Origin of the sequence: Ferrimonas kyonanensis DSM 18153, assembly GCF_000425405.1 — a bacterium.
Taxonomy (GTDB): Bacteria; Pseudomonadota; Gammaproteobacteria; order Enterobacterales; family Shewanellaceae; genus Ferrimonas; species Ferrimonas kyonanensis.
The window spans coordinates 1-57,280 of record NZ_KE384365.1 but is presented as its reverse complement, the minus strand read 5'-3'; the positions used below and the strand labels follow the sequence as shown (position 1 = coordinate 57,280).

General features: G+C 56.7%; 53 protein-coding genes (1 of these 53 cut by a window edge). 33 read left to right on the top strand and 20 right to left on the bottom strand.

Features of this window, described 5'->3' with window-relative positions; genetic code table 11:
* Window positions 1–69: the 5' portion of an A/G-specific adenine glycosylase gene (mutY, locus tag H598_RS0117680; protein WP_156897093.1), read on the bottom strand. Its footprint begins 975 nt before the window's first position; the window shows 69 of its 1,044 coding nt (coding positions 1–69); it begins with the start codon at window positions 67–69; its stop codon lies off the left edge, out of view.
* 90 nt (window positions 70–159) lie between these two features.
* Between mutY and trmB the strand changes: the two genes are divergently transcribed.
* The 5 genes from trmB to H598_RS0117655 all read left to right on the top strand — a co-directional run bounded on the left by trmB (window position 160) and on the right by H598_RS0117655 (window position 4,121).
* Window positions 160–873 (top strand): tRNA (guanosine(46)-N7)-methyltransferase TrmB, encoded by a 714-nt coding sequence (trmB, locus tag H598_RS0117675; RefSeq protein WP_028114191.1) that lies wholly within the window; start codon window positions 160–162, stop codon window positions 871–873.
* An 11-nt stretch (window positions 874–884) separates the two neighbouring features.
* Window positions 885–1,226, top strand: a complete 342-nt coding sequence (locus H598_RS0117670; RefSeq protein ID WP_245595618.1) for a YggL family protein — start codon at window positions 885–887, stop codon at window positions 1,224–1,226.
* The gene (gene glsB, locus H598_RS0117665; protein ID WP_028114189.1) at window positions 1,226–2,140 is read left to right on the top strand and encodes a glutaminase B; all 915 of its coding nucleotides are present in this window, start codon (window positions 1,226–1,228) and stop codon (window positions 2,138–2,140) included. The genes H598_RS0117670 and glsB overlap by 1 nt, the downstream gene beginning before the upstream one ends.
* Before the next feature lie 151 nt (window positions 2,141–2,291).
* A complete protein-coding gene (locus H598_RS0117660; protein ID WP_028114188.1) occupies window positions 2,292–3,095 on the top strand; it encodes a DUF2884 family protein in 804 nt (267 codons plus the stop codon).
* 96 nt (window positions 3,096–3,191) lie between these two features.
* On the top strand, window positions 3,192–4,121 hold the full coding sequence (locus tag H598_RS0117655) for a LysR family transcriptional regulator (RefSeq protein WP_028114187.1): 930 nt from the start codon (window positions 3,192–3,194) through the stop codon (window positions 4,119–4,121).
* A 597-nt stretch (window positions 4,122–4,718) separates the two neighbouring features.
* Here the strand turns inward: H598_RS0117655 and H598_RS0117650 are convergent.
* From H598_RS0117650 to H598_RS0117615, 8 genes are all read right to left on the bottom strand, one after another.
* The gene (locus tag H598_RS0117650; protein WP_035416178.1) at window positions 4,719–6,572 is read right to left on the bottom strand and encodes a DUF885 domain-containing protein; all 1,854 of its coding nucleotides are present in this window, start codon (window positions 6,570–6,572) and stop codon (window positions 4,719–4,721) included.
* Window positions 6,573–6,697: 125 nt separating this feature from the next.
* Window positions 6,698–7,843, bottom strand: a complete 1,146-nt coding sequence (hemW, locus tag H598_RS0117645) for a radical SAM family heme chaperone HemW (protein ID WP_028114185.1) — start codon at window positions 7,841–7,843, stop codon at window positions 6,698–6,700.
* A complete protein-coding gene (rdgB, locus tag H598_RS0117640; RefSeq protein WP_028114184.1) occupies window positions 7,840–8,439 on the bottom strand; it encodes an RdgB/HAM1 family non-canonical purine NTP pyrophosphatase in 600 nt (199 codons plus the stop codon). Before rdgB ends, hemW begins: the two co-directional genes overlap by 4 nt.
* A gap of 66 nt (window positions 8,440–8,505) precedes the next feature.
* Window positions 8,506–8,943 (bottom strand): DUF4426 domain-containing protein, encoded by a 438-nt coding sequence (locus H598_RS0117635; protein ID WP_028114183.1) that lies wholly within the window; start codon window positions 8,941–8,943, stop codon window positions 8,506–8,508.
* A 77-nt stretch (window positions 8,944–9,020) separates the two neighbouring features.
* Window positions 9,021–9,308, bottom strand: a complete 288-nt coding sequence (gene yggU, locus H598_RS0117630; RefSeq protein WP_028114182.1) for a DUF167 family protein YggU — start codon at window positions 9,306–9,308, stop codon at window positions 9,021–9,023.
* Window positions 9,305–9,850, bottom strand: a complete 546-nt coding sequence (locus H598_RS0117625) for a YggT family protein (RefSeq protein WP_028114181.1) — start codon at window positions 9,848–9,850, stop codon at window positions 9,305–9,307. Before H598_RS0117625 ends, yggU begins: the two co-directional genes overlap by 4 nt.
* A gap of 23 nt (window positions 9,851–9,873) precedes the next feature.
* Window positions 9,874–10,689, bottom strand: coding sequence for a pyrroline-5-carboxylate reductase (gene proC, locus H598_RS0117620; RefSeq protein WP_028114180.1), 816 nt, complete (start codon window positions 10,687–10,689; stop codon window positions 9,874–9,876).
* A gap of 1 nt (window position 10,690) precedes the next feature.
* The gene (locus H598_RS0117615; RefSeq protein WP_028114179.1) at window positions 10,691–11,374 is read right to left on the bottom strand and encodes a YggS family pyridoxal phosphate-dependent enzyme; all 684 of its coding nucleotides are present in this window, start codon (window positions 11,372–11,374) and stop codon (window positions 10,691–10,693) included.
* A 28-nt stretch (window positions 11,375–11,402) separates the two neighbouring features.
* Here H598_RS0117615 and H598_RS0117610 point away from each other — a divergent pair, with 28 nt between their 5' ends.
* The 7 genes from H598_RS0117610 (at window position 11,403) to H598_RS0117580 (ending at window position 23,078) form a co-directional block, all read left to right on the top strand.
* Window positions 11,403–12,434, top strand: a complete 1,032-nt coding sequence (locus tag H598_RS0117610) for a type IV pilus twitching motility protein PilT (RefSeq protein ID WP_028114178.1) — start codon at window positions 11,403–11,405, stop codon at window positions 12,432–12,434.
* An 8-nt stretch (window positions 12,435–12,442) separates the two neighbouring features.
* On the top strand, window positions 12,443–13,558 hold the full coding sequence (locus tag H598_RS0117605; RefSeq protein ID WP_028114177.1) for a PilT/PilU family type 4a pilus ATPase: 1,116 nt from the start codon (window positions 12,443–12,445) through the stop codon (window positions 13,556–13,558).
* A gap of 95 nt (window positions 13,559–13,653) precedes the next feature.
* Window positions 13,654–14,286: a TetR/AcrR family transcriptional regulator gene (locus H598_RS0117600; protein WP_028114176.1), complete on the top strand. Its 633-nt coding sequence runs from the start codon at window positions 13,654–13,656 to the stop codon at window positions 14,284–14,286.
* 7 nt (window positions 14,287–14,293) lie between these two features.
* Window positions 14,294–15,634, top strand: coding sequence for an efflux RND transporter periplasmic adaptor subunit (locus H598_RS0117595; RefSeq protein ID WP_245595617.1), 1,341 nt, complete (start codon window positions 14,294–14,296; stop codon window positions 15,632–15,634).
* On the top strand, window positions 15,631–18,735 hold the full coding sequence (locus H598_RS0117590) for an efflux RND transporter permease subunit (RefSeq protein WP_028114174.1): 3,105 nt from the start codon (window positions 15,631–15,633) through the stop codon (window positions 18,733–18,735). The genes H598_RS0117595 and H598_RS0117590 overlap by 4 nt, the downstream gene beginning before the upstream one ends.
* 373 nt (window positions 18,736–19,108) lie before the next feature.
* On the top strand, window positions 19,109–21,343 hold the full coding sequence (locus tag H598_RS0117585) for a putative bifunctional diguanylate cyclase/phosphodiesterase (RefSeq protein ID WP_028114173.1): 2,235 nt from the start codon (window positions 19,109–19,111) through the stop codon (window positions 21,341–21,343).
* A 439-nt stretch (window positions 21,344–21,782) separates the two neighbouring features.
* Window positions 21,783–23,078, top strand: a complete 1,296-nt coding sequence (locus H598_RS0117580) for an NAD(P)/FAD-dependent oxidoreductase (protein ID WP_028114172.1) — start codon at window positions 21,783–21,785, stop codon at window positions 23,076–23,078.
* Window positions 23,079–23,129: 51 nt separating this feature from the next.
* On the opposite strand, the gene yciA is transcribed toward H598_RS0117580, so the two are convergent.
* The 3 genes from yciA to nfo form a co-directional block, all read right to left on the bottom strand.
* On the bottom strand, window positions 23,130–23,525 hold the full coding sequence (gene yciA, locus H598_RS0117575) for an acyl-CoA thioester hydrolase YciA (RefSeq protein WP_281171325.1): 396 nt from the start codon (window positions 23,523–23,525) through the stop codon (window positions 23,130–23,132).
* A complete protein-coding gene (gene ltaE, locus H598_RS0117570; protein WP_028114170.1) occupies window positions 23,525–24,544 on the bottom strand; it encodes a low-specificity L-threonine aldolase in 1,020 nt (339 codons plus the stop codon). The genes yciA and ltaE overlap by 1 nt, the downstream gene beginning before the upstream one ends.
* 485 nt (window positions 24,545–25,029) lie before the next feature.
* Window positions 25,030–25,881, bottom strand: coding sequence for a deoxyribonuclease IV (gene nfo, locus H598_RS0117565; protein ID WP_028114169.1), 852 nt, complete (start codon window positions 25,879–25,881; stop codon window positions 25,030–25,032).
* A gap of 115 nt (window positions 25,882–25,996) precedes the next feature.
* Here nfo and ung point away from each other — a divergent pair, with 115 nt between their 5' ends.
* Window positions 25,997–26,659, top strand: a complete 663-nt coding sequence (ung, locus tag H598_RS0117560) for a uracil-DNA glycosylase (RefSeq protein ID WP_035416174.1) — start codon at window positions 25,997–25,999, stop codon at window positions 26,657–26,659.
* Window positions 26,660–26,756: 97 nt separating this feature from the next.
* Window positions 26,757–27,299 carry a hemerythrin domain-containing protein gene (locus H598_RS0117555; RefSeq protein ID WP_028114167.1) on the top strand — a complete coding sequence of 181 codons (543 nt, stop codon included), beginning with the start codon at window positions 26,757–26,759 and terminating at the stop codon, window positions 27,297–27,299.
* 52 nt (window positions 27,300–27,351) lie between these two features.
* On the opposite strand, the gene H598_RS0117550 is transcribed toward H598_RS0117555, so the two are convergent.
* The 4 genes from H598_RS0117550 to H598_RS25755 form a co-directional block, all read right to left on the bottom strand.
* Window positions 27,352–27,534 (bottom strand): DUF3545 family protein, encoded by a 183-nt coding sequence (locus H598_RS0117550; RefSeq protein ID WP_028114166.1) that lies wholly within the window; start codon window positions 27,532–27,534, stop codon window positions 27,352–27,354.
* 109 nt (window positions 27,535–27,643) lie between these two features.
* Complete coding sequence (gene pgi, locus H598_RS0117545) at window positions 27,644–29,287, bottom strand: glucose-6-phosphate isomerase (protein ID WP_028114165.1); 1,644 nt, start codon at window positions 29,285–29,287, stop codon at window positions 27,644–27,646.
* A 59-nt stretch (window positions 29,288–29,346) separates the two neighbouring features.
* Complete coding sequence (tal, locus tag H598_RS0117540) at window positions 29,347–30,303, bottom strand: transaldolase (protein WP_028114164.1); 957 nt, start codon at window positions 30,301–30,303, stop codon at window positions 29,347–29,349.
* A 126-nt stretch (window positions 30,304–30,429) separates the two neighbouring features.
* A complete protein-coding gene (locus H598_RS25755; protein WP_084144522.1) occupies window positions 30,430–31,455 on the bottom strand; it encodes an outer membrane beta-barrel protein in 1,026 nt (341 codons plus the stop codon).
* 509 nt (window positions 31,456–31,964) lie between these two features.
* Between H598_RS25755 and H598_RS0117530 the strand changes: the two genes are divergently transcribed.
* Together H598_RS0117530 and yaaA are read left to right on the top strand one after the other, a co-directional pair.
* Window positions 31,965–33,419: an alanine/glycine:cation symporter family protein gene (locus H598_RS0117530; RefSeq protein WP_035416171.1), complete on the top strand. Its 1,455-nt coding sequence runs from the start codon at window positions 31,965–31,967 to the stop codon at window positions 33,417–33,419.
* A 115-nt stretch (window positions 33,420–33,534) separates the two neighbouring features.
* Window positions 33,535–34,308, top strand: a complete 774-nt coding sequence (yaaA, locus tag H598_RS0117525; RefSeq protein ID WP_028114162.1) for a peroxide stress protein YaaA — start codon at window positions 33,535–33,537, stop codon at window positions 34,306–34,308.
* A gap of 52 nt (window positions 34,309–34,360) precedes the next feature.
* On the opposite strand, the gene H598_RS0117520 is transcribed toward yaaA, so the two are convergent.
* Together H598_RS0117520 and rpsT are read right to left on the bottom strand one after the other, a co-directional pair.
* The gene (locus H598_RS0117520; protein WP_051252835.1) at window positions 34,361–35,755 is read right to left on the bottom strand and encodes a M20/M25/M40 family metallo-hydrolase; all 1,395 of its coding nucleotides are present in this window, start codon (window positions 35,753–35,755) and stop codon (window positions 34,361–34,363) included.
* Between the two features lie 131 nt (window positions 35,756–35,886).
* Entirely contained in the window at window positions 35,887–36,147 is a 261-nt protein-coding gene (gene rpsT / locus H598_RS0117515; RefSeq protein ID WP_028114160.1) for a 30S ribosomal protein S20, read from the bottom strand.
* Between the two features lie 263 nt (window positions 36,148–36,410).
* On the opposite strand from rpsT, the gene murJ reads away from it, so the two are divergent.
* From murJ to H598_RS0117455, 12 genes are all read left to right on the top strand, one after another.
* Window positions 36,411–37,967, top strand: a complete 1,557-nt coding sequence (murJ, locus tag H598_RS0117510) for a murein biosynthesis integral membrane protein MurJ (protein ID WP_028114159.1) — start codon at window positions 36,411–36,413, stop codon at window positions 37,965–37,967.
* 68 nt (window positions 37,968–38,035) lie between these two features.
* On the top strand, window positions 38,036–38,965 hold the full coding sequence (gene ribF / locus H598_RS26895; RefSeq protein WP_028114158.1) for a bifunctional riboflavin kinase/FAD synthetase: 930 nt from the start codon (window positions 38,036–38,038) through the stop codon (window positions 38,963–38,965).
* A 33-nt stretch (window positions 38,966–38,998) separates the two neighbouring features.
* The gene (gene ileS / locus H598_RS0117500; RefSeq protein WP_028114157.1) at window positions 38,999–41,821 is read left to right on the top strand and encodes an isoleucine--tRNA ligase; all 2,823 of its coding nucleotides are present in this window, start codon (window positions 38,999–39,001) and stop codon (window positions 41,819–41,821) included.
* A gap of 10 nt (window positions 41,822–41,831) precedes the next feature.
* A complete protein-coding gene (lspA, locus tag H598_RS0117495) occupies window positions 41,832–42,332 on the top strand; it encodes a signal peptidase II (protein ID WP_028114156.1) in 501 nt (166 codons plus the stop codon).
* Entirely contained in the window at window positions 42,329–42,775 is a 447-nt protein-coding gene (gene fkpB, locus H598_RS0117490; RefSeq protein ID WP_028114155.1) for an FKBP-type peptidyl-prolyl cis-trans isomerase, read from the top strand. The genes lspA and fkpB overlap by 4 nt, the downstream gene beginning before the upstream one ends.
* A gap of 2 nt (window positions 42,776–42,777) precedes the next feature.
* On the top strand, window positions 42,778–43,707 hold the full coding sequence (gene ispH / locus H598_RS0117485) for a 4-hydroxy-3-methylbut-2-enyl diphosphate reductase (protein WP_028114154.1): 930 nt from the start codon (window positions 42,778–42,780) through the stop codon (window positions 43,705–43,707).
* A gap of 106 nt (window positions 43,708–43,813) precedes the next feature.
* Entirely contained in the window at window positions 43,814–44,368 is a 555-nt protein-coding gene (pilV, locus tag H598_RS0117480; protein WP_028114153.1) for a type IV pilus modification protein PilV, read from the top strand.
* Window positions 44,365–45,321 carry a PilW family protein gene (locus H598_RS24825; RefSeq protein ID WP_051252834.1) on the top strand — a complete coding sequence of 319 codons (957 nt, stop codon included), beginning with the start codon at window positions 44,365–44,367 and terminating at the stop codon, window positions 45,319–45,321. The genes pilV and H598_RS24825 overlap by 4 nt, the downstream gene beginning before the upstream one ends.
* The gene (locus H598_RS0117470; RefSeq protein WP_156897092.1) at window positions 45,318–45,758 is read left to right on the top strand and encodes a pilus assembly protein PilX; all 441 of its coding nucleotides are present in this window, start codon (window positions 45,318–45,320) and stop codon (window positions 45,756–45,758) included. The genes H598_RS24825 and H598_RS0117470 overlap by 4 nt, the downstream gene beginning before the upstream one ends.
* 1 nt (window position 45,759) lies before the next feature.
* Entirely contained in the window at window positions 45,760–49,407 is a 3,648-nt protein-coding gene (locus tag H598_RS0117465; RefSeq protein WP_084144520.1) for a pilus assembly protein, read from the top strand.
* A complete protein-coding gene (locus H598_RS0117460) occupies window positions 49,407–49,799 on the top strand; it encodes a type IV pilin protein (protein WP_028114150.1) in 393 nt (130 codons plus the stop codon). Before H598_RS0117465 ends, H598_RS0117460 begins: the two co-directional genes overlap by 1 nt.
* A complete protein-coding gene (locus tag H598_RS0117455) occupies window positions 49,799–50,074 on the top strand; it encodes a TapY2 family type IVa secretion system protein (protein ID WP_156897091.1) in 276 nt (91 codons plus the stop codon). The genes H598_RS0117460 and H598_RS0117455 overlap by 1 nt, the downstream gene beginning before the upstream one ends.
* Before the next feature lie 4 nt (window positions 50,075–50,078).
* Here H598_RS0117455 and H598_RS0117450 read toward each other — a convergent pair whose 3' ends face one another.
* Window positions 50,079–50,603 (bottom strand): GspH/FimT family pseudopilin, encoded by a 525-nt coding sequence (locus H598_RS0117450; RefSeq protein WP_035416170.1) that lies wholly within the window; start codon window positions 50,601–50,603, stop codon window positions 50,079–50,081.
* A 121-nt stretch (window positions 50,604–50,724) separates the two neighbouring features.
* Between H598_RS0117450 and H598_RS0117445 the strand changes: the two genes are divergently transcribed.
* Window positions 50,725–51,063 carry a P-II family nitrogen regulator gene (locus tag H598_RS0117445; protein WP_028114147.1) on the top strand — a complete coding sequence of 113 codons (339 nt, stop codon included), beginning with the start codon at window positions 50,725–50,727 and terminating at the stop codon, window positions 51,061–51,063.
* A 53-nt stretch (window positions 51,064–51,116) separates the two neighbouring features.
* Here H598_RS0117445 and H598_RS0117440 read toward each other — a convergent pair whose 3' ends face one another.
* Window positions 51,117–51,878, bottom strand: coding sequence for an outer membrane protein assembly factor BamD (locus H598_RS0117440; RefSeq protein ID WP_028114146.1), 762 nt, complete (start codon window positions 51,876–51,878; stop codon window positions 51,117–51,119).
* Between the two features lie 123 nt (window positions 51,879–52,001).
* Between H598_RS0117440 and rluD the strand changes: the two genes are divergently transcribed.
* From rluD to H598_RS0117420, 4 genes are all read left to right on the top strand, one after another.
* Window positions 52,002–52,973: a 23S rRNA pseudouridine(1911/1915/1917) synthase RluD gene (gene rluD, locus H598_RS0117435; RefSeq protein ID WP_028114145.1), complete on the top strand. Its 972-nt coding sequence runs from the start codon at window positions 52,002–52,004 to the stop codon at window positions 52,971–52,973.
* A complete protein-coding gene (pgeF, locus tag H598_RS0117430) occupies window positions 52,973–53,695 on the top strand; it encodes a peptidoglycan editing factor PgeF (RefSeq protein WP_035416169.1) in 723 nt (240 codons plus the stop codon). Before rluD ends, pgeF begins: the two co-directional genes overlap by 1 nt.
* A gap of 77 nt (window positions 53,696–53,772) precedes the next feature.
* Window positions 53,773–56,349: an ATP-dependent chaperone ClpB gene (clpB, locus tag H598_RS0117425; protein WP_028114143.1), complete on the top strand. Its 2,577-nt coding sequence runs from the start codon at window positions 53,773–53,775 to the stop codon at window positions 56,347–56,349.
* Between the two features lie 121 nt (window positions 56,350–56,470).
* Window positions 56,471–56,794 (top strand): hypothetical protein, encoded by a 324-nt coding sequence (locus H598_RS0117420; RefSeq protein WP_028114142.1) that lies wholly within the window; start codon window positions 56,471–56,473, stop codon window positions 56,792–56,794.
* Window positions 56,795–57,280 lie beyond the last annotated feature (486 nt).

The window sequence follows — 57,280 nt, the reverse complement described above, 5'->3', positions numbered from 1 at the left end:
CTGCCAGGGCAGCGTTTTACGCCCGGCGAGCTGGTACCACTCAATCACCCTTTCAGAAAATGGTTTCATGCTCGCTTCCATCGATTATCTACCTAAATTACAATTGCCGCTTTTCGGCGTCACAGTGTAACGCCTGAGGCATATCGCGAGAAGGTTGAGATGACTGAAGAGCAAAAGCCAGAGCTGCCCGAGGGCAAGCATCACCGCCGTGTGCGGTCTTATGTAAAACGGGAAGGGCGGATGACCAAAGGTCAGGCCCGGGCGATGGAAATTTACTGGCCTACCATGGGGTTAGAGCATGGTAACGGCTTGGTCGATTTGGCCGAAGAGTTCGGACGGGATGCCCCGGTGGTGCTGGAAATTGGCTTCGGCATGGGCAAGTCGCTGGTGGAAATGGCGGCGGCCGAACCGGATAAAGATTTTATCGGTATTGAGGTGCACGGACCCGGAGTCGGTGCTTGTCTGATGGCGGCCGAGGAGCAGGAGGTCAAAAACCTGCGGGTGTTTGAGCATGACGCTGTCGAAATACTGGCCGATTGCATTCAAGATGAGTCATTGGATCGGGTGCAATTGTACTTCCCTGATCCGTGGCACAAAAAGCGCCACCACAAACGTCGTATTGTGCAGCCTGAGTTTATTGAAACCGTGCGCCGTAAATTGAAAGTCGGCGGCGTGTTCCATATGGCCACAGACTGGGAGCACTACTCTGAGCATATGCTGGAAGAGATGAATGAAGCGCCCGGATTTACCAACACCGCCGCCGACGGGACCTTTGTGCCTCGTCCGGATTTTCGACCATTAACCAAATTTGAAGCCCGTGGCCAGCGCCTGGGCCATGGAGTTTGGGATTTGATTTTCGCCCGTAGCGAGTAGGAGAGACACCGATGACCATGATTCCAACAGCCAAGAACCGTAGCCGTCGTTTACGCAAGAAGATGCGTATCGATGAGTTTCAGGAACTGGGCTTTGATTTGAGCTGGCGTTTCAATGATGACGTCAGCGAAGAGCAGATTGATGCTTTGGTCGACCAGTTGATCGCCGAAGTGATCGAACCGCAAGCGCTGGGTTTCTCCGGTGGCGGCCATAAAGAGTGGGATGGCATTATCTGCACCCAGAAGCTGGGTAAGTGCACCGAGGCCCATCGCCAGGCCATTGAAGCTTTTTTTGCCGATAAGCCAGTCAGCGACGTTAAAACCTCCGAGTTGTACGACATCTGGTGGGGATAGTGCCTGACAAGGCGTTGTTGCAGAGCATCCACGCCGAAGCCCTGCCCTTAATCGGGCAGGGTCATGTCGCCAACTACATTCCGGCGTTGGCCGGGGTGTCGGCCAACCGCCTCGGCATTGCCATATGCAGGGCCGATGGTGGGGTGATCGGAGCCGGTGATTACCTGGAACCGTTTTCCATTCAGAGCATCTCCAAGGTGTTTTCTCTGGTGCAGGCGATGACCCTGTACGAAGAGCAGGATATGTGGAGCCGGGTAGGCAAAGAGCCCTCGGGTAATCCGTTTAATTCGTTAGTTCAGCTTGAGTTTGAGCACGGTATTCCCCGAAACCCCTTTATCAATGCCGGCGCCCTGGTGGTCGCGGACATGTTGCAGGGACGATTGTCGGCACCTAAGCATCGAATGTTGGAGTTGGTGCGTGAGTTGTCGGGAAACCCCAATATCTATTCCGATAAGGTGGTGGCGAAATCCGAGTATGAACACTCGGCCCGTAATGCCGCCATCTGTTATTTGATGAAGTCTTTTGGCAACTTCGAAAACGACGTCGATGACGTGATGAAGAGCTACTTCAATCACTGCGCCATTCGCATGAGTTGTGCCGATTTAGCCCGGGCCTTTTTCTTTCTGGCCAACAAAGGGGTCAGCCTGGAGGGGAGACGCTTGATCGGTGAGCGCCATAGCCGCCAGATTAACGCCTTGCTGGCCACCAGTGGTCTCTATGACGGTGCCGGAGAGTTTGCTTACCGGGTGGGAATGCCGGGTAAAAGCGGCGTTGGCGGTGGCATCGTGGCGGTGATCCCCGGTGAGATGAGCGTCTGTGTCTGGTCTCCTGAGCTGGATGAATCCGGTAACTCTCTGGCGGGCACCCGCATGCTGGAGTTAATGGCCAAGCGGCTCGAACGGTCAATCTTCTAACTGCCTAACGGGTGGTTATTTCGACCAAATTGTGGTTATTTCTCCACTTTTCTCCATTGATATTTATTTTAACCGTTTGAACTAAAAGGGTTAATATCTTTGGCCCGATTCTGGCATCGCATTTCTCAGTTCACACTTATGGAGCAGAGCGATGACATTTTCGGGCCAGGTTGGCGTTGTACTTCTTTCTTCTACCTTGTTTTGTGCCGCGGCCAATGCCAGCGAGTGCAACTTCTCTTTTAATCACGACCTGATTGTCAGTGACAGCGTGCTCGAATTGCAGGAGCAGGGTAAAACCCTGTATCGCTTTGAAGACGGTGAGTTAGTCATCGATGGCAAGGTACAGGATCTGGACGGCGATCAGCGTCGGGCCTTGTCACAGTTTCAGCAGGCCTATTATCGGCAGATGCCAGCCACCATGGAGTTGGTGGATGAGGCGCTGAGGATGGCCGGTGTGGCACTGGACACCATTTCGGTGCAGTTGCAGGAGATGGGCATCGACGCCGCCAGCTTGCAGGGGATGATGGATGCCATTGCCGAGTCAGTGAATCAAAAGGTGGCTCGGGAAGACGGTTCCTATCGAGTGGTGTCCGGTGACTTTGATCAGTTTGGCGACCAATTCGATCAGCAGTTTGAGCAGCAACTGGAGCAGGCGATCACCCAGTCCATGGGCAGTCTGATGATGACTCTGGGAGCGGAAATGATGAACGGCGACAGTGGCAGTTTCGAACAGAAGATGGAGGAGTTTGGTCAGCGTATGGAGCGCATGGGTGAAGAGATCGAGCAGCAGTTTCAAGGACAGGAACAGCATTTTGAAGCCTGGGCCGAACGGGTCTGCACTCAATGGCAGCAACTGGATGAGATGGAAGATCAACTGATGGAACAGGTGCCGCAGTTGCAGAAATACGACCAGCTTAAGATCGAGGGCCAATCCCTGGCGTCAACGTGGTTCTGATGGGCAAATAATCTCCCTTGTTGCGGCATGCCTGGCATTGCCGCTTTTTTTTTGTCGGCTAAAAGGGTTCAATGTACGGGTTAACCGGAGAGTGTCATGCGAGAGTTGTTAGAACCCATAGTGATCTACACCCATGTTGTCCGAGCCCAGGGATTTTCTGCGGCGGCGCGACGGTTGGGCATTTCCAAATCCAAAGTCAGCAGCCAGGTAAGCTTGTTGGAACAGCAGATGGGCGTGCAGTTGGTGCAGCGTACCACCCGCTCCCTGAGCCTGACCGAAGCTGGCGAGACTCTGTATCGTCATGGTGAGTCGATTATCCGTGAAGTGGACTCGGCGGTGGCCAACGTCCAGAGTCTGCACCATGAGATTCGTGGCGTGCTTAGAGTCGGCATAACCCAGGCCTTTGGTGCCATGCACCTGATGCCGTTGATACCGGACTTTATGTCCCGCTACCCCAACCTGGAGCTGGAAATCAGTTTCCTGGATCACAAGGTAGACGTGGTCAACGAGGGGCTGGATTTGTTGCTGACCATGTCGGAACAGTTGCCGTTGGGGATGGTGGCCCGGCCGCTGATGGATTGCCGATTTGTGCTGGTGGCGTCGCCAGACTACCTGGCAAAGCATGGCGTGCCTCGGACTCCCGACGATTTAGTTCAGCATAACTGCTTGGTTTATAAGAGTGAGTGGTACGAGCATGCGGTCTGGGAGTTTAAGCGTGGCAGTGATGAGAAGAAGATCCCGGTGAAGGGCAATTACCGGGTGGATGACGCACCGGCCTTGAAAGAGGTGGCTAAGAAGGGGCTGGGCATCGTCTACCTGTCTACTTATCTGCTGGAAAACGAGCTTCAGGAGGGCGACTTGATTCCGATTCTGACCGAATGGAGTCTGACTCACCCGCTGGCGCTGCAGGCGGTTTACCCGAGACGGCAGAACCTGGCTCCGAAAGTGCGGGCGTTTACTGACTTTGTGAAGGAGAGTTTGGGGGAGGTACCGCCCTGGGATCGAAAATTGGCGCTGTTATTGTAGCTATTTCTGGAAACATTGTTCTTAGGGTAAAACAATGGCGTGATCCCGGTCGTCCAAGTGGCGTAACCTGTTGATTTTAAACTCATGTAGATTCGACTTTAACTCAATTTGATGCGGGGTTGTTGCCTTGATGTTGGTTCATTAACATTGGTTGGCTTGCCAATTGTTCTGATATGAATACAATGCTTCACATCAGCCGAGATTGAAGCTTGTTGAAATTGACCCCTTCGATAAGCCAGCCGTTCAGTTTCGCTGTTGTGATGGAGAGTGACCTCGCGGTTCGCCATCACAGGATTATTGAAATCCATCATCTGGAATTTTGGCCCCGGTCGGATCCGGGGCATTTTTCAGCGGCAGGATTACCCTCTGTACCCTACATAATAAAAAGCTCAAAAGCTTTAAGAGTGGTAGCCGGGCGATGGGCAGCGTCAAAAAACAAAAAAATAGCCCAATATAATAAAAAGAGATGGGAGAGCCGAAAGGCTCTCCCTTTTTCTTTGCCTGTCTGTTGGTAAACGGCGGGAGTCGTATCCAATATCCCGCCGTTCTATTGTTTGCTGTACGAAACAACCAAGCCAGTATTGGCCGTTGCAGTGACTAGCTGGCCTGATTTTTTACCCACGCCTGCACCTGTTGCTGCAGCACATTCAGGGGAACCGGGCCGTTGGCCAGAATCACATCATGAAAGCCTCGCAGGTCGAACTTGTCACCCAGCTGTTGTTGGGCGTCGGAGCGTAATTGCAGAATCTTCAACATGCCAATTTTGTAGGCCGTGGCTTGAGAAGGCATAACGATGTAGCGCTCGATGGCTTTGACTACGTCGCCTTGTGGGTTGGGGGTGTTGTCGGCCAGGTAGTCGATGGCCTGCTGCCGAGTCCAGCGTTGGTCGTGAATGCCGGTGTCCACGACCAGCCGACAGGCGCGCCATAACTCCATGGCCAAGCGACCGAAATCCGAGTAGGGGTCTTGATAGAATCCCATCTCTTTAGGCAGGTATTCGGAGTACAGGCCCCAGCCTTCGATGTAGGCGGTGTAGCTGCCAAAGCGGCGAAACTTCGGCAGGGCTTGCAACTCCTGGGCGATGGCGATCTGCATGTGGTGGCCGGGGATGCCTTCATGGAAGGCCAGAGCCTCGAGTTGGTAGGTGGGCATGTCCGCCATCTGGTGCAGATTGGCGTAGAAGTAGCCGGGACGACTGCCGTCCGGCGATGGTTGCTGATAGAACGCCTTACCGGCCGACTTTTCCCGGAACGCCTCCACCTGACGCACCTCCAGTGCCGCTTTGGGCTTAATACCAAACACCGAGTCGAGTCGGGCTTGCATGGCATCGAGGTAGTCCTCGGCTTGCTGTAGGTAGGCTTGCTTGCCTTGGGCGTCGTTACTCAGGTAAAACCCAGGATCGGTGCGCATAAAGGCGAAAAACTGCTGCAGACTGCCATTGAAGCCCACCTGTTTCTGGATTGACCGCATCTCTGCGTGGATACGGGCGACTTCAGCCAGCCCCAACTGATGAATTTCGTCGGCGCTCATGCCGGTACTGGTGGTCTGTTTCAGCGCGTGGGCATAGAAGGCCTGGCCGTCGGGAAACTTCCAGGCACCATCGTCGGTGCTGGCCTGCTGTTGCAGCTGTTGTACCTTGGCTATCAATTGTTGGTAACCGCGTCGCACTGGCCCGGTAAGGGCAGAGCTGGCCTGGGCCATTAAGGCGTCATGTTGAGATGGGGCCAGGTTCAAGGCATCGAGCTTGTTGTTGAAATCCTGCCACAATATCGATTCCTGGCCGCTGTCATCGAAGGGAGAGCCCGTCAGGATATTGCGGCTGTCATCGAGCACGTACTCAAACACAAACTTGGGGGCAATGATGCCTTTCTGGCGGCGAATCTCCAATTGATCCACCACCTGAGCGAAACGCCGTTCCATGCCGTTCAGGCGTTGAATGTAGGCCTTGGCATCGTCGGTGTTGTCGATGGGATGGCGATTGATCAGGAACGACGGGGTGGTGGATTGATAGCCGTACATCTGGTTGACCGGGTAGGTGTAGTGGCGCCAGCGGTAGTCGTCGATGTCGTCTTTAAGCTGCTGGGTCAGTAACTGATAGCTTAAGGCGGTCTGGCCGCTAAGCCGGTCCGGATCCAGCTGTTGCAAGGTGGCCAGGTGGCGCTTATTGCGGGTTAGATCCTGCAGGTAGCGCTGCTCGCTGAGATCGTCCCATTGGTCCTGATCCTGTTTGATCCCCAGGTACGCCTGGGAAATAGGATTGGCCATCACGTTTTCCATGAAGATCTGTTCATACAGGGCTTCGGCGCGGGCATTGGCGGGGCTTTGCGGGGTAGCTAAGGGGGTGGTTGCCGAGTGGCGGTGGTCGTCACCATGGGCCAAGGCGGCGGCGCACGTCAGGTTAAGGGCGGCCACAATGGCCAGGGTGGCGTAGGTTGAGGTCGGGGCAAACACTGTGGCTCTCCATGCAGAATGATCCTGTCCCCTTCGAAGCGGGGATAGAGGCATGATGCACTGAGCGCGCAGTGGCTGCGCGCGTAAAGTGTTAGCGTGTTTGAACCTGCATCAAAACCAGAACGTTACTCTGGTAGAAACATTCCTAGCAGTTCATTGAGGTAGCGATGTCCCAGTGTGGTTAGCTGCATCTGCCGTTCGTCAATGCTGATCAGCCCTTTGGCTTGGGCGGCAGACAGGGTATCGATAACCTGAGCCTGGGTCAGCAAGGTGCGCTGGCTCAGTTCTGCCAGAGGCATGGGCTCCATCAGCCTCAGCCGGTTCATGTAATACTCCAGCGCCATGTCGTCGCGGGCGACGTTAGTGTCACTGTCGAGGTAATGGCGTTCAGGGGCCAGGTAACCCTTGGGGTGACGGACTTTGGTGGTGCGCATAATGCGCCTTTCCGCCGGGAGGCTGAGTTTGCCATGGGCGCCACAACCTATGCCCAGGTAGTCACCGAAGCGCCAGTAGTTGAGGTTATGGTCGCAGCGGTAGCCGGGTTTGGCCCAGGCGGAGATTTCATACTGCTGGTAGCCGGCGTCCAACAACAACTGTCGACCCTGTTCGAATATTTGCCATTGCACCTCTTCGTCGGGCAGAGTCGGTGGCTTGGACGCGAACTGGGTATTGGGTTCAATGGTCAGCTGATACCAGGATAGATGGACGGTGTTGTGGGCGATGGCCTGCTTGAGATCGAACAGGGCATCCTCTGTGCTTTGTTGCGGCAAGCCGTGCATCAAGTCGATGTTGATGCGCTCAAAGCCAGCACTGGTGGCCGCTTCGATGGCCGCATGGGCCTGCTTGTCATCGTGGATGCGCCCCAGTCGAAGCAATTTCTGTGGCTGGAAGCTCTGCACACCGATGGACAGGCGATTGACACCGGCACGACGATAGCCTTCAAACCGGCCTGCTTCCAGGGTACCGGGGTTGGCTTCCATGGTGATCTCGGTGTCGGCCCCAAAGCCGACTCGGTTCTGGACGCCCTCTAGCAGCCGGGCTATCTGGTCGCTGTCGATAAGCGAAGGTGTGCCACCACCGATAAAGATACTGTGCAGTTGTCGTCCCTGAACGCCGTCGAGGTCACCCTCAAGATCCTCCAGCAGGGCATCGATGTACTGCTGCTGTGGAATCGGACCTTTACGGCCGTGAGAGTTGAAGTCGCAGTAAGGACACTTCTGCTCACACCATGGAATATGGACATAGAGTGACAGTGGTGGCAACTGCATCATTGAATGATGCCCTTGTCTTTCAGCTCGGCCAGCAGCAACTTCATGGCCTTGCCACGGTGGCTGAGGCGATTTTTATCCTCTGCTCCCATTTCGGCAGCAGAGCGGGTGTCGCCGCGAACCAGGAACACAGGATCGTACCCATGCCCTTGCTCGCCTCGGGCGTGATCGAGGATTTCACCTTCCCAGCTGGCCTGGCAGATGATCGGGGTTGGGTCTTCGGCGTGGCGCATAAACACTAATACGCACTGAAAACGGGCACTGCGTTCCGGCTTGCCTTCCATCTCCTGCAGCAGTTTGCGCCAATTATTTTCCGCATTGGAGGGTTCTCCGGCGAAACGGGCAGAGTAGATGCCCGGCTTGCCATTGAGGGCATCCACCTCGATGCCGGAATCGTCGGCAATGGCGGCAAGGCCTGTGGCCTGAGCGGCATTGCGGGCTTTGATAATGGCGTTTTCGACGAAGGTCAGGCCATCTTCAATGGCCTCGGGAACCTCAAACTCACTCTGGGGGGAGACGCGAATAGGGAAGTCGGCCAGCAGGGTGGCAAACTCTTTGACTTTGCCGGCGTTGCCGGTAGCCAGGACAATCTGTTTCATGGGCTGAATCACTTAAACCAAAGCTCGGACTGGGGATTCTAACCGAGCGTTGGCCAATGCGCGATATCAGTCGACGTAGAACTTCTGTTTGAATTGCAGATTGGTGTCCAGATCGGTGCCGTTTTTGATGTCGAGGCTAAAGGTAAAGGTTTCCTCATTGCGGTGCTCGATCTCAGCAATGTAATAGACCACGTCACCTTCACGAATCTCTTTAAAGCTCAGCTGCTTTTGATTACCGATAAGGTTCTGGGCATAGCCGTTAACGGATACCGGAATTGCCATGGAACCTTGCGGATTATTGGTGTCGTTGACGGTGATGTTCACCAAGCCGATGTAGCGGCTGCGGGTCAGGCCGTAGTTTTTGGCAATCTGCGGAGTTAAGAAGGTGCTGCCAAAGGAGACGTAATGAATGGCGTAGTCCCCCACCTGAACCTTTTGCTCTGCCTGAACGGGCAGGGACAGGGCCAGGCCGAAAACCAGCATTGCACCTAAGCGAGTAAACATAACGAGCTCCTTTCTGTGTATGTCGGTAGTAATACCAGAAGTCGCCAGCGGCCATGAGCCGCTGGCGACTCTATTTATTATAATAGTTGTTCAATGGCTTCGGGGATCTGCCTGGGGCTGTCAATCTGTATCTGTTTGTGACGCCCCAGTTCGCCCTTGCGAATCATCACCTGTCCTTTGGCGACTTTGAACTGCTTGGCGAGAAATTTGGTCAGGTGGGCATTGGCTTTACCATCCACCGGCGGGGCCGTGATGGCGACTTTAAGTTCGTCGCCGTGTACCCCGACCCATTGATCCCGGCTGGCTTTGGGCTGGATGTACAGATTCAGCAGCAGGCCATCGGCCTGCCGCTGTACTGGCCTCAAATGATTCTCCATAGCGGCAGCAGATCACCGAGGAACAGGTTGATGAAGTTCATGCCAATCAGCAGCACCATCACCGACAGATCCAGTCCGCCCATGACCGGAATCACTCGGCGGATGGGGGCCAGCACCGGCTCGGTGATCTGGTGAAACAGAAACTCGATGGGGTTTTGCCCCTGGCTGATCCAGCTCATGATGGCCCGAATGATCAGTACCCAGAACAGCAACATGCCTGCCTCTTTGACCACGCTGATGGCGGCCAGGTAGAAGGTCATCGGATCAAAGGCGGCGCCCTTGATGGCCATCAGTACCAGCCACTTCGCCAACGCCACCAGATAGGCGAGCACTACCCCTGCCAGATCCAGGCTGCCCAGCGACGGAATGATGCGACGCAGGGGGGACAATACCGGGTGGGTAGCTTTGACGACAAACTGACTGAAGGGGTTATAGAAATCTGCCCGGGCCCATTGCAGCCAGACACGCAGAAGCACCACCATCAGGTAGAGGTTAAACAGGGTGGAGATCAAGTAGAGAGTTGCATTCATGGGATGACAATCCGTTTAAAAAATTAAAAAAGTTTGGCCATTTCCTGGGCTCGGTTGACCGCGGCCTGCATGGCTCCGTCGACGGTCTTCCGCAGCCCCTGATGTTCAAAATGTTCGATGGCTTTGGCGGTGGTGCCACCTTTTGATGTGACTCGGGCACGCAGCTCGGCCAGGGACAATTCGGGGTTGTGTTTGACCATGGCGGCGGCACCGACGGCGGTCTGTTCAATCATTTTGCGGGCTTGCTGAGGGGAGACACCCAAGCTGTCGACGGCGCACTGCTCCATCGCTTCCATCATCAGGAAGAAATAGGCCGGGGCACTGCCGGCGCAGGCGATCACTTGATCGATGCCGCTCTCTTCATCGACCCAGACGATCTCGCCCACTGCCGACATCAGGGTCGAGGCCAGGGCCTTGTCCTGCTCAATAACGCCGGGGGCGCCATACAGGCCGGTCATTCCCAAACCCAGCAGTGACGGGGTGTTGGGCATGGCCCGTACCACCCGTACCGGTTGTTGCAGATACTCGGCGATGCGCTCGCAAGTGACGCCGGCGGCAATGGACAGCACCAGAGTCTGGCTGAGATCCAGCTGTTTCAACTGGTCGCATACCGATTTGAGAATCTGTGGCTTTACCGCCAGTACCAGCACATCGGCCCCGGCGACCTGAAGATTGTCGGTGCTGGTTCGAATGCCGAAGCTGTCTTGAAGCTCTTCCAGTTTGCCACGGCTGGGGTTGCTGGCCGCGATGGCGTCGGCGGGATAGCCGCCGTTTACCAGGCCACTGATGATGCTGCGGCTCATGTTGCCGGCACCGATGAATGCGATAGTAGAGGTCACTTTACTTCCTTGCGCCGAAAATTGCGGTACCCAGGCGTACCATGGTGCTGCCCTGCTCGATGGCGGCGTCGAGATCGCCGCTCATCCCCATGGACAGGGTATCGATACCACTAAATCGTGATTTTAGCTCATTAAACAGCTTTTTAACCTGACTAAATTGTTGCCTTTGATGTGCAGGATCGTCGCTGGCCATGGGAATGGCCATCACGCCTCTCAGGGTCAGATTCGGCATATCATGAATCTGTTCGGCCAGTAACATTAACTCATCGGCGGCCACGCCCGATTTGCTGGCTTCATGGCTGACGTTGACCTGAATGCACAGGTTCAGCGGTGGCAATGTCGCCGGCCGTTGCTCCGACAGTCGCTGGGCAATCTTGAGCCGATCGACACTATGAACCCAGTCGAAGTGCTGAGCGATAGGCCGGGTCTTGTTGGACTGAATCGGGCCGATAAAGTGCCAGACGATCGGCAGTTCGGCCAATTGCTGTTGTTTTTCCAGTGCTTCCTGCAGGTAGTTTTCGCCAAAGTGGCGCTGCCCGGCGTCGTAAGCCTGCTGCAACAGCGGCGCCGGCTTGGTTTTGCTGACCGCCAGCAAGGTGATCTGGTCGGGATGGCGATCACTGTTCCGGGCGGATTGTGCAATCCGTTGCTGGGCCAGACTCAACTGGTCTGCTATGGTTGTCATAATTTTCAGCTAATTTCTTGTCAGATAAATGGATATTACTGAGCTTCTTGCCTTTAGTGTAAAACACAACGCCTCCGATCTGCACCTCTCCTCCGGGGTTGCGCCAATTATTCGTGTCGATGGTGAGGTTCGCCGCCTCAATGTGCCTGAACTGGACCATGCCACCATACACAGCCTGGTGTATGACATCATGAATGATAAGCAGCGCAAGGAGTATGAACAGAACCTGGAGATTGATTTCTCATTTGAAGTGCCAAACCTGGCTCGTTTCCGGGTGAATGCGTTTCATCAGGCCCGCGGTGCGGCGGCGGTGTTTCGCACCATTCCCAGTACTGTCCTCAGCCTGGAGCAACTGGATGCACCGGATATTTTCCGTCAGATTGCGTCCTTTCCCCGTGGTCTGGTGTTGGTCACCGGCCCGACTGGTTCCGGTAAAAGCACCACCCTGGCGGCCATGGTGGATTACATCAATGCCGAACGGCGGGATCACATCCTGACCATTGAGGATCCCATTGAATTTGTGCACCAGCCTAAAAATTGCCTGATCAACCAGCGTGAAGTTCATCGCGATACCCACAGCTTCAACAACGCCCTGCGCAGTGCTCTGCGGGAAGATCCCGATGTGATTCTGGTGGGGGAGATGCGGGATCTGGAGACCATCCGTTTGGCGCTGACGGCGGCGGAAACCGGTCACCTGGTGTTTGGTACTCTGCACACCACCTCGGCGGCCAAGACCATTGATCGGGTCGTGGATGTATTCCCGGCGGCGGAGAAAGACATGGTACGCACCATGTTGTCGGAATCGCTGCAGGCGGTGATCTCTCAGGCCCTGGTGAAGAAAGTCGGCGGTGGCCGGGTGGCGGCCCACGAGATCATGATGGGGACACCGGCGATTCGTAATCTGATTCGGGAAGACAAGGTGGCGCAGATGTATTCCGCCATTCAGACCGGAATGAGTCATGGCATGCAGACTCTGGAACAGAGTCTGACCAAGCTGGCCAATCAGGGAGTCATTAGCCGTCAGGATATGATGGCCAAGCTGAACGTCAGTACCTTGTAGGAGTCGATATGGAGATCAACGCCCTGCTGACCGAGATGGTCAGCCGCAAAGCCAGTGATCTGTTTATTACCGTGGGTTTTCCCCCCAGTGCCAAGATCGATGGCGTGATGACGCCGTTGACGGATCAGCCCTTGACCGCAGAGCAGGCGCTTTCGATGGTGGAGGCGGTAATGACCGCCGACACCCGGCAGCAGTTTCATCAGCACCGTGAGGCCAACTTCGCCTACAGCTTTGATGAGCAGTTGGGGCGGTTTCGGGTGTCGGCGTTCTGGCAGCGGGAGTATCCTGGCATGGTGATGCGGTTGATTGAAACCCGCATTCCGACCCCCCAGGAGTTGCATCTGCCGGCGATCATGTCCGAAGTGGCGATGATGAAGCGGGGGCTGGTGATCATGGTCGGGGCCACCGGAACCGGTAAATCCACCTCGCTGGCGGCCATGGTGGGTCACCGTAATGCCAACCAGGCCGGTCACATCCTCACCATTGAAGATCCCATTGAGTTTGTGCATCAACACCGCAAAAGTATGGTGACGCAACGAGAGGTGGGCCTGGACACCGAGTCGTTCGAGGCGGCGTTGAAGAGTTCGCTCAGGCAGGCGCCGGATGTCATTCTCATCGGGGAAATCCGCAGTCAGGAGACCATGGAGTTCGCCCTGGCTTTCGCCGAAACCGGCCATCTGTGCATGGCCACACTGCACGCCAACAACGCCAACCAGGCCCTGGATCGGATCATGCATCTGGTGCCAAAAGAGAAGCACCGCCAGTTGTTGTTCGATCTGTCTCTGAACCTGAAAGCGGTGATGGCCCAGCAATTGGTGCCCAGTGCCGATGGTCAGGGTCGGCGGGTGGCCATCGAGGTATTGCTGAACACGCCAAGAGTGGCGGACCTGATCGCCAAGGGGGAGTTGCATGAGCTGAAGCAGGCGATGGCTGCCAGCACCGAGCAGGGAATGCAAACCTTCGATCAGGCGTTGTTTACGCTCTATCAACAGGGGCAGATCAGCTACGATAATGCCCTGCATCATGCCGACTCCGCCAATGACCTGAGGTTGATGATCAAGTTGCATTCCAAGGAACGGGACAGCAGCAGTAGCCTGGATGGGGTCACCATCGAGTTGGATTAATTCATCAATTGCCGATATTAAGATGAATTATTGCAGTGCCTTAGGTTGTCACAGTACCTTAATATTCATCGACTGATGAATATTAAGGTACCGCCATGGCCAATCGACAGGGTCGACCTGTGGGTGACTCCGATGCCCGCCAGCGTTTGATCGACGCTGCCCGTAAACAGTTTTCCTTTGCCCCCTACGAAAAGGTGTCAACCCGCCAGGTTGCCGAAGAGGCCGGCGTTAATGCCGCGTTGATTCGATACTATTTTGCCAATAAATGGGGCTTGTTCGAAACCATGATGGCGGAAACGGTCGCCCCCATCTCCGAAAAGGTACTGCAGGCGCAGCAGAGTGAGGACTTTGAGTCCATCAGCGTGGTGATGCGCACCTATAACCAGGTCATGTCAGAAAGCCCCTATTTTCCCCGCTTGGTGTATCGCTTGCTGTCTATGGAGGGCTCCGCCGGCCAGGTACAGCAACTGCAGAAACTGATTCATGGTGTGTTTTCCCATGGAGAAAATTTGATGTTTGAGGAACTGGCTGGCAAAGGCGGACTCAAACCCGGCGTCGATCCCGCTCTGGCCAGGCTCAGCTTCGCCAGTTTGATGGTGTTTCCCTTCCTGGCACCGCCGTCGATGTTGAAGGTTCAGGGAATCAAGGTCGATGATGATTTTTACCACCGCCTGGCGGAACACAACATCGCCTTGCTGCAAGCAGGCCTGCTGAAACAACCGGAGTAACCCTACCATGCCCGATACCCTGCTAACTCGCCTTGAGCTCGGCTCCAGATTTGGCCGCTATGCCAGGCGTCATCCGAGACAGCTTGGGGTGGCTGCCATCGCCATCGGTGCACTGGTGCTGGTGTTGGCTATTCAGCTGCGGCCGTCGGCGCCGGTGAATCCGTCAGCCAGTCATGCCCGCCTGGTGGAGGTGATGACCCTGACCAAGGGCAAAGTTTCCCCGCAGGTGAAAGGTTATGGCCGTGCCGCGCCGAAATTGGTGTGGCAGGCATTGTCTGAAGTCAGTGGGGCGGTGGTGTATCGCAACCCGTTGCTGGAAAAGGGCCGTTTTCTGGCCGCCGGGACCGAGTTGGTGCGCATCGACCCGCTGGAGTATGAGCTGGCGGTCGCCCAGGCCGAGGCCGATGTCAACAGTGCCAGGGCGCAATTGGCGAGGCTGGCGCAGCAGCGGGAGAATACCGACATTTCACTGGGAATCGAAAGCAATCGGCTGCAGTTGGCCAGTGAAGAGTTCGTGCGCAAACAAAAATTACAACAGCAGGGGCTGACCTCTCTCTCTGAGCTGGACAATCAGCAGCAGAGCGTACTGTCGCAAAAAAAATTGGTGCAGGAACTGCAGAACCAGCTGGCGCTGCTTCCTGACGACATCAAGGTGGCTAAGGCGCAGTTGAAAGTCAGCGAGGCGAGGTTGCAGGACGCCAATCGCAAATTATCCAAAACCCGTGTCAGCTTGCCGTTTGATGCTCGCATCGCCCAGGTAGGGGTGGAGTCCGGTGAAGTGGTCAGTAATGGCCAGATGATGGTCGAGGCCGATGGCTTGGAGGTGATGGAGGTGGAGGCTCAGGTTGCCATCCATGATCTCATCACCCTGATGAAAGGGCAGCGCCTGCCATTGCCGGAGGGACAGCTGCCGGATGTGTCCAGATTAAACCTGGACGCCAGCGTTATGCTGCAAAGCGGTCAGTTTGAGGCTCGGTGGCCGGCGACGGTTGCCCGCTTCAGTGAGGCCGTGAACCCGGCTCAAGCTACCGTTGGGGTGATTCTGGAGGTGAAACAGCGTTATGGCGAGGGTAAACCCCGACCGCCTCTGACCAAGGGGATGTTCGTCGAAGCCAGGTTATCCGGAGTGGCGGCGGAGCACTTTCTGGTGCCGGAACACGCACTTCGGGGCACCGACCTGTATCTGATGGATGATCAGCAGCGGCTGTTGATTAAGCCGGTGACGGTGTTGTTCCGCAGCGGCACCCAGGTGGCGATCAGTGGCGACCTGGAGCCGGGAATGAAGGTGGTGGTGAATGACCTGATTCCGGCTGTTGCCGGCATGTCTTTGAAAGTGGTGCAATCATGATTGCCTATTTCAGTCGTCACCCCACTGCCGCCAACCTGCTGATGGCGGGCATTATGCTGATAGGTCTGCAGGCCCTGCCCGGTATCAAGCGGGAGACCTTTCCCGAGTTTGACCCAAAGTACATCAGTGCCTCTGTCGCCTATCCCGGGGCGTCGCCCATGGAGGTGGAGGAGAGCCTGTGCCTGCGAATGGAAGACGCGGTAGATGGTATCGGTGACATCATCGAGACCAAGTGTTCGGCCCTCGAAGGCGCCGCCACCCTGATGCTGAAGCTGGATGACAACGCCGAGATCAGCCGTAACCTGGTGGATGTCCAGACCCAGATTAATGCCATCAAAGATTTTCCCGCCGACATTGAGCCGCCGGTCGTGCAGCAGTTTGAGTGGACCGAACCGGTGATTGATGTGGCCATCAGTGCCGATCTGCCGCCGCCGCAGCTTAAGGCCTACGCCGAAGATCTGAAACGGCGGATTAAACTGGATGCGGATGTGGCACTGGTGGAGGTCAAGGGGTTTTCCGATCACCAACTTCGGATTGAGCTGCGCCAGGCCCAGGTTCGTCAGCTGGGACTGTCGGTAAAGGAGATTGCCGACAAGGTGGCACAGCAGAACGTGCAACTTCCCAGCGGCAGCATTGAGACCGACCAGAAAAACCTGCTGATTCGTTTCGATGAGCGACGGGTAACGCCTCAGGGACTGGGTGAGTTGGTGGTGGCCTCGGATGACAGCGGTGCCGTGGTCAGGTTGAAGGAGATTGCCACAATTACCGACAGGTTTGAGCTTGATGAGGCCAAGATTGATTTCGATGGCCACCCGGCCGCGGTGCTGACCATCAGTAAGAATGAAGCGGAAGATGCCCTCAAGGTCAAAGATAGGGTGGTGGACTTCATTGAGCAGGAGCGCAGCCGCATTCCCGATGGCATCACCTTGAGCCTGACCAATGATCTGTCGTCGTTATTGTGGGATCGGCTGACCATGATCCTCAGTAACGGCTACCAGGGCATCATCCTGGTGTTTCTGGTGATGTGGCTGTTCTTTTCGTTGCGGTACTCGTTTTGGGTGGCCGCTGGCTTACCGGTTGCCTTCCTGGGGGCCCTGTTCCTGATGAGTGTCTTTGGCATCTCCATCAACATCATGACTCTGGTGGCTTTGTTGATGGCCATCGGCATCATGATGGATGACGCCATTGTCCTGGCGGAGTCCATTGCTGCCCACATCGACCGGGGCATGGAGGTGGATCAGGCGGTGATCGCCGGTGTTAACAAGGTGATGCCCGGGGTGGTGTCGTCGTTTTTGACCACGGTGTGCGTCTTTGGTGGATTGCTGTTTCTGGACGGTCAGATGGGGGCGGTGCTGTCGGCGATTCCGGCGGTGTTGATCATGGTGCTGAGTCTGTCTCTGATCGAGGCGTTTCTGATTCTGCCCAACCACCTGGGGCATTCGTTGCACAAACAGCGGCAGGAGCGTGAAGCGACCGGAGTGCGTCGCCGTTTTCAGGATGGCTTTGAGCATTTCCGCAACCATCGACTGGTGCCGGCGGTGCGCTGGGCGGTGGCGCGCCGTTACGCCTTTGTGGGCTCGATCATCGGCCTACTGCTGGTCTCATTTGCCCTGGTGGCTATTGGCGCAGTGAAGTTCATTGGCTTTCCCGAGCTCGATGGCGATGTGGCCGAGGCCAGGTTGATTTTGCCACCGGGGTCGACGTTGAAGCAGACCGAAGCGGTGGTGGATCGAATAACCGCTTCGGCGGCCGAAGTGGCCGAGCGTTTTACCCAGGAACAGCAGGAGCCGCAGCCGCTTTTGCGTCACACCACGGTACACTACAACAGCAATCAGGATGCCGGTGAGAGCGGCCCCCACGTGGCGACCGTCAGGCTGGATATGTTATCTGCGGAAGTGCGAAACACCCGCATCGACGAGTTTATCGATGCATGGCGTCAGCACACCGGTGAGCTGGCGGCGCCGTTGGCGTTGTCATTTCAGCAACCGAAAATGGGGCCGGGCGGCCGCGACATAGAGTTGCGGTTTCAGGGCGATGACCTGCAACAGCTAAAGCGGGTGTCGGTTCAGGTACAGCAGTATCTGGGCCAGTTTGATGGCGTGACCGGGTTGCTGGATGACATGCGTCCTGGTAAGGAAGAGATTAAAGTCAGCCTGCGTCCAGGCGCCGAAACCTTTGGGGTCGACGGCAACCTGATCGCGGCGCAGTTGCGGGCAGCATTTTTCGGTCAGAATGCCGACATTGTTCAGGTTGGACCGGAAAATATCGAGATTCAGGTGCGACTGGATAAGCGCCAGGCCGGTGACATTGATGCCCTGAGCCGGTTTCCGGTGCTGGTGGCCGAGGGCAGCCAGATTCCTCTGGCGGCAGTGGCAAACATCGAGTTTCAGCGCTCGTTCGTGCGGATCCAGCGCATCGATGGTCTGCGTACCATCACCGTGATGGGCAACATCGATAACAGCAAAGCCAATGCCGCGCAGGTGCTGACTCAGCTGCGGCAGGAGTTTTGGCCTGAGGTGAAGCAGCACAACCCGGGTGTCAGGTTGGTGGTGGAAGGTGCCTCTAAGGACTCCCAGGAAACCTCCAGTTCCATGCAGCGCGGCTTTATCATCGGTTTGTTCGGCATCTTTGCCATCCTAAGCTTCCAGTTTCGCAGTTATCAGGAGCCACTGGTGGTGATGTCCGCCATTCCCATGGCTCTAATTGGGGTGATCTGGGGCCACGCCTTGCTGGGTAAGGACCTGTCGATGCCTTCGATGTTGGGTTTTGTGTCCCTGGCTGGTGTGGTGGTCAACGATTCCATCTTGCTGGTGCAGTACATTCGCCACCACCTGGAAGCGGGAGAGGAGATCTACGAAGCGGTGGTGCAGGCCAGTCGCGAGCGCTTTCGGGCGGTATTTTTGACCTCACTGACCACCGCCGTGGGCTTGTTGCCGCTGTTGTTGGAAACCAGCTTGCAGGCCCAGGTGGTGATTCCCATTGTCATCTCCATTGTGTTTGGGATCTTTGCTTCAACGCTGTTGGTGCTGTTTATGATTCCCGCCGCTTACGCCATCCTGGCTGATCTGGGCTGGGTGAGACAAGCTGACGCGGCTGGCTAGCCCCGGGAGGCCCTTGTAGGAGATCGCCCTTTTTCGAGTAGGAAAAGGGCGGCGCCCTATTTTTAAAGCTGTTGATGTTTAAGTATTAGTTCCTGCCATTTTGTCATTGATTGGTGATTTTTTTTGAGGCCAGATCTTGGCGTTATTGGCCCTGGCTGACTAAATTTACACTTGCCGATCTGCCCGCGTTTCACTCTAATAAATTCCGCCGCAGAGGGGAGAACCCCGATGCAGAGGCGGTCAATTCTATCGTCGTTGTACGCCACCTGCCGTGGTGGCGCTGTCCGCAGGATGCGGGCTAGGCTCTGGGTGCAACCGGTTTATCGGAAATAGGCTGTGGGAGGGCTCCCGCCTTGAGATAAGAGGTGCAAGGATGCAACGGATTTTTGCTCGGCCACTGAAGTGGCAATTGACCCTGGTGTTTGCTGTGATCATGGCGGCGGGTACCGTCATTAGTTGGCGTCTGTCGGAGATGGGATTGCGTCTCGACGATGCCAGTGCCAACCTGGTGCAGCACAAGATTCCCGAATTAAACCGAATTCATCAATTGAGGTATCAGGTTCTGGAGCTCAAAGGGCTGCTGGTGGATGCCGAACAGGCGGGCATTAGCGTCGGCTTGCAACAGCAGATTGAGTCCACCGCCCAGCACAGCACTCAGTTGCTGGCCGAGTTACAGCAGCAGCAACACCGTGCGGCCCTGTTTCAGGAGCTGCAACTGGCGTCATCGCAGCTGCGCCAGTGGACGGCCTCACCCCAAAGCGCAGAATCCCTGCCTCAGTTGGCTGAGATCAGTGAGCTTTTGTTGTCAGTGCTTGATGGCGTCGATCTGGGGCTGATGAATGATGCCGGTGATTATCAGCAACTTGTGCATACAGCGACCGAAGGGGCCACGCGCCTGGTGGTGCAGTTTTTGTTGCTGTTGTGGCTGGCCATTGCCTTGATCGCCTTCCTGTCGTTGATCTTCTTGCGGGAGCATCGTCGCCGCAAGCGGCTGAGCATGTTCCCCGAACACAACCCGGATCCGGCTCTGGCCTGTGACTATCAATTGACTCTGACTTACCACAACCCGGCCTTTGATCGCTTAGCGGCTGAACTGGGCTTTGACTGCGCCAAAGAGATGTTTCGCACCTTGCTTGAGGCACTGAATTATCGCGACAGCCTGGAACCGATGAAGGAACACAGGCTGACATTTTATGGCCGGACTCTGGCGGTGACAGTGGTGATGCTGGATGAGCTGGAGCGGATCCATATGCACATAAAAGATGTGTCCGAGGCCCAGCAGGTACAGGAATTGATGGAACATCGCAGTAACCATGATTTTCTGACCGGGTTGCCGAACCGGCGTCGTTTCGAGCATGACATCGACTATTGGCTTACTCACCAGAGCTGTGAACTGGTGGTAGGCATGTTGCATCTGGACCGGTTTCAACGGGTGACTTCCGCAGTGGGTTTTGGCGGTGGTGACGGTGTGTTGATACGGGCCACCGAGATTCTCAGCAATCAACTGCAGAAACTGTCATTGCCGGATCAACCCATCGCGTTGTATCGCTTCGAGTCGACGCGGTTCGCCATGCTCTGGGTCGGGAGTCACCGCCCGGAAGCGGTGTCTCGCCTGGCGGAAAAGGTGAAGTCGTCGTTTCAGCAACCCGTGGTGTGCGGTCGCAGTGAGCGGCAGTTTTTCTTCTCGCTCAGTCAGGGATTCTCCTCGACCACAAGTTCCATTCGCGATGCCGGCAGTCTGATTCGGGATGCGGATTGCGCCGCCAGCCGGGCGGTGCATGAGGGTGGAGACCGGGTCCGTTTCCACTCCGAAGCCCAGAGTCAGAAAGAGCAACGGAAACTGAGGTTGGAGCAGGATCTTCGATATGCGCTGGAGCGCAATGAGCTCAAGGTGTATTACCAGCAACAGTGTTGTGAAAGTGAATTCATCAGTGCTGCCGAGGCGCTGTTACGCTGGCAGCACCCCCAGTTGGGGATGATCCCACCGGATGAGTTTATTGAACTTGCTGAGCAATCGGGTCAGATCATTGAGATCGGTGAATGGGTGCTTCAGCAAGCCTGTGAGCAGGTGAAAAGCTGGAATCGAGAAGGGCGGCGCATGGGGGTGGCAATCAATGTATCGGTGAAGCAGTTGGTGGTGCCACAGTTTGTGGATTCGGTGAAAGAGGTGCTGGCGCTGACCAAGGTGGATCCGTCGTTGATCGAGTTTGAGCTGACTGAATCGATGCTGATGGAAAACCTCGAGGCCGGCAAGCAGGCGATGCTGAAGATCAAGGCGCTGGGTGTGCGCTTTGCCATCGATGATTTTGGAACCGGTCACTCATCGCTGGCGTACCTGTCTCAACTGCCTTTCGATGTGCTTAAGATTGACCACAGTTTTGTCAAGCAACTGCCACGGGATCCGCATTATTGCAAGGTGACTAAAGCGATTCTCAGTCTGGCCAAGAACCTGGGACTGACGGTCGTTGCCGAGGGCGTCGAGCATCAGGATCAGATGCGCTGGTTACGTCAGCATGGCTGTGATTTGATGCAGGGCTACCTGCTGGGCAAACCGGTTACGGTACCGGAGTTTCGGAAGTTACTGGCATTGCAGCCGGTGGTGCATTGACCAAGCGGCGGTTGGTTTGACCTTGTTACCTGGCTTGGGATAGCGTCGCTGCCTGATCGTGCTCAGAAAAGCAGCTACGGCATTTTCTATTTTGATTTCAGCCACTTTAGATTATGAGGCCAGGGTTGCCACTTTCGGCGCGCAAATCCCGTCATTGAGTTTCAGTCACTGAAAGTTGTTGCTGACAGAGTTTTCTGGCTCGAGGCGGATTTTGAGTTCTCGATCGCCTATTTCTGCAGCTATGAGTGGTTGATCATAAAGGATTAAGTTGAATTAATGTCTGTTTGAAAGGGAATGACGGCGTTGTTAGACTGCCAGACGGCTCGATGAGGGTCACATTTGCCAGGATGCAGAACGTGATCAGGGGTGAATTTTGGCCCCGGGGAGTGAGCTGTAACGACTGGTGGTTGCTCAACTAATCCCGCTGTGGAGTGTCACAATGACCAAAATTGTAATCGTTGGCGGCGGCGCCGGCGGCATGGAGATCGTTACCAAGCTGGGACGAAAACTGGGCAGAAAAGGGAAGGCGGAGATCACCCTGATCGATCGCTGCGATCATCATATCTGGAAGCCGCTGCTGCATGAACTGGCCACCGGCAGCCTCGATGAGGGGCTGAACGCACTGGACTACCGCATGCACGCTTCTCAAAATGGCTACCGCTTTGAACAGGGAATGCTGGCGGGGCTCAACCAGATCGACCGGCAGGTGATACTGGCGCCGATGCTGGATGAGTTTGGCACCGAGATCCTTCCGGAGAGAAAAATCGGCTATGACTATCTGGTGATCGGCGTCGGCGCAGTGACCAATGATTTTGGCATTCCCGGAGTGCAGGAACACTGTGATTTTCTGGATCTGACCGAACAGGCGATGGCGCTGAGGAAGAAGATTCGTCACCGCTTCTTACGTTACGCCAAAGAGCACAATGTGGAGCAGGAGCACTTTGAAATCTCCATCGTTGGCGCCGGCGCGACCGGGGTGGAGATGGCGGCCGAGATGCATCATGCCGCGGATACCCTGAGAGGTTACGGTTACGACATACGTGAAGACCTGTTGCAGGTGAACCTGATTGAAGCCACAGACCGGGTTTTGCCTCGTATCGACAAGCCACGCATTTGCGATGCCGTGGCCAAAGAGTTGGCCAAGTTGGGGGTGAGGGTGAAAACCGATACTCGCATCAGTGAAGTGACCCCGGAGGGGATGCATACCGCCGACGGTCAATTCATTCCTTCGGACATGGTGTTGTGGTCGGCTGGGGTCAAGGGGCATCCATTCCTCGCCACCTTGGGTCTGGAGGTCAATCAGGCGGATCAGATCATGGTTCACCCCAGTTGTCAAAGCCTGAGCAATGATCGCGTCTTTGCCTTTGGCGATTGTGCGGCCTGTCCCCAGGAGGACGGCAGCTGGGTACCGCCACGGGGTCAGACTGCCCGGCAGATGGCGCTGTTGGTGGGGGACAACATCGAAAAGCTGATGGCGGATCCCCGGGCCAAGCTGGCGGGGTATGTGTATAAGGATCTGGGATCCTTTGTGAACATGTCCAAGTTCCATACCGTGGGGAATCTGATGTCCTTTGTCGGCGGTGGCATGACGGTGGAGGGAAAGATGGCGCGGCTGGTCTACACCTCATTGTATCGACGCCACCTGATCGCCCTGCATGGTGTCAGCAAGGGGTTGCTGTTGATGTCGCTCAACGGCCTGCAGCGCATCATGCGACCGGAGCTGAAGTTGCACTAGCAGCCAAACCAAAAAAAGGGAGCCCAGGCTCCCTTTTTCTTTGTCAGATTCTCAGCCCTGAGGGGGCACGGTCCGCGGGCGGCCCGATTCGGTGATGGCGACATAAGTGAAAGTGCCTTCGGTGACGCAGTAGCGATCTTTTTCGCCTTTGAGCACCGGTTTGGCCCAGACCTCCAGGGTGAGGGTCATGGAGCTGTTGCCGACTCGGGTACACTGACCATGGACACAGACGGCATCACCGACACCGACGGGCTTGTGAAAGGTCATGCCGTCCACCGAGACCGTACAGATGCGACCGCGGGCAATCTCCTTGGCCAGCAGGCCGCCGGCCATGTCCATCTGAGACATGATCCAGCCCCCGAAGATGTCACCATTGGGGTTGGTGTCTGCTGGCATCGCCAGGGTTCTGAGCAGCAGTTGGCCGCTGGGTTTTCGATCTGAATTCACTATGAGTTTCTCGCAAAAAAGGCCTTTATCTGGACAATCACCTTATCCAGATCGCTTCGTTCAATGTCTTTGTGGGTCACCAGGCGCAGGGTGTTGGCTGCCGAAATCCGAATCCCCTGTTGCTCCAGGTGTTGCTGTAAGGCTTTCGGGTCGTACGCTGGGTTGAGGGTAGCAAAGACCATGTTGGTTTGCACCGCAGACAGATCCACATTCAGCTCGTCCAGTTGCGTCAACTCTCGGGCAAGATGGCTGGCGTTATCATGGTCGATGCTGAGGCGCTCCACCTGCTGTTCCAGCGCTAGCTGTCCGGCTGCCGCAATAATGCCCGCCTGGCGCATGCCACCGCCGAGCATCTTTCTAAGGCGTCTGGCCTTGGTGATCAGGGCTTCGTCACCGATCAGCAGTGACCCAACCGGCGCGGCCAGACCTTTGGACAGGCAGATGGTCATCGAATCAAAGTGCTGACTGATGCGGGTCAGGGGTACCTGTTGTTTGACGGCGGCATTAAACACCCGGGCGCCGTCGAGGTGGATCTTCAGGCCATGCTCAAAGGCAAATGACTGCGCATCAGCCAAATAGTCCAGCGGCAGCACTTTGCCACCGATGGTGTTTTCCAGGCTGATCAGCCGGGTTTGGGCAAAGTGGCAATCGTCGGGTTTAATCTGGGCTGCCAGCTGCGACAGGCACAGGCTGCCGTCTGGCTGATTGTCGACCGGTTGTGGTTGGATGGAACCCAGGACGGCGGCACCGCCAGCTTCGTAGCGGTAGTTGTGTGCCTGCTGGCCACACAGATACTCATCGCCGCGCTGACAATGGCTCATCAGGGCCAGCAGGTTAGCCTGGGTACCGGAGCTGGTGAACAGCGCCGCTTCAAATCCGGCCATCTCGGCAGCGGACTCTTCCAACTTATTCACGCTGGGGTCGTCGCCATACACATCGTCACCGACCGGCGCGCTGGCCATCGCCCGGCGCATTGCTTCAGTCGGCTGAGTGACCGTATCTGATCGCAAATCAATCATGGTATTTCCTACTGCAGTGCTGGGTAAAAATTGCGCTCACTGTAGCAGCTTGATGGTGAAATGACACTTATTTGCAATGACGATGATAACGCCAGTGCGGGCAAGATCACGTAACCGCTGACAGCGGCCGAATAATGACATTTTCATTGCCGGAAAGATGAGACCGGAGTGGCAGTTTCAGATGAGTGAAATTAATTCGAGGAGTATTATTCGTCGTTTGTCGGCAACGACAATTGGGGGCAAAATGGCCACCTCGTTGATTAAGCAATCAGTGTTAGAGTCAATGAACGCGCCGAGTAATACAGGTAAGTGTTTATTCAGTGTGTGAGTGTTTTCAGTTTCATCCAGTTTGATTTAAATGCAAGTCGGGGTGGTGGTGTTTTCTTGTGTCGGGACACCATCAATTGAGGCCCCATTTGCTGCTTAAGTTTGGCAGGTCAATATTTTGACCTGCCTTTTTTTTGCCTGACATTTGAACCGGCAGCTTAGCGGGTTGTCCTTTCCAGGCTGTATAGCCACTCAATCTCCTTTGACCACAAACTGTCGTCGATGGTCTCCAGTACCATGGGAATCTCATCGGTAGCCGGGTGGTTCATTAAGAACTGAAACACCTCCGTGCCCATCTCCCCCTGTTGCAGGCTGTGGTGACGGTCAACTCGACTGCCCAGGGTGGACTTACTGCCATTGAGGTGCATGGCGCTCAGGTACTTCAAACCCACTACGCTATCAAATTCTGCAAACGTGGCCCGGCAGGCCTCGAGGCTGGAGAGGTCGTACCCGGCGGCGAAGGTATGGCAGGTATCCAGGCAAACACCGACGCGGCTGCGATCCTCGACCGCATCGATGATGGCGGCCAGGTGTTCGAAGCGGTGGCCCATGTTGGAGCCCTGACCGGCGGTATTCTCAATGACGGCGGTGACTCCCTCTGTGGCGTCCAGGGCCTGATTGATGGAGTCGCTGATCAGGCGAAGGCAATGGGCTTCGGGAATCTGCCTCAGGTGGCTACCGGGATGAAAATTTAGCAGCGACAGTCCCAGTTGCTGACAGCGTTGCATCTCATCCACAAACGCATCCCGGGAGCGGGCCAGCGCATCCGGATCTGGGTGGCCGAGATTAATCAGATAGCTGTCGTGGGGCAGGATGTGGGCAGGAGCGATGCCGACGTTAAGGCAGTTGCTTTTGAATGCGTGGATGCTTTCGTCGGTCAGCGGTTTGGCCTGCCAACGACGTTGGTTTTTGGTAAAAAGGGCAAAGGCTTTGGCGTTAATGGCGGCGGCATTCAGCGGCGCATTTTCAACGCCACCCTGTGCACTGACGTGGGCTCCGATCCGTCTCATGGTCTGGGTTGGCTAAGGAATGGTACCGGGATCCTAGGGGTTTGCGACAAGTGAATCAATTGCTCAATGATAAAGGGTTGTTTATGCTTTGCGTTTTCTTAATCTGAGGCTGAAAATGGGCAAGGATTGGCAGGAGGTTGTCGACCGTGAGCGGCAACAGACTTACTTCGAGGAGATGCAGGCCAGACTGGCAACCCTGAGGCAGTCTGGCGTGGCGGTCTACCCGGCAGACGATCAGGTGCTGGCGGCATTGACCCTGACGCCTCTGCAGCAGGTGCAGGTCGTGATCCTGGGGCAGGATCCCTACCATGGCCCCGGTCAGGCTCATGGGCTGAGTTTTTCGGTGCCCGATGGCGTGAAGGTGCCCCCTTCGCTGCGGAACATCTTCAAAGAGTTGCACCGGGATGTCGATGATTTCGCTATTCCATCCCAGGGGAACCTCAGTGATTGGGCCAGGCAGGGCGTCTTGTTGTTGAACACCGTGTTAACCGTGGAGCAGGGGCGGGCTCACTCCCATGCCAGGCTGGGCTGGGAGCGGTTTACCGATGCCTTGCTGGCGGAGTTGAATCAGGGGCCTCGCCCGGTGGTGTTTATGTTGTGGGGCGCCCATGCTCAGAAAAAAGGTCGGGCGCTGGATTCGGATAAGCACCTGATTTTGAAGGCTCCACACCCTTCTCCGCTTTCGGCCCATCGTGGTTTTTTGGGGTGTGGTCATTTTTCAAAAGCCAACGAGTGGCTGATGCAACAGGGACGTAAACCCATCTGCTGGCAGCTTTGATCTGAGTCAACGAAGCTTCAGGTTAATCAGCGATGGGTTACTGGATGTCACTTAAAGTTAACTACTATTAGTTAAAGCGATTATTAGGGGGAATGCCATGCTGGCCAGGATCCACACCGACCACAAACACATTCTCACCCTGCTACGGGTGTTGTCAGGCAAGGCCAAGAGTTTGCGGGAGGGGCAGGAGGTCAATCTGACCTTGATCCGCGATGTGGTGCACTATCTGCTTCAATACGCCGATACCAGCCATCACCCGATGGAGGACATCCTGTATCGGTATTATCTGGAAAAGAAAGGGGTTGAAGAGCAGGTCAGCCAACTGGAAGTGGAGCATCAGTCATTGCGGGTGGCCACCGAGGAGTTGTTGGACACCCTGAGCATGATCCTCAATGACGCCGTGGTTCCCCGGGACAAGTTGATTACCGACGTTGAGCGCTTCGTGCGCATGCAGACCCGTCATCTGGAGTATGAAGAGAGCAAGATTCTGCCGATGCTCGAAGCCAGCTTTGATGATGACGACTGGAAGCAGGTGGATCAGTTGGTGGCGTCGAAACTGGTGGAAGATCCTCTGTTTGGCCGCGGCAGCGAACAGGAGTTTGAAGACCTGCGCAATTACCTGGCCGATGCCGACGGCTAGAACGCAGTCGAAGGCAGCAAAAAGCCCCGCATCGCGGGGCTTTTTTAATGGGTCAGGCTTCGATTGATTCCCAATCTGGCTCGTATGAGAAGTCGATTCCCTGTAGCTCTTTTTCAAGACGATGCCGCTCTTTCAAGGCTTCAATCTCTCGCCACTTGCGCTTCTTGTTGGTCCTTGTTCGAGTCGGCTTTTCCACAACTGTGCCCAGTGGTGAGCCGTAATCCAACCTTTCCATAGGTCCCCTCCTCAGCTTGCCTCAGTGATTCCGGTATACCATAGCCGGATTTCAGTATGCAACTTATATGTTGCAAAAAGGTTGCGCCTGAAGGGGTGAATTCGTCGGTCTAAATCTCCCCTTTGCGGAAGATCTTAATCAGCTCGACGGTCGAGGCATCCTGATTCAACTTGGGAGTGGCACTTTCCAGGTCATCTAATACCGAATTGCCCAGCACCTTGCCAAGTTCCACTCCCCACTGATCGAAGGAGTTGATCTGCCAAATTACACCCTGGACAAAGGTGCGGTGTTCATAGAGTGCAACCAGTGCGCCGAGGGTGGCCGGAGTCAGTTTGTCCATCAGCAGGGTGTTGCTGGGTTTATTGCCCGGCATCACTTTATGCGGCGCCAGTGTCTCGGCGGCTTGTGGGTCGATGCCTTTGTCCAGCAGTTCCTGACGGGCTTCCTCCAGGGTTTTTCCGGCCATCAGAGCCTGGGTTTGTCCAAAGCAGTTTGCGGCCAGCATGGCGTGGTGGCGGCCCAGAGGGTTATGGCTGTTCAGTGGCAGGATAAAGTCGGCGGGAATGATGCCGCTGCCCTGATGAATCAACTGGTGGTAGGCGTGTTGGCCGTTGGTGCCTTCGCCGCCCCAGATGACCGGGCCGGTGTGGTAGTCCACCGATTGGTTGTGGTTGTCGACGCCCTTGCCGTTGCTCTCCATATCCAATTGTTGAATGTAGGCAGGCAGGCCGCGCAGGTAGTGGTCGTAGGTCAGCACCACATGGCTGCCGGAGTCAAAGAAGTTGGTGTACCACACCGCCATCATTGCCATCATCACCGGCATGTTCTGGGTAACCGGTGCGCTCCTGAAGTGGTTATCCATGGCTTCGGCACCGTCGAGCAGGTGGCGGAACTGTTCAAAGCCAATCTGCAGGGCAATGGGCAGGCCAATGGCGGACCACATGGAGTAACGGCCACCCACCCAATCCCACATCGGGAAGATGTTGTCGGCGTCGATGCCAAACTGGATGGCAGCCGGCACATTGGAGGTCACCGCGACAAAATGCTGGCCGATGGCCTCTTCCGGGCCACCGTTGGCCATGAACCAGTCTCTGGCTGTGAGGGTGTTGGTGAGGGTTTCCTGGGTGGTGAACGACTTTGACGACATCACAAACAGGGTGGTTTCCGGGTTCAGCTTCTTCAGTTTTTCGCTGATGGCGGTACCGTCGACGTTGGCGACGTAGTGGCAGTTCAGACCTTTGCGCCAATAGGGCTTCAGGGCTTCGGCCATGATTTTCGGTCCCAGGAAGGAGCCGCCGATGCCGATGCTGACGATGTCGGTGAAGGGCTGGTCGGTATAGCCTCGCCACTCGCCCTGGTGAACCGAGGCCACAAAGGCGGCCATTTTATCCAGGGTAGAAGCGATCTCGGCGCGAACGTCTTCGCCGTCAACCAGCAGGGGGCTGGTGTCGTGGCTGCGCAGCGCCGTATGCAAGACTGCCCGCTGTTCGGTGTGGTTAACGGCAACGCCGTCAAACATCGCCTGACGTTGCTGCTCGAGCTGACACTCTTCGGCCAACTGTTCAAACAGTGACAGGGTTGCGTCGTTGAGGCGGTTTTTGGAGTAATCCAGCCGCAACCCGGCGGCACTGATGCCGTAGCGCTGGGCTCGGGCTGGATCGGACTCAAACATCGCCTTCATATGGCTCTGTTTGATCTCATCGGCGTGTTCTGTCAGGGCTTGCCAGGATGGCAGCGAGGTCAGGTTGCTCATGTCAGGTCCTCTAAAAACAGTAAGGCCCCCAATTGGGAGCCTATGGAATAGGGCGTGAATCAGCCCGCCAGACGCTCAGTCAGCATCGCTTCCAGCTTGTTCTGATCGATGGCAAAGTTGCGAATGCCTTCAGACAGCTTTTCGGTGGCCATGGCATCCTGGTTCATCTGCCAGCGGAACTCGGCCTCGGTGATGGGGGCCGGGCGGGCTTCCAGCTCGCCGCTGTAGCTGAGCTTGCGGCTGACCGGTGCTGAGCTTTGCTCCAGCTCTTCCAGCAAGCCCGGGCCGATGGTCAGGCGATCGCAGCCCGCCAGGGCCAGAATCTCACCGGTGTTGCGGAAGCTGGCACCCATGACCACGGTTTGGTAGCCATGACGTTTATAGTAGTCGTAGATGGCGCTGACCGAAACGACGCCCGGATCGGTGTCGGCGCTGTAAGATTCGCCGGTCTTGGCTTTGTACCAGTCGAGAATGCGGCCGACGAAAGGAGAGATTAGGAACACCCCGGCTTCGGCACAGGCACGGGCCTGGGCAAACCCAAATAGCAGCGTCAGGTTGCAGTTAATGCCCTGCTCCTCGAGGTGGCGGGCGGCTTGAATCCCTTCCCAGGTCGAAGCCAGTTTGATCAGGATGCGATCATTACTGATACCTGCTTCGTTATACAGGCGCATCAGCTTATTGGCCTTTTCGATCGAGCCTTTGCTGTCAAAGGAGAGACGAGCGTCCACTTCGGTGGAGATGCGTCCGGGAACGATCTTGAGAATCTCCAGACCGATGTTGACCGCAAGTTTGTCGGCGGCGTCTTCCAGTTGCTGGTCGGCGTCGTTGCTCTGCGCCTTGGCCCAGGCTACCGCATCTTCAATTAATGGTGCGTACTCAGGGATCTGCGCCGCTTTTAGAATCAGCGACGGGTTGGTGGTCGCGTCTTCAGGCTGGTAACGCTTGATCGCTTCGATGTCACCGGTATCCGCGACGATCGTCGTCAGCGCTTTTAATTGAGATAGAGCATTGGCCATAGGTGTTATTTCCATTACAACTGGGTGGGCGGACAGGCCCACCATTAAATGCGATTTTGTATTAATTGCCAACAATAAAGTAAGAAAATTACAGTAAGCCAGCCCGAAGGCTGGCCTGAGGCGATCTTATTTGTCGTCAATTCTGATAACCACTTTGCGGTCGGGCCGGTTTACAGCCGCGGCCGCATTGTCGGCACCCTGGCTGTCTACCTGCATGCGCTGGCTGTCTATCTGCCAGCGCTCGGCAAAGTAATCGGCGACGGCGTTGGCACGCCGAATCCCCAGTCTTTGATTGTAATCCACATTACCACTTTTATCTGCATGGCCGACAATAGTGGCAGTAAAATCGGGATATTGGCTCAGGAATTCGCCGATTGTATCGAGTTTGCCGGCTTCATCCTGTTCCAGAGTGTCGGAATCCAGGCCAAAATAGACCGCCTCTGCTGCCGGCAGGCTCGGGGCGACCACTGAGGCAACCACCGGAGGTTGCGGCTCGGGAGCCAGCGCCGGAGCCGGCGCCGGTGGTGGTGGCGGCGGCGGTGTCATGGAGCGCGCCTGCTGCTGTTTGCCGAAGCGATAGCTGAGTTCAAGGCCGTAATAATCGGCACTGACGGTATTGAAGCGGTTGCTGATCTCCATCTCATGATAATGACGGTATTTCGCGGCCAGCTTCAGGTTGTCGGTCAGGTGATAAGCAAACCCGACGCCATAATAGGGAGAGACATCGTCGTCGTCCTGAGACGGGGCCTGCTCCGGTGTGATTTCCAGGGTATACCAGTAGCCGCCGACTTCGGCATTGATGTCAAAGCGCTCGGTCAGCGGGTAGTTGCCCACCAGTCCGAGGCTGATGCCATCAGCCTCGGTTCGACGACCGGTCTGAGTGGATTGCCAATTGGCTTCCCCCAGGTTGTCGTATCCCAGTTCCAGGCCGACATAGTCGTTAAACAGGTAACCGGCGAACAGGTCGTAGGCGAAGTCGGTGTCATCACAATCCGTGGTCTGGCCATAGGTTTTCGGACAGACTCCGGCGTAGTTGGATTGCCCCAAACCAAACCCCAGATACCAGGGTTGCAGGTTAGCCTGGGCTGGCATAACCGCCAGGCCGGCCAGTAGCAGAGCGACAGGGCTCAGCGTGTGTGTTCTAGTCATCATCTAACTCCAGATTTTCCCTTATCTACAGGACTAGTTTTGCGAATTCGTACCATTAGGGTACGAACTCTATTAACAGTAGCTCTCCCAGGCGTAATCGCCAGTGATTTCTTGTGGTTTTTGTGATTGTTTTTCGCCATTTTGCAGCCACTTACGCTGAATTAAATTGAAATGGCCGAGTTTGACTCCCATTCGATGTTGTAACTAAATCGGGTGGCAATCTTGTTGGGGCGTTGTTTGCTTTTGGTGTGTTAAGTGTGGAAGGTCTGTTGCGCCACTGATAGGGCTGTGTTGCGTTGTGATCCTGGTCACGCGAATTTTCCGGAAACCTATGCTACTGTGCCGCTCCATCGCCTAAACCATTGTGGAAAAAATACCCAGTGGCTCAATCAATAACTACCTTATAAAAAGGGCGATAAGGCCATGAAAGGCCGCCATTTGGTTACGGAAAGATCCATTCATAGTGAGCCGTTCGCTATCGGACCGGCTAAACGACAAAGAAGAATTCCAATATGACTATTACAGCAGTTGCGGGTGCGTCTGCCCTGGAAGCCGTGAACGACGTTCTGGCTACAGCCACAGGCGCCATCAACTCGATATTGTGGAACCACATCCTTATCTACCTGTTGGTATTTGCCGGCCTGTTCTTCACCGTGCGGTTGGGGTTCATCCAGTTCCGCCGTCTGGGGCATGGGTTTCACTCGGTGTTCCATGGTCGTGAGACCGAGCACGGCATCTCCTCGTTCCAGGTGTTTTGTACCTCCATGGCTGCCCGAGTGGGCACCGGTAATATGGCGGGCATCGCGGTGGCCATCGTCGGTGGCGGTCCGGGTGCCATCTTCTGGATGTGGGTCATTGCCTTGCTAGGCATGTCCACGGCCTTTATCGAGGCCACCCTGGCTCAGCTGTTTAAGGTTGAGGACGAGGACGGCTTCTATCGCGGTGGACCAGCCTTCTACATGGAGAAGGGGCTGGGTCAACGCTGGATGGGGATCCTGTTCTCTATCTTCCTGATCATCGCCTTTGGTTTCGTGTTTAACGCCGTACAGGCCAACACCATCGCCGGTGCCATCGGTGGCGCCTTCGGCATCGACACCATGGTGCTGGGTGTGATTATGGTGGTGGCGACCGGCCTGATCATCGTTGGCGGCCTTAAGAAAGTGGCGCACGCTTCGGAGATCATTGTGCCCATCATGGCTGTGGTTTACCTGGCGGTCGCCCTGGTAGTGGTGCTGATGAACCTGGGCAAGGTGCCTGAGGCGCTGGGACTGATCATCGACAGTGCCTTCGGCCTGGAGCAGTTTGCCGGCGGTGCCCTGGGGGCCCTGATCATCGGTGCCAAGCGAGGGTTGTTCTCTAACGAAGCGGGTATGGGTTCTGCGGCCAGTGTGGCCGCCAGTGCCAACCCGAATCCTAAGCACCCGGCGTCTCAGGGCTTCATTCAGATGACCGGTGTCTTTGTTGATACCATCGTTATCTGTACCGCTTCGGCGGCCATCATCCTGTTGTCCGGCGTGCTGGATAACCCAGGTGATGCCTCTGGCATCGGTCTGTTGCAACTGGCTCTGACCAACGAGCTGGGCGGCTGGGCCAGCTATTTCATCGCCTTTGCCATTATTCTGTTCAGCTTCAGCTCCATCATTGCCAACTACAGCTATGCCGAGAACAACATCATGTTCCTCAATGGCAACACCAAAAAGGGGTTGATGCTGTTCCGTCTGGCGGTGTTGGCGATGGTGATGTTTGGCGCCATGGCGAAGGTGGCCGTAGTCTGGGATATGGCGGACGCTTCCATGGGACTGATGGCGGTGGTGAACATCGTGGCGATTCTGGCGCTGTCCGGGCTGGCGATCAAGCTGGCGAAAGATTACGTCGACCAACTGGATGCCGGCAAAACCCCGAGCTTTGATCCGGCCCGCTTCCCTGAGCTTAAGGGTAAGCTGGAAAAAGGGGTGTGGGATAAGTAACCCCTGGCGATGATTTAGCGATTGTCACTATCGAAAACCACGCCTCAGGGCGTGGTTTTTTTGTGGCTGGCGCGTTGTTATAGTGAGGGCTGACAAATTGAATATGGATGGCCCTATGCTGGCGGTTATTTCTCCTGCGAAAAATTTGGATTTTGAGTCTCAGGCCCCGAGTGATGGCTACAGCGAGGCGGAGTTGCTGGATGAGGCCGAGGCGCTGATTGAGGTGTGCCGCAAGCTGACGCCGGCGGATCTGGCGTCGCTGATGAAGCTGAGCGACAAGCTGGCTGGTCTGAATGTGGCTCGGTTTCAGCAGTGGCAGCGCCCCTTTACCGCGGACAATGCCAAACAGGCGATTTTTGCCTTTAATGGCGATGTTTATACCGGTTTCGATGCCGCCTCCTTGAGTGAGCAGGAACTGGCTTACACCCAGTCTCATCTGCGCATCTTGTCTGGATTGTATGGAGTACTGAAACCGCTGGATCGGATGCAGGCCTATCGGTTGGAGATGGGCACTAAGCTGGCTAACCCTCGTGGCAAGGACCTCTATGCTTTCTGGGGCAGTACCATTACCGATGCTCTGAACCGGACCCTGGCGGGAATGGACTCTCAAGTTGTGGTGAACCTGGCCTCCAATGAGTACTTCAAGGCGGTTAAACCGGCGTTGCTGAATGCTCAGGTGGTGACGCCGGTGTTTAAGGACTTTAAGAATGGCCAGTATAAAATCATCAGCTTCTATGCCAAGAAGGCGCGGGGCATGATGGCGCGCTTTATGGCTAGAGAGCAGGTGACTGAGTTGCAGCAACTGGAGGGCTTCAGCGAGGGAGGCTACCGCTTCAGTGCCGAGCAATCCGATGCCAACACCCTGGTTTTTTTGCGAGACCAGGTGTAGCCGCGACAAGGTTATAGAAAAAGGGGCCTCAGGCCCCTTTTTTTGTGGTTGCTTACTCGACCGGAGGTATCGGCCGCAGTGGCTGCTGGGCATTGGCCATCAACCAGGCATAGAGGGTATAGACGGCGGTGCTTTGACGCAGCGCCTCTGGATCCACCTTGTCCAGGGTGTCGTCGGCGGTATGGTGAAAATCGAAGTAGTCGGTGCCATCCAGCGCCAGTCCGGCCACCGGGACCCCGGCTTCGGGCAGGATGGAGACGTCCGGCCCGCCCCAGGAGGTGTTGCCACCGCGAGCGACGCCCAAGGGGGCCAGCAGCGTTGCCACCTGATCCATCATCGGCAGGGCGCTGTCATTGACGCGGCTGTCGAGGCGGTAGATCGGGCCGGCGCCAAAGTCCGCTTCGGCGGCGATGTAGAATTTGTCCAGCTCCTGTTGATGGGCGGCCTTGTAGGCCTTGGCACCCACCAGACCGACCTCTTCGGCGGCAAACAGCACCACCCGAATGGTGCGCTGGGGCCGCTTACCCCGCTCCAGAATGTGTTTGGCGGCCGCGGTGACAATGGCGACGCCGGCACCGTCGTCCAGTGCGCCGGTGCCTTCATCCCAGGAGTCCAGGTGCGCCCCGATCAGCACAATCTCGTCGGGGTAGTGACTGCCGGTGATCTCGGCAATGACGTTGTACGAGGTCTGAGGGCCGCGATCTTCGCTGCCCAGTTGCAGATTCACCCGCACCGGTTGCGAGCGTTTGAGCATTCGAGCCAGTTGATCGGCATCGGGGTTGGAGAGGGCGGCGGCGGGGATCTGGGTGACGCCGTCGGCGTAACGCATCATGCCGGTGTGGGCGAAGCGATGGCTGTCGGTGCCGACGCTGCGCAACATCATGGCGACGGCACCTTTACGGGCGGCTTCGACCGCGCCTTTTCCCCGGGCTTTGACCACCGGGCCATAGCCTCGTCCATCGCGGTAGCGCTCCATCTTGTTGTCGATGAACACGATTTTTCCCTCGACGTCGGCTCGCGGCGCGTCTATGAGCTGCTGTAGGTCGGCAAAGGCCACCACATCGGCTTCGACACCGGCGGTTGGGGTGCCGATGGAGTTGCCCAGGGCGCTGATCACCAGCGGTTGCGGAAACGGCGCGGTAATGCTGGCCTTGGCGTGGCCGCGATGCCAATGGGGAACGGTGACCGGCTCGGCGTAGACCCGATCGAAACCCAGCTCATTCAGGGTCCGCTTGGCCCAGGCCACGGCCCGCTTGTCGCCGTCGGTTCCCGGAAGGCGGGGCCCAACCTCGGTGGTGAGGGACTCCAGAATCTGCCAGGATTGGTGGCTGACCATCGCATGATGGCGAAGCTCCTCGGTGTGCTGCAGCACAGAATCGGAGAATGGGGTGGCGAGGGCGGTCTGGGCGGCCAGCAGGGCGGCAGACAGGGTCAGCGTCAGGCGCATGGGGTTCCTTGTAATCAGTGTTCCTTGGCCGGGCAATGTATCAAAAAAACTGCATCATGGGCAGGAGAGGCAAATCGGAGGTAAAAAAAAACCGGCCAAGGCCGGTTTTTACATCACAACAATCGAAACTCTTACAGAGCTTTGATTTGAGCAGCCATACGGCTCTTGTGACGGGCAGCTTTATTCTTGTGAATAAGGCCTTTAGTCGCCATGCGATCCAGGATCGGCATAACGGCATTAAATGCTTCGGTAGCGGCAGCTTTATCACCAGCGGCGATAGCAGCTACAGTTTTCTTCAGATAGGTGCGCAACATGGAGCGACGGCTAGCATTGTGCTGGCGACGCTTCTCAGATTGAATTGCACGCTTCTTAGCAGACTTGATGTTAGCCAAGGCAAACTCCTAAAAGACGGTGCTGTCGTATTTTCAAAGGCCGTGGAAAATACCGCTTTTATGGGGTAATGTCAATCTTACCGCACAAATAAGCGTCATCAAAATTCGGAGAAACTCCGAAGTTTGGCTTTCTTCCGGCCAACTAGTTTAAGATGGGGCGCAATTCTAGCAGCATTTTTTGTCGGGCAACAGGGGCGTGAGGTGATATTTATTAGCATCACCGAGGATTCGTCGAGCCCGTCTCAGGTTAAGAGCAGATTTCATTGAGTAAACAGTTATTGCGTTCCGGGGCTGTGGTCAGCGCCATGACCCTGATTTCCCGCGTGCTCGGCTTGGTTCGCGACGTGGTTGTGGCGAATCTGATGGGGGCCGGAGCCGCCGCCGACGTTTTTTTTCTGGCCAATAAAATTCCCAATTTTCTGCGTCGCCTGTTTGCTGAAGGGGCCTTCGCCCAGGCCTTTGTGCCGGTATTGACCGAGTATCGCCAGCAGGGCAGTGAGGATCAGGTGCGGCAGTTGATCGCCAAGGTCAGTGGCACCCTGGGCACCATAGTGACCCTGGTTACCCTGGTGGGGGTGGTGGCGTCCCCGGTTCTGGCGGCGCTGTTTGGCACCGGCTGGTTTGTGGCCTGGGTCAATGGCGAGCCGGACGGCGCCAAGTTTGAGATGGCCAGCCTGATGTTGAAGATCACCTTCCCCTATCTGTGGTTCATCACCTTTACCGCCTTGTCCGGGGCGATTCTGAATACCATTGGGAAATTTGCGGTCGCGGCCTTTACCCCGGTGTTCCTCAATGTGGCCATCATCGGCTGCGCCCTGTATCTGGCTCCGCAGTTGGCCCAGCCGGAGTTGGCGCTGGCGTGGGGGGTGTTCCTCGGTGGTTTGATTCAGTTTGTGTTTCAGTTGCCGTTTCTGCTGCGGGCCAAGGTGTTGGTGCGTCCCAGTTGGGGCTGGCATGACCCCGGGGTCACCAAGATTCGTACCTTAATGATACCGGCGATGTTCGGGGTGTCGGTGAGCCAGATCAACCTGCTGTTCGATACCCTGATCGCCAGTTTCCTGATGACCGGCTCCATCAGTTGGCTGTATTACTCCGACCGGCTGCTTGAGTTTCCTCTCGGCCTGTTTGGCATCGCCATTGCCACTGTGATCCTGCCGGCCCTGTCCCGTAAGCACGTAGACGCCAGTAGCCATGGTTTCGCCTCGACCATGGACTGGGGCATTCGCAGCGTGGTGCTGCTGGGGGTGCCGGCGGCGCTGGGGTTGATTGCCCTGGCCCAGCCGATGTTGATGGTGCTGTTTATGCGCGGCGAATTCAGTGTCTACGACAGCCAGATGGCGGCGGCCAGCTTGATGGCTTATGGCGGCGGTCTGCTTAGCTTTATGCTGGTGAAAGTGCTGGCACCCGGCTACTACTCGCGTCAGGATACCAAGACTCCGGTGCGTTACGGCATCATCGCCATGGTCAGTAACATGGGGTTCAATCTGCTGCTGGCCATCCCCTTCGGTTACGTGGGGTTGGCGATGGCAACCGCGGCGTCGGCGACACTCAATGCGCTGCTGCTGTATCGCGGCCTCAAGCGCCAGGGGGTGTTTGAACTGAGCGGCTCGACCTGGGGCTTTCTGATTCGGGTGCTGGTGGCCGGGGTGATCATGGCGGTCAGCGTGGCCTGGCTGTCTCCGGTTGAGGCGGCGTGGGTGGCGATGGAGTTTGTTACCCGCGCCCTGACTCTGGCGGCCTTGATCGGCGCCGGAGTGGTGGTGTATCTGCTGACGCTGTTAGTGATGGGGATCCGGCCGCGGGATTTGCGTGCAGTTTGAATGCTGATTCTGGCGCCACTCTGAGGTATAATCCGGCGATTTTCGACAGTAAAAGCCCAAGCAGGACTATGGAGCTCATCCGCGGTACACACAATCTGCGCCCGAAGCATCGCCGGTGCGTATTGACCATTGGCAATTTTGATGGCGTTCACCTGGGCCATGCTGAGGTAATTAAGTCTTTGGTTGCCAAAGGCAAAAGCATGAACCTTCCGGTAACGGTGATGCTGTTTGAGCCTCAACCTCAGGAGCATTTTGCCGGCGATAGGGCTCCGGCCCGGATCAGTTTATTGCGAGACAAGTTGCGGCGATTGCAGGCACTGGGGGTGGAGCGGGTACTGTGTGTCAGCTTTAACCGTCGTTTTGCCGAGCTCAGCAGCGAGCAGTTTATCGAGCAGTTGCTGGTGCAAAAGCTGGACGTTAAATACCTGGTGGTCGGCGACGATTTCTGTTTTGGAAAGGGTCGAAAGGGCAGCTTTGATACCCTGGCGGCGGCCGGTCAGCGGCATGGTTTTGACGTGGTTCCGACCGCCAGCTTTAAACTGGCGAGTCAACGGGTCAGCTCAACACTGATTCGTCAGGCGCTGCAGCAGGGGAACCTGACTCTGGCCAACCAGATGTTAGGCTACCCGTACCAGATCACCGGTCGCATTGCCCACGGCCGCAAACTGGGGCGCACCATCGGCTTCCCGACGGCGAACATCCTTATGAAACGTAAGGTGGCGCCGGTGAGCGGGGTGTTTGCGGTGCAGGCCATCGACTCTCAGGGGCATCGATACCCTGGGGTGGCCAATGTCGGCGTTCGGCCGACGGTGGCGGGCAACCGCTGCCAGCTGGAGGTTCACCTGTTCGATTACGAGGGTGATCTGTATGGCGAACACATGCAGGTGCTGTTGATAGAGCACCTGCGACAAGAGCGGGCATTTGAGTCATTGGATGCCCTGAAGAATCAGATTTTCAAGGATGCGGAGCAGGCTCGACGCCTGCTGTCTGTGTCTTAACAGCTTTTAGCCTGAGTAATGGTGAAAGGATCAATGAGCGACTATAAATCAACGCTAAACCTGCCGGAAACCGATTTCCCGATGCGAGGCAACCTGGCCAAGCGGGAACCGGAAATGTTGAAACAGTGGGACGAGAAAGCGCTTTATAAAGCGATTCGTGCCAGCCGTCAGGGAGCGAAGCCATTCATTTTGCATGATGGCCCTCCGTACGCCAACGGCGACATCCACATTGGTCACTCAGTCAACAAGATTCTGAAAGACATTATTATCAAGTCCAAGACTCTGGCGGGCTTCGATGCGCCCTATGTGCCGGGTTGGGACTGCCACGGTCTGCCAATTGAGCTGAAGGTTGAAGGTAAGGTGGGTAAGCCGGGGCAGAAGATCTCTGCCGCCGAGTTCCGCCAGAAATGCCGTGAGTATGCCCATAAGCAGGTAGACGGTCAGAAAGCCGACTTTATTCGCCTGGGGGTACTGGGTGAGTGGGACAAGCCTTACCTGACTATGGATTATGGCACCGAAGCGGAGATCATCCGCTCGTTGGCTAAGATCATCGACAACGGCCACCTGCACAAAGGCGCTAAGCCGGTGCACTGGTGTACCGATTGTGGCTCGGCACTGGCGGAAGCGGAAGTGGAGTATGAGGATAAGACCTCTCCCTCCATCGACGTGCGTTTCTCGGCCGTGGATGCCAAGTTGGTGGAAGACAAGTTTGACTGCGCCGAAGGTCACACCGGTCACGGTCCGTTGTCGGTGGTGATCTGGACCACGACTCCCTGGACCCTGCCTGCCAACCGTGCCGTATGTTTGCACGCCGATCTGCAGTACGCCCTGGTACAGGTAGAAGGTGAGCACCCAGAGCGACTGATTCTGGCGGCGGACCTGGTGAAAGATGTGATGGATCGTGCCGGCATCGAGCAATTCCATAACCTGGGCTTCTGCCAGGGTAAGGACCTGGAACTGCAGCAGTTTAACCATCCCTTCTATGAGATGACGGTTCCGGCGATCCTGGGTGATCACGTGACCACCGAATCCGGTACCGGTGCGGTGCATACCGCCCCTGGCCACGGTCAGGAAGACTTTGTGGTGGGCAACAAGTACAACCTGGAAGTGGCTAACCCTGTGGGCAACAACGGCGTTTATCTGCCGGATACCCCGCTGTTTGCCGGCCAGCACGTCTTTAAAGCCAATGATGCGGTGGTTGAGGTATTGAAGGACAAGGGGGCGCTGCTGCACCACGAAGCGTTCCGTCACTCCTACCCGCACTGCTGGCGCCATAAGACGCCAATCATTTTCCGCGCGACCCCACAGTGGTTCATCTCCATGGACCAGGCCAAGCTGCGTGAACGCTCCCTGGAAGAGATCAAAGACGTTCAGTGGATCCCGGACTGGGGACAGAGCCGCATCGAAGGCATGGTCGCCGGCCGCCCTGACTGGTGCATCTCTCGCCAGCGTACCTGGGGCGTACCCATCGCCCTGTTCGTTCACAACGAAACTCAGGCCTTGCACCCGAACTCGGTTGCCCTGATGAATCTGGTGGCGGACCGAGTGGCCGAAGCCGGCATTCAGGCCTGGTGGGATCTGGACGCCAGTGAGTTGCTGGGCGAGGAAGCCGATCAGTACCACAAGGTCCTGGACACCCTGGATGTGTGGTTTGACTCCGGCTCGACTCACGCCTCGGTGGTGGATGCGCGCCCCGAATTCCAAGGTGCCGAAGCCGACCTGTACCTTGAGGGATCGGATCAGCATCGTGGTTGGTTCATGTCCAGCCTGATGACCGGCGTTGCCATTAAGGACAAGGCCCCCTACAAGCAGGTGCTGACCCATGGCTTTACCGTGGATGGCAAGGGCCGCAAGATGTCCAAGTCCATCGGTAACGTCATCAGCCCGCAGCAGGTGGTGAACAAGCTGGGTGCCGACATTCTGCGCCTGTGGGTCGCGTCCACCGACTATACCGGTGAGATGACGGTTTCCGATGAGATCCTCAAGCGCAGCGCCGATGCCTATCGTCGTATTCGCAACACCTCTCGCTTCCTGCTGGCCAACATGAGTGGCTTTGAGCCGTCTCGGGACATGGTCGAGCTGGATGAGATGGTGGCATTGGACCGTTGGTTGGTGGGTCGCGCTTATCAGCTGCAGCAGGAGATTGTGACTGCCTACGAGGAGTACAACTTCCTGGCGGTAACTCAGAAGCTGATGCGTTTCTGCTCCATCGAGCTGGGCAGCTTCTATCTGGACATCATTAAGGACCGTCAGTACACCGCTAAGGCCGATGGCCTGGCGCGTCGCTCTTGCCAGTCGGCGCTGTACCTGATCACCGAGGCCATGGTGCGCTGGATGGCGCCGATCATGAGCTTTACCGCCGATGAGATTTGGCAACTGATGCCAGGTGAGCGCAGCGAATTTGTGTTTACCCAGGTGTGGTTCGATGGCCTGGCGCCTATGACCGACAATTCTGCTCTGACCGATGCTGAGTGGCAGACGTTGGTGGAGGTGTTGGCCGAACTCAATAAGGCGTTGGAACAGGCCAAAGCCGATGGCGTTAAAAACCGCCTGGAAGCCGACGTTACCCTGTACGCCGATGGCGAGCTGAAAGCTTTGCTGGACCGTCTGGGAGATGAGTTGCGCTTTGCCATGATCACCTCCAACGTGACTGTTGCCCCGCTGAGCGATGCGGGTGATGCCGCCGACACTGAGTTGGCTGGCCTGAAGGTGAAACTGGTGAAGACCGAAGCGGCGAAATGTGAGCGTTGCTGGCACCACCGTGAAGAAGTGGGCACACTGGAGGCTCACCCAACACTGTGCAGCCGCTGCGTGACCAACGTTGACGGCGAAGGCGAAAGCCGACAGTTTGCATAATGGAGAGATGATGCCACAGTCATGGAGTCAAAGCGGCCTGCGGTGGATGTGGGTCGCGGTGGTGGCGCTGGTGCTGGATCAGGCTACGAAGTTGGCGGTGATCGCCAACTTCCAGTTGTTTGAAAGCATCCCGCTGATCCCGTACCTGAACCTCACCTATGTGCATAACACCGGTGCGGCGTTCAGCTTCCTGGCGGAAGCCGGTGGTTGGCAGCGCTGGGCCTTTGCCGGTTTTGCCTTGGTGGTAACCATCGCCCTGACGGTGATGATGCGTCGCCAGGCCCACTCGCTGTGGCGCTTGAATCTGTCTTATGCGCTGATCATTGGCGGGGCCATCGGTAATGTTATCGACCGCCTGGCCTATGGTTATGTTGTCGATTTTATTGATTTTTATGTCGGTGCCTGGCACTGGCCTGCATTTAACATTGCTGACAGTGCCATCTGCGTCGGAGCGGTTTTGATGATCCTCGACAGCTTGCTGGATGGTCGTCGGCCCAAGGAGGCCTCATGAGCCAGTTAACCATTGGCAGTGACAGCCAGGTGTTTGTGCATTTCGATGTGGAACTGCCGGACGGTACGGTGGCGGACAGCACCCGGGCCCACGGCAAACCGGCGCGACTGACTCTGGGGGATGGCAGCCTCAGTGGCGCCTTCGAGGCCGCCATCAAGGGGATGGAGAAGGGGGAGAAGCGTCGCTTCTCGCTGGATCCGCAACACGCCTTTGGTGAACGCAACCCAGATAACATTCATCACCTGGACCGGGCTCAGTTTGCCGCTGACGCCGATCTCAGTGAAGGCACCATCATGGCGTTTGATACGCCGGACGGCAATCAGGTTCCCGGGGTGATTCGGGAACTGGCCGGTGATTCGGTGACTGTGGATTTTAATCATCCATTGGCGGGCCAGACGGTAATTTTCGATCTGGAAGTGCTGGACATCGTAATTAAGGACTGATTATGCAGATTCGACTGGCAAACCCACGAGGCTTTTGTGCCGGCGTTGATCGCGCCATCAGCATTGTCGAACGTGCGCTGGAGTTGTTCGAGCCGCCGATCTACGTGCGTCACGAAGTGGTGCACAACCGCTACGTGGTGGACAGCCTGCGCCAGCGTGGGGCGGTGTTTGTGGACGAGTTGCACGAAGTGCCGGACAACAGCATTGTGATCTTCAGTGCCCACGGTGTATCTCAGGCGGTCCGTAAGGAAGCCGATGCCCGTGGACTGAAGGTGTTTGATGCCACTTGTCCACTGGTGACCAAGGTGCATATGCAGGTCACCCGTGCCAGCCGTAAGGGGCAGGAGTGTGTCCTCATCGGTCATGCCGGCCACCCTGAAGTGGAAGGCACCATGGGCCAGTACAGCAACGACAGTGGCGGCATCTATCTGGTGGAATCTCCGCAAGATGTGGCCAATATGTCGGTACAGGATCCGGACAACCTGCATTTCGTGACTCAGACTACCCTGTCGGTGGACGATACTGCCGAGGTGATCGATGCCCTGCGTGCTCGTTTCCCTTCCATTGCCGGTCCTCGCAAGGACGACATCTGCTACGCCACCCAGAACCGTCAGGATGCGGTGCGGGAGTTGGCGTCCCGTTGTGATTTGGTGTTGGTGGTGGGATCGAAAAATTCCTCCAATTCCAATCGTCTGCGCGAACTGGCGGAGAAATCAGGGGCCCGGGCCTATCTGGTCGATGGTGCCGATGACATCAATCCCCAGTGGCTGAGTGAGGTGACCACCATTGGGGTGACTGCCGGTGCTTCGGCCCCGGAAGTGTTGGTGAAAGGGGTGGTGACCGAGCTGCAGAATCTCGGTGCTGCCGACGTCGAGGAAGCGACAGGCCGAGAAGAAAACATTGTTTTTCAAGTTCCTATTGAACTGAGATAAGCCTGTTCCCAGAAGTTATAAGAAAGCGCTGCCCATCTGGGTGGCGCTTTTTTTTGCCTGTCTTAAGCTTTAATGACACGGAACGTACGGCAGCCACAAGGATGTTATGGCCAGTCATACTCAATGGGGTATCACCCTGGTTGAGGTGTTGGTGTCGGTGGTGGTACTGGCGGTAGGCCTATTGGGTACCCTGCAACTCCACATCGTCGCTAAACGCAGCAGCTTTCAGTCTTTTCAGCATGCCCGCGCCATGAACATGGCGGCCGATGCATTGGAGCGCATGCGTCTTAATCCCACTCAACTCGCCGCCTATCAGGGCCACTACGGTGTGGCACTGCTTCCACAACCCGACGTTTCCTGCTTAGCAGACACCAGTGCCATTATTCCTTGCAACGCCGAGCAGATGCGGCAGTGGGATCGGTTTCAGTGGCAGCAGGGGCTGTTGAGTGTGGCCGAGGCCAGTGGGGAGGGAAATCGCAAGTTGGCTCAGGTGGTGGGATGTATCCATATTGACGGCAATCGAGTCGGGGTGGTGGTCAGTTGGCAGGGTCTGCAGCAAGGGGTGGATGCGGTGACCGAGGCCGATGGCTGGCGATTCGAATGTGGTGTGCCAACGGCGCGGCGGCGACAGGTCTACCTGGACTCGATGGTGATTCCATGAGCAGGGTCAAGGGACTGACGTTGGTTGAGCTGCTGATCGCCATGGTGCTGGGGGTGTTTGTCCTCTCTGCCGTTTTCGGGGTATTTGTCAGTTCCTCCATTTCGGTGACCTCCACCGGTCAATACAACCAGATTCAGGAATCGGCACGCCTGGCGTTGCGGCTGATGAGTGATGATCTGTCTCAGGCGGGGTTTTATGCCGGGCTAACCGGGACCTCTCTGACCACCCGCAATGTGAGTGTCGATGCGGTGGTGAATAACGACTGCGTCGGTCTGGGGGAGAACAATGCCAGTGTTCCCGCTGGCCGAGGGCATTTTCGGACCATCTGGAGTTACCGCCAGAGTGCGGTGCCTTCGATGGATTGCACTCAGCAGGCGCTGTTGGGCAGCCACGTGCTGCAGGTGAAGCGGCTACTGGGTCCGAATGTGGCGGCAACGGCGTTGAGTGAAAACCGCTACTACCTGGTGAGCAATCATGCTCAGGCCAGGTTGTTTGCCGGCAATCAACAGGCTCCTGTTCTGGTGCAGGGACGCTACTGGCAGTGGCAACACAGGGTTTATTACGTCGAGCGTCGTGACGATGGCATGCCGGTTCTGAAGTGGCGTCAACTCTATGTGAATGGCGGCATGGTGGAGGAGGAGTTGGTTGAGGGGGTTGAGATGTTGCAGTTTCTCTTCGCCGTGGACAGCCTGGGCGACGGTCGGGTGGACAGCTATATAACGGCGTCTGCCATGAGTGAAGCACAGTGGGATGGCGTTGTAGAGGTACTGGCAGTGACGGTGTATCTGGTGGTGCGGGCGGCCAATGATGATCAGGGTGGCATCAGCGACGGCAGGTTGCGGTTGACCTTGCCCGACGGGGTGGTTTCTTATGACGACGGCATTCCCCGGCGCCTGTTTTCTACCACGGTGATGGTGCGAAATGCGGCACTGGTGGCCGAGGGGGCAGGATGAGACCAGAGCGGGGAGCGGTGCTGATCGTCAGTTCGTTGTTGTTACTGGTATTGATGGTGATCGCCCTGGCCCTGACCGGAGCCAGCCGCAACGTGATTCAGGCCGAAGTGGCCAGCGCGGCTCGAAGCCAGGTGCTGCAGCAACTGCATGGGGCTTTGGATGGCTTTATCGAGCGTCAGCGTCTGGCCAGGGCCGACAGCCTGTTGCTGACCAACAGCGCTGAGGTCAGTGAGGTCGACGCGGTGTTTGGGGCCCAGCACGGTGTCAGCTTTATTACCGAAGGGCCGTGTCAGCGGCAGCAGGCGGCCGATGCCGGCAGCCATTTCGTTTGCCGCATCAACCAGGTGAGTTCCAGCAAGCGTTATGGAAAGGGGGAGCGCGGTCAGCAGAGCATCACTACCGGGGTTCAGCAGCAGGTTTTGGTGGTGGGGAATTAGCATGAGAGCACTCTCGATGGCACTGATGATCTGGGCGACCTGGACAGGGGCGGATGACACCGAGCTGTATGTCTATGGGGGAACCGTCGCCAGTGACAGTCGCCCCCAGGTGTTGATCATCTTTGATAACTCCGGTTCGATGTCCACCGAAGAGGAGGAGGCGCCGCCACCGTTTGATGCGAATCAGGACTACAGTGGTGGCCTGGATCAGGGGCGGCTGTTTTACGTGCGCGGGCAGTTAAATGGCAACCTGCCGGATCCGGACCGCGGCGATGAGTATCGTTATTTCCCTGCCACCATGAACGGTTGTAGCAGTAGCCTGATACCGGAGTCGGACTCGGGACTCAGTGTCTTGCAGCACAATGGCTATTACACCGACGTGGTGCTCAGTTTTCGCCGCGGCGGTCGGGCCGACCGCGACTGGAAGTGGCGCCCAATGCCGGCGAGCCTTAAAAAGGCCCACAATCAAGGCAGTCTCAGCCAGTTGGGGTTTGATTGTCTGCAGGATTTGCGGGATCGGTTGACGGTGAATGCGGTCAGTCACCCTCAAGGAGCGTTCTCCCAACCCGGGTTTCCCCGGAATCTTGACCAGGCTCAGCCCTACGATGGCAGCGATAACTCGCTGTCGGCGGCGCAATTGGTTGCCGCTGCCGATGCTTCACTGTCGCAGACCGGCTTTGTCAGCGGCGACAGCGTTACCCTGTTTACAGAGAACTACCTCTATTATCGAAAAACCGCCGTGCCGGTGGTTCGCAGCCGCCTGGCCATTGCCAAGGACACCATCACCGACATCGTGCAGAGCACTCCGGGGGTGGATTTCGGTCTGGCGGTGTTTAATGGTAACGGCAGTGACGACGGGTTGCTCAGCGGTAGCCATGGCGGTCGTTTGCTCAGCGCCATTCAACCGATGACGCCTTCGAGCAAAGCCAGCCTGATGAGTACCATCAATGGTCTGACGGCCAGCACCTGGACGCCACTGTGTGAAACTTTGTTTGAGGCGTATCGCTATTTCAGTGGCGGCGAGGTGCTGTTTGGGGGGACGGTGCCGGTGTTTGGGGTACCCTTTGCGGATTCCGGTCGGTATCTGAGCCCCTTTGTCACCTGTCAGCCTCAGGCTTATGTGGTGCTGATTACCGACGGTTCACCCACGAAAGACGAGGCGGCCAACGCAGTTCTGAGAGCCGAACTGGGGATCGGTGTGTCGGAGCGGGTGTCGGTGTACGATCCTTACCGCACTCTGGGGTACGGAGACTGGGCCGACAGCTACCTGCCGGCGGTGGCCGAGCATCTGTACAGTCAGGACATCAATGCCGTCGCTTCGGGGCGCCAGAGTGTGGTGACTTACACCATCGGTTTTTCTCAGGATGCCATCGACAGTGCCGGGGCGCTGCTGGCGGAGACCGCCCGTCGCGGCGGCGGCGAGTATTTTGCTGCCGCCGATGCGCTATCACTGCAGAATGCACTGCAGCGGGTGTTTTCCGAAATTCTGGCTGTGGACGCCAGTTTCACTTCGCCGTCGATTGCCGCCAACAGTTTTGATCGCACTCAGACACTGGACTCGGTGTACTACTCCATGTTTCTGCCCTCGGACCGGCCGCGTTGGGCGGGGAATCTGAAGAAGCTGCGCATTCTCGGTTCGGGACAGGTGGTCGATGCCAGAGGGGAGGCCGCCATCGATGTCGGCGGCAATATTGCCGAGACAGCCTGTACGTATTGGACCTCGTCGGCCACCTGTGCCCTGGCCAGCAGCGGTGGCGATGGCAATTCGGTGATGGAGGGGGGGGCGCTGGAAGCGATGCAAACTCAGTTGCAACGGCGGGTTCTCACCGAGCCGGCCAGCGTCACCGGGACCTTGGTCTCACTGTCACAGAGCAGCCTGGAGCAGCGTGCCGGTGGTCAGGAATCCCTGCTGGCGGATTTAGGTGGCATTGACCTTGCCAGCCTGGGTGACTGGGTGCGTTGGTTGCAGGGGGAGGATGTGGACGATGAGGATGAGGATGGCGTCAGCGGTGAACGTCGTGAAGATCTGATGGGGGATCCACTGCACTCCAAGCCGTTGGCGATTCATTACGGCGGCGACAAAGGGGTGCGTATTCTGGTGGGAACCAATGCCGGTGCCCTGCACATGTTTGAAGATGGCGGTGCCACCATCACCGAAAGCTGGAGCTATCGGCCCTATCGATTTACCGGTCAGACCCCCTTGCTGAGGCATAACCCGCAAACCGGCGGTCACAGTGTCTACGGGGTCGACGGTCCGCCGGTGGCCTGGATCGTGGATCTGGATGCCGACGGGGACATCGACGCCGATCAGGGTGACAAGGTGTGGGTGTATTTCGGTTTGCGTCGGGGCGGACGGGCCTATTACGGCCTGGATCTCAGTAACCCGGACCAACCCCGGTTGATGTGGGTGAAAAGCGCTCAGGATTCAGGGTTGGCGGTGCTGGGACAAACCTGGTCCGAGCCGGTATTGACTCGAATACCGGATTATCCTCAGGGTAACCTGAGTGCTGCTGCCGCTCGGCCGGTGCTGATTGTCGGAGCCGGCTACGACAGCAACAAAGACGCCAACGGCGTGGGGACGGCGGATTCGGTTGGTACCGGCGTGTTGATTCTGGATGCCGAGACCGGTGAACCGGTGCATCAGTTTGTTAATCAAACGGCGTCGGCGTTGGTAACACCGGTGCCGTTCAGTGACAGCGTCGCCGCCAGGGTGGCGATTCTGGATAGCAATAGCGATGGGCTGACCGACCGCATCTACGCGGCCGATACCGGGGGCACGGTGTGGCGGCTGGATCTGCCTGGTACGCGAGCCGAGCGCCCCTGGAGCGGGTTTCGGTTTGCCAATCTGGGGGGGGACACGGCGCACAGCGATCGCCGCTTCACCCATGAGGTCAGTGTGGCCCAAACCAAGATGACGCTGAAGGAAACCGAAATCGTCACCGAAGGTGGTCAGACTCATACCCGGGTCATCCGTACCGATCTGCCCTACGATGCGGTGGTGATCGGCAGCGGCAACCGTGCCCACCCCAATGCCATTTCGACTCAGGACTACCTGTTCGTGCTGCGAGATCCTCACCTGTATCCGGCCAGTTTTGATGGTGGCAGTGGTGATGGTCACAGACCGGTTCCGGCAGCAATAACTGTGGCGGAACTGTTTGATGTCAGCAGTGATCCGGTCGGCGCCGCCACCGATGATGACAGCAGGCTGGTTCAGGAGGTGTTGTCTGGCAGCAAGAGGGGCTGGAAGTTGGCGCTGGCTCCGGGAGAGAAGTCGCTGTCGGCCGCCGTTATTCTTTCCGGCAACGCCTTCTTTACCACCTTTATGCCGGGAGAACCTGGCGCTGCCAATGCCTGCCTGAGTGCGGGCCAAGGACGGCTGTACGTGCTGAACCTGCATCATGGCATCAACCGCTACCAACATCGGTACATTGAGCTAGGGGCGCGTCTGCCGGACACGCCACAGATCGTGATACCCCCGCCGGAGGATCCCGATGACCCGAGTTGGAACCCCAAGGTCTATCTGGTGGGCGTGGGGCGGGGATTCAACTTGAGCCAGGATGGCATTGAATTGACCGACAGCGGCAGTGGCGATCCGGATAAGTCGTTGTTGCCAGTCTACATCTACTACTACCTGGGAGGGCAACCCTGATGAGGCTGTTGCGGGGTGTTACCCTGATTGAACTGATGCTGGTGGTGGCCATTGTCGGGCTGTTGATGGCCATGGCTCTGCCCTCCTACCAGATTCAGCTGGCGGCCGGATACCGGGCTGAGGCGTTGTCGGAATTGACCCGAATGGCGAACCTGCAGGAGCAATACTACATGGATAATCATACCTATGTGGCAGACATGACCCGGCTTGGGGCCAGTGACGACCCTATGGTAACGCTCAGCGGCCGCTTTTCGGTGGATGCGGTGGAAGCCAGCGCCAATGGCTTCACTTTACAGGCGACGGCTCTGGGGGGGCAGGCACTGGCGGACAGTGAGTGTGCTGAATTGAAGCTGTCCGATGCCGGTGAACGCACGCCTGAGGGATGTTGGTGATGAAGGGGGTGAGCATCTTGGTGTTGCTGGCGCTGGCGTCCGGCAGTGACGCTCGCCAGGAGCACAAGTGTTGGCTGCGGGACGAGGCGGGGCATCAGCGCATTGTCCATTATCAGTTGCGCCCGGCCCGGTTGGAACAACAGATGACCGGGCTGGCAGGCAGGCTGCTGGTTCAATCTGGTAACCGAATTGCACAGGTGATGGAGTGCGTGCCCTACAAGGGCGAGTTTCGCTCTCGCCAGGCCAGGGCGCAGGAACAGCTGACGCCGCGTTAGCTGGCTATTGGCAACTGACCGGAGTGGTGAGCGTATGGTGGCGAATGCGGCCGGTGCGGCTGATCACCACGGCGGTTAGGTGGCTGGCGCTGGCACTGTCCGGGCAGTAGTAGAAGGTGCCGTTCTGACCGGTAAAACCGGCTTCGTCAAAGCGGATGGCATTGACGTTGGCCGAGAACTTGATGGCGTCTCGGCTGGCAATGGCCGGTTGCTGTTTCAGGTGTTCGTCGTCATCGCCGTAGGTTTGCCAGGGCGGACTGTCGATGAAGATTCGATAGCCCAGATGCCATTGGCCGTCGCACTGGGAGGAGGGCGACAGCGGGCACAGGGTGACCGTGGCCTGATAGGCGATGGCCAGTTGACGGGCGTAGTTGAGATCCTGGTATAGGCTGGTCACCGCAGAGTGCGCCCGGCTGTTGGCGAGCAGTTGTTGCAAGGCCGGTACCCCGGTGGTCAGCAACAGGGTGGCAACGGCCAGCGTGATCATCAGTTCAATCAGGGTCAATCCATGATATTTGCAGCAAGGCATCGTTTCAGGCTTCCCTATCCTGATTTGAATCGCTTACACTTTCTGTCAGTTTAGCTGGCCTGATGGGCCCAGTTGTTTTTTTTGGGAAGCGGTGCTCCTGTTTAGCAAGGAATGACGGCAGATGAAGAAGATTGAAGCGATTATCAAGCCATTCAAACTGGATGATGTGCGTGAAGCCCTCGGTGAGATTGGAGTGAATGGCATGACGGTTCACGAAGTGAAAGGCTTTGGGCGTCAGAAGGGCCACACTGAGCTGTATCGCGGTGCGGAGTACATGGTGGACTTTCTGCCTAAGGTGAAGATTGACTTGGTCATTGCCGATGAGCTGGTGGATCAGGCGATCGAAGCGATTGTCGATACCTCACGTACCGGCAAGATTGGTGACGGTAAGATCTTTGTCACCGACGTCGAGCGGGTGATTCGCATCCGCACCGGTGAAGAAAACGAAGACGCCATTTGACGGTTCCATAAAAAAAGGCGCCTGTTCGGCGCCTTTTTTGTGTCTTAAGCACTCTACTCGGAGAACGTATTGTTCGGGTAGGTGGCTTTGAGCACTGTCAGCGTGTTCTGTTTCAGGGTTTCCTGTCCCAGCTCATGGTAGCTTTTGGCCATGATCTCCAAAGCTGGTTCGACGGCGGGCGTGCCCGCGTAGGTTTCGACAATCTGCTGAGCGCGGTTGGCAGCGGCTACCCAGGCCTCGATTTTGACGTAGTACTCGGCAACGCGAAGGGAGTATTCCGCCAGTCGGTTCTTAATGGCGATCATCCGCTGGCGCCCGTCGGCGGCGTAGCGGCTGTCCGGGAAGGTCTTGACCAGCTTCTCAAAGTCCTTGAATGCGGCCTTGGCATTTTCAGGGTCGCGATCGGTGCGATCGATGCTGAGCAGATCGTGGAACAGGTAGCTGTCCGCCTGCATATTGATGAGGCCGCGCATGTAGTAAACGTAATCGATGTCTTTATGGGTTGGGTTCAACCGAATAAAGCGATCCACATTAGCGAGAGCGCTGGCGGTGTCATCTAGTTTATAATAGGCGTAGATCAGGTCGAGCTGGACCTGAGTTTTGTAGGTGCCAAACGGATAACGAGAGTCCAGCGCTTCGAGGATTTTTGTTGCTTTGGAAAAGCTGCCGGCTTCCATCGCCTGGCGTGCATCCGTGTACAGGGCTTCTGGTGAGCGGTCTTCGATGACGTAGGTGTCGCTCTGCTTGGTGGAGCAACCGGCCATCATCAGGCTACTGGCCAGGACGAGTAGCAAAGGACCTGCTAGTTTGCGCATGTTATGAACCAATTCCTTATCATTGTCGTGAAGTTCTGATGCAAAAAGAGATAAAATTGCAGTTGGAGCGATTCTATCAGAACTGCGAGTGATTTCGAGCTTTTACAGCTGGATCGAGAGTATATGACCCAACACGTTGAATTAAATGGCGTATTTAACGATACGCACCTTGGTATGCGGTTAGACCAGGCGTTAGCCGATCTGTTCCCAGATTATTCCCGCAGTCGCATCAAGGAGTGGATCCTGGCTGGCAGCGTCAGTCTGGACCAAGAAGTGGTGACCCGGCCCCGGGAAAAGGTGCTGGTGGATCAGGCGGTCTCCGTGCGCGCCACTCTGGAGGAGGAGGTCAGCTCCAAACCCCAGGATATCGCTCTGGACATCGTGTACGAAGATGACCACATCCTGGTGATCAATAAAACCGCCGATCTGGTGGTGCACCCTGGTGCCGGCAATGGCGATGGCACCATATTGAATGCGTTGCTGTTCCACTGTCCGGAGATTGCCAACGTACCACGGGCGGGCATTGTGCACCGACTGGATAAAGACACAACCGGCTTGATGGTGGTGGCCAAAACGGTGCCAGCGCAAACCCATCTGGTGGCCCAGTTGCAGGCGCGGGAGATTACCCGTGAGTATGAGGCCATTGCTCACGGTACCCTGACTGCCGGCGGCCTGGTGGACGCCAACATCGGCCGTCATCCGCAGAAGCGGACCCACATGGCGGTGACGGAGATTGGCAAGCCTGCGGTTACCCATTATCGCATTGCCGAGAAGTTTCGTTCGCACACCCGTTTGCGTCTGCGCCTGGAAACCGGTCGTACTCACCAGATTCGCGTGCACATGGCCCACATTAAGCACCCCCTGGTTGGTGACCCCCTGTATCAAGGCCGTCCTCGTCCGACTAAGGGCGCTACCGAGGCACTGCAACAGGTGCTTAAGGGCTTCCGCCGTCAGGCGTTGCACGCGGTAAAACTGGAGCTGGAACATCCGGTGACCAGCGAGTGGATGCAGTGGTATGCCCCGGTTCCTGAGGATATGCTGCAGTTGACCGAAGCGCTGCGACAGGACACCGCCGAGCGAGGCATGGAGTACTGATGTGGCACGTCCCTGATTGGGTGCTTCCCGATGGCGTGCGCGCCGTTTATACCGATCGGATTGGCGGAGACTCTTTGCCGCCATTCGATGGGTTTAATTTGGGAGCGCACGTTGGGGATGCTGTGGCTGCGGTCGATGCCAATCGCCACAGGCTGGTGCGGGGATTGGGGCTGCAACAGCCGGTGCAGTGGCTGGAGCAGGTGCACGGCACCGATGTGGTCACCCTGCCGGCAACGGCAGCGCTACCGGTGGCAGACGCTGCCTTTAGTCGCCAGAACGGCATCGCTTGTGCGGTGATGACGGCGGACTGCCTGCCGGTGTTGCTGTGCAATGAGGCTGGCACCCAAGTAGCCGCCGCTCATGCTGGCTGGCGTGGGTTGTGTGATGGTGTGCTGGAGTCGGTACTGTCGGAGTTTGAATGTCCGGGGGCGGCGATTCGAGCCTGGATTGGCCCGGCCATCGGTCCACAAGCGTTTGAGGTAGGCAGCGATGTGCGCCAGCAGTTTATGGCGGTGGATGCTGAGGCGGCGACGGCCTTCAAAGTTCACGGAGATCGCTATCTTGCCGACCTGCCTCGGCTGGCGCAGCAGCGCCTTAACCGATTGGGGGTGAACCGGGTTACCCTCAGCGGTCTGTGTACCTATCAACACCCGGAACGCTTTTTCTCTTACCGTCGTGATGGCCGCTGTGGTCGTCAGGCGTCCCTTATCTGGCTGGATTGATTCAGTTCCTGCGCTTGAAATTTGCCCGAGTCGTACCCATCTCTGCTTTGTGTAAGGCAGTTTTTGGAGAGTAGGGTATGCGTCTTGATCGACTGACCAACAAATTTCAGGTAGCCATTTCTGATGCGCAGTCACTGGCTTTGGGCCGTGATCATCAATACATCGAGCCTGAGCACTTGATGCTGGCGTTGTTGAATCAGGACGGCGGAACCGTACGCCCGTTGCTGGCGGGATCCGGCGTGGATGTTCACGCGCTGAGATCCAAGTTAACCGAAGCGCTGGATAGGATGGCGAAAGTCTCCGGAACCGGCGGCGACGTGCAGCTGTCCCGTCATCTGGTGGCGATTCTGAATCTGTGCGACAAATCATCCCAAAAGCGCAAAGATCAATTTATCTCCAGCGAGTTATTCTTGCTGGCGGTGCTGGAACGCGGCGATGCTTTGGGGGAAACCCTGAAACAGATGGGGGCCAACGCCGATAAGATTGAAGCGGGCATTGAGAAGTTGAGAGCGGGTCACACCGTGGAGGATGCCAATGCTGAGGATCAGCGTCAGGCATTGTCCAAGTACACCATCGACCTCACCGAGCGTGCCGAAGCGGGCAAGTTGGATCCGGTGATCGGACGGGATGATGAGATTCGACGCACCATTCAGGTGTTGCAGCGACGCACCAAGAATAACCCGGTAATGATCGGTGAACCCGGCGTGGGTAAGACCGCCATCGTCGAAGGCCTGGCTCAGCGGATCATTAATGGCGAAGTCCCTGAGGGCCTGAAAGGAAAGCGGGTGCTATCCCTGGATATGGGAGCCTTGCTGGCCGGGGCCAAATACCGCGGTGAGTTCGAAGAGCGCCTGAAAGCAGTATTGAATGAGCTGTCCCAGGAAGAGGGGCAGATCATCCTGTTTATCGATGAGTTACATACCATGGTCGGTGCGGGCAAATCCGATGGTGCCATGGACGCCGGTAATATGCTGAAGCCGGCGCTGGCCCGGGGGGAACTGCACTGTGTCGGTGCCACTACCCTGGATGAATACCGTCAATACATCGAAAAGGACGCCGCACTGGAGCGACGTTTTCAGAAGGTGCTGATTGAGGAGCCGAGTGTCGAGGACACCATCGCCATTTTGCGCGGCCTTAAAGAGCGTTACGAACTGCACCATAGTGTTGAGATTACCGACCCGGCCATTGTGGCCGCGGCAACCCTATCGCACCGTTATGTGTCCGATCGGCAATTGCCGGACAAGGCCATCGACTTGATTGATGAGGCGGCCTCCTCCATTCGAATGCAGATCGATTCCAAGCCGGAAAACCTGGATCGGCTCGAGCGTAAGATCATTCAGCTGAAGCTGGAGGATCAGGCGCTGGTCAAAGAGGAAGATGAAGCCAGTAAGAAGCGGTTGCAGTTGTTGCGGGAGCAGCTTGGTGAGTTGGAGAAGGAATACCTGGAGCTGGAAGAGGTCTGGAAGACCGAAAAAGCGGCTCTGGCAGGGACTCAGCACATCAAGACGGCACTGGAACAGGCTAGGCAGAATCTTGAAGTCGCGAAACGGGCCGGCGATCTTAGCCGAATGTCGGAGCTTCAGTATGGCCGCATTCCTGAGCTGGAGAAGCAGTTGGATCTGGCGGCCCAGGCCGAGATGCAGGACATGAGCTTGCTGAAGAACAAGGTCACCGATGTTGAGATTGCCGATGTGCTGTCCCGGGCGACCGGTATTCCGGTATCAAAGATGCTGGAGGGAGAGCGAGACAAACTGCTGAAGATGGAATCGGCGCTGCATGGCCGGGTGATTGGTCAGGAAGAAGCGGTTGGGGCGGTGGCCAATGCCATCCGCCGCAGTCGTGCCGGTCTGTCGGATCCGAAACGTCCTATCGGCTCATTCCTGTTCCTTGGGCCTACCGGGGTGGGTAAGACCGAGTTGTGCAAATCTCTGGCTCAATTCTTGTTTGATACCGATGAAGCGATGATTCGCATCGACATGTCCGAGTTTATGGAAAAGCACTCGGTCGCCCGACTGGTGGGTGCGCCTCCCGGCTATGTAGGCTATGAGGAAGGCGGCTACTTGACCGAGGCGGTGCGGCGTAAGCCTTACTCGGTGATCCTGCTGGATGAAGTAGAAAAAGCCCATCCAGACGTGTTCAATATTCTGTTGCAGGTGCTGGATGATGGTCGCCTGACTGACGGCCAGGGGCGGACGGTGGACTTCCGCAATACCGTGGTCATTATGACCTCCAATCTGGGATCCGATGTGATTCAGCATCAGGCTCAGTCTGGCGGTGACTATGAAGGCATGAAGCATGCGGTCATGGACGTGCTGAGTCAGACCTTCAGGCCGGAATTTCTAAACCGAATCGATGAGACCGTGGTGTTTCATCCTCTGGCTCAGGAGCACATCAAGGCGATTGCCCGGATTCAGTTGCAGTTGTTAACACGTCGACTGGCTGAAAAAGAGTATCAGCTTGAGATCAGTGAAGAGGCATTAGGGCTGATTGCCGAAGCCGGATTTGATCCGGTTTATGGAGCCAGGCCGCTGAAACGTTCCATTCAACAGCGGCTGGAAAACCCTCTGGCTCAGGCGATTCTCAGTGGCCGCCTGTTGCCGGGCAAACCGATAACTCTCCACCGTTCTGAGCAAGGGTTTGAGTTCCAGCAGTAACTGTAACGGCTGAACCATTCAACTTATTCCGTCGTAGCATAGGTATCGGGGCTTTTGGTCTAAAAGAGAAGCCCCGGTACTGCTATCTATTCAGATAGGCGAGCTAACGGATGGAGTAGTTATGAAAACGGTTAAGTGGGTTCTACTGGGGTTGCTGTTCAGTGCGGCGGCTGGTGCCAATCATTATGGGGTGCGGTTATCAGAGTTGGCACAGTCTTCGGTGCCTCAGCCTCAGGTTATTGCTCAGGCCGATACTCAAGCAGCTTTGCTCAGTCAGTTGCAGCAACAATCCGAAACCATGGAGATCAACCAGCTTCTGGCAGAGCAGCCGACGGCGGCAGGCGGAGAGCAGAAGTTACGACAGAAGCGGGTCGTCGATCGTTGTTACCACAGTGTTCAGGCCGTTGCCTGTTCCACTAAAGTGGTTTACCAATTGATCGAGTGATTTTTCTGGCGGTGAGGTTTATTGAGAGTCTGGCATGAGAAGGCCAACCTTTATGCTCAATAGTTATAAGCTTCAGGCATCGGCCTGAAGCTTCCTGTCCTAAACTGTATGTCCCGGTAGCAAAAAGCCGCTTTTAAGTCATACCTCAGCTGTGCTGTGGCTTAAAGCTGAGCGGAGTTCGATAACTCTTTGATTCGATTGCTGTGAATTTGAGCGGTCAACCCCGTTGGAGTGAAATCGACTTGACTCTGTTTAGGATTCGAGTAACATAGGCGTCCGCTTCGAAGGGATGGAAGAAATTCTGAAACGGAAAAAGCGACCGTCAATCAAGAGTTTTGAGAAAGTTTAAAATAACGCTTGACGGGAGATGAGGAAAGCGTAAGATACGCACCTCGCTTCGCTACTCCAACGAGCTAGCAAGCAACGTTCTTTAACAATTAGTCAGACAATCTGTGTGGGCACTCGCGCAGGATTGATATCTCATAT

Bases quoted from the DNA above. Each gene is read 5' to 3' on its own strand.
- trmB (WP_028114191.1), top strand. From the start codon at position 160: ATGACTGAAGAGCAAAAGCCAGAGCTGCCCGAGGGCAAGCATCACCGC.
- H598_RS0117670 (WP_245595618.1), top strand. From the start codon at position 885: ATGACCATGATTCCAACAGCCAAGAACCGTAGCCGTCGTTTACGCAAG.
- H598_RS0117660 (WP_028114188.1), top strand. From the start codon at position 2,292: ATGACATTTTCGGGCCAGGTTGGCGTTGTACTTCTTTCTTCTACCTTG.
- H598_RS0117655 (WP_028114187.1), top strand. From the start codon at position 3,192: ATGCGAGAGTTGTTAGAACCCATAGTGATCTACACCCATGTTGTCCGA.
- hemW (WP_028114185.1), bottom strand. From the start codon at position 7,843: ATGATGCAGTTGCCACCACTGTCACTCTATGTCCATATTCCATGGTGT.
- rdgB (WP_028114184.1), bottom strand. From the start codon at position 8,439: ATGAAACAGATTGTCCTGGCTACCGGCAACGCCGGCAAAGTCAAAGAG.
- H598_RS0117635 (WP_028114183.1), bottom strand. From the start codon at position 8,943: ATGTTTACTCGCTTAGGTGCAATGCTGGTTTTCGGCCTGGCCCTGTCC.
- H598_RS0117625 (WP_028114181.1), bottom strand. From the start codon at position 9,850: ATGAATGCAACTCTCTACTTGATCTCCACCCTGTTTAACCTCTACCTG.
- H598_RS0117615 (WP_028114179.1), bottom strand. From the start codon at position 11,374: ATGACAACCATAGCAGACCAGTTGAGTCTGGCCCAGCAACGGATTGCA.
- H598_RS0117610 (WP_028114178.1), top strand. From the start codon at position 11,403: ATGGATATTACTGAGCTTCTTGCCTTTAGTGTAAAACACAACGCCTCC.
- H598_RS0117605 (WP_028114177.1), top strand. From the start codon at position 12,443: ATGGAGATCAACGCCCTGCTGACCGAGATGGTCAGCCGCAAAGCCAGT.
- H598_RS0117600 (WP_028114176.1), top strand. From the start codon at position 13,654: ATGGCCAATCGACAGGGTCGACCTGTGGGTGACTCCGATGCCCGCCAG.
- H598_RS0117595 (WP_245595617.1), top strand. From the start codon at position 14,294: ATGCCCGATACCCTGCTAACTCGCCTTGAGCTCGGCTCCAGATTTGGC.
- H598_RS0117590 (WP_028114174.1), top strand. From the start codon at position 15,631: ATGATTGCCTATTTCAGTCGTCACCCCACTGCCGCCAACCTGCTGATG.
- H598_RS0117585 (WP_028114173.1), top strand. From the start codon at position 19,109: ATGCAACGGATTTTTGCTCGGCCACTGAAGTGGCAATTGACCCTGGTG.
- H598_RS0117580 (WP_028114172.1), top strand. From the start codon at position 21,783: ATGACCAAAATTGTAATCGTTGGCGGCGGCGCCGGCGGCATGGAGATC.
- ltaE (WP_028114170.1), bottom strand. From the start codon at position 24,544: ATGATTGATTTGCGATCAGATACGGTCACTCAGCCGACTGAAGCAATG.
- nfo (WP_028114169.1), bottom strand. From the start codon at position 25,881: ATGAGACGGATCGGAGCCCACGTCAGTGCACAGGGTGGCGTTGAAAAT.
- ung (WP_035416174.1), top strand. From the start codon at position 25,997: ATGGGCAAGGATTGGCAGGAGGTTGTCGACCGTGAGCGGCAACAGACT.
- H598_RS0117555 (WP_028114167.1), top strand. From the start codon at position 26,757: ATGCTGGCCAGGATCCACACCGACCACAAACACATTCTCACCCTGCTA.
- H598_RS0117550 (WP_028114166.1), bottom strand. From the start codon at position 27,534: ATGGAAAGGTTGGATTACGGCTCACCACTGGGCACAGTTGTGGAAAAG.
- pgi (WP_028114165.1), bottom strand. From the start codon at position 29,287: ATGAGCAACCTGACCTCGCTGCCATCCTGGCAAGCCCTGACAGAACAC.
- tal (WP_028114164.1), bottom strand. From the start codon at position 30,303: ATGGCCAATGCTCTATCTCAATTAAAAGCGCTGACGACGATCGTCGCG.
- H598_RS25755 (WP_084144522.1), bottom strand. From the start codon at position 31,455: ATGATGACTAGAACACACACGCTGAGCCCTGTCGCTCTGCTACTGGCC.
- H598_RS0117530 (WP_035416171.1), top strand. From the start codon at position 31,965: ATGACTATTACAGCAGTTGCGGGTGCGTCTGCCCTGGAAGCCGTGAAC.
- yaaA (WP_028114162.1), top strand. From the start codon at position 33,535: ATGCTGGCGGTTATTTCTCCTGCGAAAAATTTGGATTTTGAGTCTCAG.
- H598_RS0117520 (WP_051252835.1), bottom strand. From the start codon at position 35,755: ATGCGCCTGACGCTGACCCTGTCTGCCGCCCTGCTGGCCGCCCAGACC.
- ribF (WP_028114158.1), top strand. From the start codon at position 38,036: ATGGAGCTCATCCGCGGTACACACAATCTGCGCCCGAAGCATCGCCGG.
- ileS (WP_028114157.1), top strand. From the start codon at position 38,999: ATGAGCGACTATAAATCAACGCTAAACCTGCCGGAAACCGATTTCCCG.
- lspA (WP_028114156.1), top strand. From the start codon at position 41,832: ATGCCACAGTCATGGAGTCAAAGCGGCCTGCGGTGGATGTGGGTCGCG.
- fkpB (WP_028114155.1), top strand. From the start codon at position 42,329: ATGAGCCAGTTAACCATTGGCAGTGACAGCCAGGTGTTTGTGCATTTC.
- ispH (WP_028114154.1), top strand. From the start codon at position 42,778: ATGCAGATTCGACTGGCAAACCCACGAGGCTTTTGTGCCGGCGTTGAT.
- pilV (WP_028114153.1), top strand. From the start codon at position 43,814: ATGGCCAGTCATACTCAATGGGGTATCACCCTGGTTGAGGTGTTGGTG.
- H598_RS24825 (WP_051252834.1), top strand. From the start codon at position 44,365: ATGAGCAGGGTCAAGGGACTGACGTTGGTTGAGCTGCTGATCGCCATG.
- H598_RS0117470 (WP_156897092.1), top strand. From the start codon at position 45,318: ATGAGACCAGAGCGGGGAGCGGTGCTGATCGTCAGTTCGTTGTTGTTA.
- H598_RS0117465 (WP_084144520.1), top strand. From the start codon at position 45,760: ATGAGAGCACTCTCGATGGCACTGATGATCTGGGCGACCTGGACAGGG.
- H598_RS0117460 (WP_028114150.1), top strand. From the start codon at position 49,407: ATGAGGCTGTTGCGGGGTGTTACCCTGATTGAACTGATGCTGGTGGTG.
- H598_RS0117455 (WP_156897091.1), top strand. From the start codon at position 49,799: ATGAAGGGGGTGAGCATCTTGGTGTTGCTGGCGCTGGCGTCCGGCAGT.
- H598_RS0117450 (WP_035416170.1), bottom strand. From the start codon at position 50,603: ATGCCTTGCTGCAAATATCATGGATTGACCCTGATTGAACTGATGATC.
- H598_RS0117445 (WP_028114147.1), top strand. From the start codon at position 50,725: ATGAAGAAGATTGAAGCGATTATCAAGCCATTCAAACTGGATGATGTG.
- H598_RS0117440 (WP_028114146.1), bottom strand. From the start codon at position 51,878: ATGCGCAAACTAGCAGGTCCTTTGCTACTCGTCCTGGCCAGTAGCCTG.
- rluD (WP_028114145.1), top strand. From the start codon at position 52,002: ATGACCCAACACGTTGAATTAAATGGCGTATTTAACGATACGCACCTT.
- pgeF (WP_035416169.1), top strand. From the start codon at position 52,973: ATGTGGCACGTCCCTGATTGGGTGCTTCCCGATGGCGTGCGCGCCGTT.
- clpB (WP_028114143.1), top strand. From the start codon at position 53,773: ATGCGTCTTGATCGACTGACCAACAAATTTCAGGTAGCCATTTCTGAT.
- H598_RS0117420 (WP_028114142.1), top strand. From the start codon at position 56,471: ATGAAAACGGTTAAGTGGGTTCTACTGGGGTTGCTGTTCAGTGCGGCG.